The organism is Enterococcus durans NBRC 100479 = LMG 10746, from assembly GCF_001544215.1.
GTDB lineage: Bacteria > Bacillota > Bacilli > Lactobacillales > Enterococcaceae > Enterococcus_B > Enterococcus_B durans.
Genome location: NZ_BCQB01000015.1, coordinates 1 through 57,671, shown reverse-complemented (window position 1 = coordinate 57,671; position 57,671 = coordinate 1). Strand labels below are relative to the sequence as shown.

General features: G+C 38.7%; 44 protein-coding genes and 7 pseudogenes (1 of these 51 running past the window's edge). 41 read left to right on the top strand and 10 right to left on the bottom strand.

Going from position 1 to position 57,671, the window contains the following annotated elements:
- The coding region annotated (locus ED2_RS06125) for a S8 family serine peptidase (protein ID WP_255209469.1) crosses the window boundary (this coding region is incomplete at its 5' end): on the top strand, positions 1-4,325 show 4,325 of its 4,656 nt. 331 nt of the annotated region lie to the left of the window's left edge.
- Between the two features lie 108 nt (positions 4,326-4,433).
- Here the strand turns inward: ED2_RS06125 and ED2_RS06120 are convergent.
- Positions 4,434-5,537 (bottom strand): aminopeptidase P family protein, encoded by a 1,104-nt coding sequence (locus ED2_RS06120; RefSeq protein WP_016177431.1) that lies wholly within the window; start codon positions 5,535-5,537, stop codon positions 4,434-4,436.
- A 208-nt stretch (positions 5,538-5,745) separates the two neighbouring features.
- Between ED2_RS06120 and ccpA the strand changes: the two genes are divergently transcribed.
- Together ccpA and ED2_RS06110 are read left to right on the top strand one after the other, a co-directional pair.
- Positions 5,746-6,747: a catabolite control protein A gene (gene ccpA, locus ED2_RS06115; RefSeq protein ID WP_016177432.1), complete on the top strand. Its 1,002-nt coding sequence runs from the start codon at positions 5,746-5,748 to the stop codon at positions 6,745-6,747.
- 179 nt (positions 6,748-6,926) lie between these two features.
- Positions 6,927-7,187: a hypothetical protein gene (locus ED2_RS06110; RefSeq protein ID WP_016177433.1), complete on the top strand. Its 261-nt coding sequence runs from the start codon at positions 6,927-6,929 to the stop codon at positions 7,185-7,187.
- Positions 7,188-7,390: 203 nt separating this feature from the next.
- Here the strand turns inward: ED2_RS06110 and ED2_RS16525 are convergent.
- Together ED2_RS16525 and ED2_RS06105 are read right to left on the bottom strand one after the other, a co-directional pair.
- Positions 7,391-7,511: pseudogene (locus ED2_RS16525) on the bottom strand (DUF3788 family protein); the annotation flags it as partial.
- A 143-nt stretch (positions 7,512-7,654) separates the two neighbouring features.
- Positions 7,655-9,997: a transglycosylase domain-containing protein gene (locus ED2_RS06105; protein WP_016177435.1), complete on the bottom strand. Its 2,343-nt coding sequence runs from the start codon at positions 9,995-9,997 to the stop codon at positions 7,655-7,657.
- Between the two features lie 306 nt (positions 9,998-10,303).
- Between ED2_RS06105 and ED2_RS06100 the strand changes: the two genes are divergently transcribed.
- Positions 10,304-11,203: a deoxyribonuclease IV gene (locus ED2_RS06100; RefSeq protein WP_016177436.1), complete on the top strand. Its 900-nt coding sequence runs from the start codon at positions 10,304-10,306 to the stop codon at positions 11,201-11,203.
- Positions 11,204-11,430: 227 nt separating this feature from the next.
- On the opposite strand, the gene ED2_RS06095 is transcribed toward ED2_RS06100, so the two are convergent.
- Positions 11,431-13,005, bottom strand: coding sequence for an Nramp family divalent metal transporter (locus tag ED2_RS06095; protein WP_060789723.1), 1,575 nt, complete (start codon positions 13,003-13,005; stop codon positions 11,431-11,433).
- Positions 13,006-13,248: 243 nt separating this feature from the next.
- Here ED2_RS06095 and ED2_RS06090 point away from each other — a divergent pair, with 243 nt between their 5' ends.
- The 6 genes and pseudogenes from ED2_RS06090 to ED2_RS06060 all read left to right on the top strand — a co-directional run bounded on the left by ED2_RS06090 (position 13,249) and on the right by ED2_RS06060 (position 20,688).
- Positions 13,249-13,473, top strand: a complete 225-nt coding sequence (locus ED2_RS06090) for a YneF family protein (RefSeq protein ID WP_005880376.1) — start codon at positions 13,249-13,251, stop codon at positions 13,471-13,473.
- Between the two features lie 181 nt (positions 13,474-13,654).
- The gene (locus ED2_RS06085; protein WP_016177439.1) at positions 13,655-15,415 is read left to right on the top strand and encodes an ABC transporter ATP-binding protein; all 1,761 of its coding nucleotides are present in this window, start codon (positions 13,655-13,657) and stop codon (positions 15,413-15,415) included.
- The gene (locus ED2_RS06080; RefSeq protein ID WP_016177440.1) at positions 15,405-17,183 is read left to right on the top strand and encodes an ABC transporter ATP-binding protein; all 1,779 of its coding nucleotides are present in this window, start codon (positions 15,405-15,407) and stop codon (positions 17,181-17,183) included. The genes ED2_RS06085 and ED2_RS06080 overlap by 11 nt, the downstream gene beginning before the upstream one ends.
- A gap of 154 nt (positions 17,184-17,337) precedes the next feature.
- Positions 17,338-17,577, top strand: a complete 240-nt coding sequence (locus tag ED2_RS06075) for an ATP-binding cassette domain-containing protein (protein ID WP_229104028.1) — start codon at positions 17,338-17,340, stop codon at positions 17,575-17,577.
- Positions 17,578-17,861: 284 nt separating this feature from the next.
- Positions 17,862-18,716, top strand: a pseudogene (gene licT / locus ED2_RS06065) (BglG family transcription antiterminator LicT).
- A gap of 79 nt (positions 18,717-18,795) precedes the next feature.
- Positions 18,796-20,688, top strand: coding sequence for a beta-glucoside-specific PTS transporter subunit IIABC (locus tag ED2_RS06060; RefSeq protein ID WP_016177443.1), 1,893 nt, complete (start codon positions 18,796-18,798; stop codon positions 20,686-20,688).
- 64 nt (positions 20,689-20,752) lie between these two features.
- On the opposite strand, the gene ED2_RS06055 is transcribed toward ED2_RS06060, so the two are convergent.
- Complete coding sequence (locus tag ED2_RS06055; RefSeq protein ID WP_016177444.1) at positions 20,753-21,649, bottom strand: MurR/RpiR family transcriptional regulator; 897 nt, start codon at positions 21,647-21,649, stop codon at positions 20,753-20,755.
- A 221-nt stretch (positions 21,650-21,870) separates the two neighbouring features.
- Here ED2_RS06055 and ED2_RS06050 point away from each other — a divergent pair, with 221 nt between their 5' ends.
- The 9 genes and pseudogenes from ED2_RS06050 (at position 21,871) to ED2_RS06005 (ending at position 31,588) form a co-directional block, all read left to right on the top strand.
- Positions 21,871-23,265 (top strand): 6-phospho-beta-glucosidase, encoded by a 1,395-nt coding sequence (locus ED2_RS06050; protein ID WP_016177445.1) that lies wholly within the window; start codon positions 21,871-21,873, stop codon positions 23,263-23,265.
- On the top strand, positions 23,265-24,695 hold the full coding sequence (locus ED2_RS06045) for a 6-phospho-beta-glucosidase (protein WP_016177446.1): 1,431 nt from the start codon (positions 23,265-23,267) through the stop codon (positions 24,693-24,695). The genes ED2_RS06050 and ED2_RS06045 overlap by 1 nt, the downstream gene beginning before the upstream one ends.
- 118 nt (positions 24,696-24,813) lie before the next feature.
- Entirely contained in the window at positions 24,814-25,767 is a 954-nt protein-coding gene (trxB, locus tag ED2_RS06040; RefSeq protein ID WP_255209470.1) for a thioredoxin-disulfide reductase, read from the top strand.
- A 400-nt stretch (positions 25,768-26,167) separates the two neighbouring features.
- Positions 26,168-26,908, top strand: coding sequence for an oxygen-insensitive NADPH nitroreductase (nfsA, locus tag ED2_RS06035; RefSeq protein ID WP_025481382.1), 741 nt, complete (start codon positions 26,168-26,170; stop codon positions 26,906-26,908).
- 305 nt (positions 26,909-27,213) lie between these two features.
- A complete protein-coding gene (locus ED2_RS06030) occupies positions 27,214-28,941 on the top strand; it encodes a phospho-sugar mutase (protein WP_016177449.1) in 1,728 nt (575 codons plus the stop codon).
- Positions 28,942-29,010: 69 nt separating this feature from the next.
- Positions 29,011-29,304 carry an ArsR/SmtB family transcription factor gene (locus ED2_RS06025; RefSeq protein ID WP_005880349.1) on the top strand — a complete coding sequence of 98 codons (294 nt, stop codon included), beginning with the start codon at positions 29,011-29,013 and terminating at the stop codon, positions 29,302-29,304.
- 338 nt (positions 29,305-29,642) lie between these two features.
- Complete coding sequence (locus tag ED2_RS06020; protein ID WP_005880347.1) at positions 29,643-29,984, top strand: ArsR/SmtB family transcription factor; 342 nt, start codon at positions 29,643-29,645, stop codon at positions 29,982-29,984.
- On the top strand, positions 29,981-30,673 hold the full coding sequence (locus tag ED2_RS06015) for a type 1 glutamine amidotransferase domain-containing protein (protein WP_016177450.1): 693 nt from the start codon (positions 29,981-29,983) through the stop codon (positions 30,671-30,673). The genes ED2_RS06020 and ED2_RS06015 overlap by 4 nt, the downstream gene beginning before the upstream one ends.
- Positions 30,658-31,588 (top strand): annotated as a pseudogene (locus ED2_RS06005) (NAD-dependent epimerase/dehydratase family protein). The gene ED2_RS06015 and the pseudogene ED2_RS06005 overlap by 16 nt, the downstream one beginning before the upstream one ends.
- Before the next feature lie 47 nt (positions 31,589-31,635).
- Here the strand turns inward: ED2_RS06005 and ED2_RS16345 are convergent.
- Positions 31,636-31,767 (bottom strand): annotated as a pseudogene (locus tag ED2_RS16345) (DUF3788 family protein); the annotation flags it as partial.
- Between the two features lie 705 nt (positions 31,768-32,472).
- On the opposite strand from ED2_RS16345, the gene ED2_RS06000 reads away from it, so the two are divergent.
- The 3 genes from ED2_RS06000 to ED2_RS05990 all read left to right on the top strand — a co-directional run bounded on the left by ED2_RS06000 (position 32,473) and on the right by ED2_RS05990 (position 33,923).
- Positions 32,473-32,964, top strand: a complete 492-nt coding sequence (locus ED2_RS06000) for a pyridoxamine 5'-phosphate oxidase family protein (RefSeq protein ID WP_016177453.1) — start codon at positions 32,473-32,475, stop codon at positions 32,962-32,964.
- Positions 32,965-33,147: 183 nt separating this feature from the next.
- Complete coding sequence (locus ED2_RS05995; RefSeq protein ID WP_016177454.1) at positions 33,148-33,252, top strand: helix-turn-helix transcriptional regulator; 105 nt, start codon at positions 33,148-33,150, stop codon at positions 33,250-33,252.
- Positions 33,249-33,923 carry a hypothetical protein gene (locus tag ED2_RS05990; protein WP_016177455.1) on the top strand — a complete coding sequence of 225 codons (675 nt, stop codon included), beginning with the start codon at positions 33,249-33,251 and terminating at the stop codon, positions 33,921-33,923. The genes ED2_RS05995 and ED2_RS05990 overlap by 4 nt, the downstream gene beginning before the upstream one ends.
- Before the next feature lie 348 nt (positions 33,924-34,271).
- Here ED2_RS05990 and ED2_RS16340 read toward each other — a convergent pair.
- Positions 34,272-34,385, bottom strand: a pseudogene (locus ED2_RS16340) (DUF3788 family protein); the annotation flags it as partial.
- Between the two features lie 288 nt (positions 34,386-34,673).
- On the opposite strand from ED2_RS16340, the gene ED2_RS05985 reads away from it, so the two are divergent.
- Both ED2_RS05985 and ED2_RS05980 read left to right on the top strand, forming a co-directional pair.
- Complete coding sequence (locus ED2_RS05985; protein WP_016177456.1) at positions 34,674-35,063, top strand: YbgA family protein; 390 nt, start codon at positions 34,674-34,676, stop codon at positions 35,061-35,063.
- 36 nt (positions 35,064-35,099) lie between these two features.
- Positions 35,100-36,038 carry an NADP-dependent oxidoreductase gene (locus ED2_RS05980; protein ID WP_016177457.1) on the top strand — a complete coding sequence of 313 codons (939 nt, stop codon included), beginning with the start codon at positions 35,100-35,102 and terminating at the stop codon, positions 36,036-36,038.
- A gap of 214 nt (positions 36,039-36,252) precedes the next feature.
- On the opposite strand, the gene ED2_RS05975 is transcribed toward ED2_RS05980, so the two are convergent.
- Complete coding sequence (locus ED2_RS05975; RefSeq protein ID WP_005880333.1) at positions 36,253-37,110, bottom strand: pyruvate, water dikinase regulatory protein; 858 nt, start codon at positions 37,108-37,110, stop codon at positions 36,253-36,255.
- Between the two features lie 92 nt (positions 37,111-37,202).
- Between ED2_RS05975 and ED2_RS05970 the strand changes: the two genes are divergently transcribed.
- The 3 genes from ED2_RS05970 (at position 37,203) to ED2_RS05960 (ending at position 38,445) form a co-directional block, all read left to right on the top strand.
- Positions 37,203-37,631, top strand: a complete 429-nt coding sequence (locus tag ED2_RS05970; RefSeq protein ID WP_005880331.1) for a Fur family transcriptional regulator — start codon at positions 37,203-37,205, stop codon at positions 37,629-37,631.
- Positions 37,632-37,795: 164 nt separating this feature from the next.
- Positions 37,796-37,972, top strand: coding sequence for a 30S ribosomal protein S21 (gene rpsU / locus ED2_RS05965; RefSeq protein WP_002356740.1), 177 nt, complete (start codon positions 37,796-37,798; stop codon positions 37,970-37,972).
- Positions 37,973-37,998: 26 nt separating this feature from the next.
- Positions 37,999-38,445 (top strand): GatB/YqeY domain-containing protein, encoded by a 447-nt coding sequence (locus tag ED2_RS05960; RefSeq protein WP_016177458.1) that lies wholly within the window; start codon positions 37,999-38,001, stop codon positions 38,443-38,445.
- Positions 38,446-38,554: 109 nt separating this feature from the next.
- Here ED2_RS05960 and brnQ read toward each other — a convergent pair whose 3' ends face one another.
- Positions 38,555-39,934 carry a branched-chain amino acid transport system II carrier protein gene (gene brnQ / locus ED2_RS05955; protein WP_016177459.1) on the bottom strand — a complete coding sequence of 460 codons (1,380 nt, stop codon included), beginning with the start codon at positions 39,932-39,934 and terminating at the stop codon, positions 38,555-38,557.
- Between the two features lie 701 nt (positions 39,935-40,635).
- Here brnQ and ED2_RS05950 point away from each other — a divergent pair.
- From ED2_RS05950 to glyS, 8 genes are all read left to right on the top strand, one after another.
- Positions 40,636-41,607, top strand: a complete 972-nt coding sequence (locus tag ED2_RS05950; protein WP_005880325.1) for a PhoH family protein — start codon at positions 40,636-40,638, stop codon at positions 41,605-41,607.
- Positions 41,608-41,626: 19 nt separating this feature from the next.
- On the top strand, positions 41,627-43,828 hold the full coding sequence (locus tag ED2_RS05945; RefSeq protein WP_016177460.1) for an HD family phosphohydrolase: 2,202 nt from the start codon (positions 41,627-41,629) through the stop codon (positions 43,826-43,828).
- A gap of 21 nt (positions 43,829-43,849) precedes the next feature.
- Positions 43,850-44,326 (top strand): rRNA maturation RNase YbeY, encoded by a 477-nt coding sequence (gene ybeY / locus ED2_RS05940; protein ID WP_005880322.1) that lies wholly within the window; start codon positions 43,850-43,852, stop codon positions 44,324-44,326.
- On the top strand, positions 44,310-44,717 hold the full coding sequence (locus tag ED2_RS05935) for a diacylglycerol kinase family protein (protein WP_005880320.1): 408 nt from the start codon (positions 44,310-44,312) through the stop codon (positions 44,715-44,717). The genes ybeY and ED2_RS05935 overlap by 17 nt, the downstream gene beginning before the upstream one ends.
- 11 nt (positions 44,718-44,728) lie before the next feature.
- Complete coding sequence (gene era, locus ED2_RS05930; RefSeq protein ID WP_005880318.1) at positions 44,729-45,628, top strand: GTPase Era; 900 nt, start codon at positions 44,729-44,731, stop codon at positions 45,626-45,628.
- 537 nt (positions 45,629-46,165) lie between these two features.
- A complete protein-coding gene (gene recO, locus ED2_RS05925; protein ID WP_016177462.1) occupies positions 46,166-46,984 on the top strand; it encodes a DNA repair protein RecO in 819 nt (272 codons plus the stop codon).
- A 360-nt stretch (positions 46,985-47,344) separates the two neighbouring features.
- Positions 47,345-48,262, top strand: coding sequence for a glycine--tRNA ligase subunit alpha (gene glyQ / locus ED2_RS05920; RefSeq protein ID WP_005880314.1), 918 nt, complete (start codon positions 47,345-47,347; stop codon positions 48,260-48,262).
- A 1-nt stretch (position 48,263) separates the two neighbouring features.
- Positions 48,264-50,339, top strand: a complete 2,076-nt coding sequence (glyS, locus tag ED2_RS05915; RefSeq protein ID WP_016177463.1) for a glycine--tRNA ligase subunit beta — start codon at positions 48,264-48,266, stop codon at positions 50,337-50,339.
- A 151-nt stretch (positions 50,340-50,490) separates the two neighbouring features.
- Here glyS and ED2_RS05910 read toward each other — a convergent pair.
- Positions 50,491-51,060, bottom strand: a pseudogene (locus ED2_RS05910) (transposase); the annotation flags it as partial.
- A gap of 695 nt (positions 51,061-51,755) precedes the next feature.
- On the opposite strand from ED2_RS05910, the gene ED2_RS05905 reads away from it, so the two are divergent.
- The 6 genes and pseudogenes from ED2_RS05905 to ED2_RS05870 all read left to right on the top strand — a co-directional run.
- Positions 51,756-52,484, top strand: a complete 729-nt coding sequence (locus tag ED2_RS05905) for a GntR family transcriptional regulator (RefSeq protein WP_016177465.1) — start codon at positions 51,756-51,758, stop codon at positions 52,482-52,484.
- Between the two features lie 17 nt (positions 52,485-52,501).
- Entirely contained in the window at positions 52,502-53,695 is a 1,194-nt protein-coding gene (locus tag ED2_RS05900) for an SIS domain-containing protein (RefSeq protein WP_016177466.1), read from the top strand.
- Positions 53,688-54,683, top strand: a complete 996-nt coding sequence (gene lacD, locus ED2_RS05895) for a tagatose-bisphosphate aldolase (RefSeq protein WP_005875505.1) — start codon at positions 53,688-53,690, stop codon at positions 54,681-54,683. Before ED2_RS05900 ends, lacD begins: the two co-directional genes overlap by 8 nt.
- The gene (locus ED2_RS05890; protein ID WP_016177467.1) at positions 54,680-55,621 is read left to right on the top strand and encodes a hexose kinase; all 942 of its coding nucleotides are present in this window, start codon (positions 54,680-54,682) and stop codon (positions 55,619-55,621) included. The genes lacD and ED2_RS05890 overlap by 4 nt, the downstream gene beginning before the upstream one ends.
- Before the next feature lie 45 nt (positions 55,622-55,666).
- A pseudogene (locus ED2_RS14865) lies at positions 55,667-57,434 on the top strand (glycoside hydrolase family 35 protein).
- 16 nt (positions 57,435-57,450) lie between these two features.
- A partial coding sequence (locus ED2_RS05870; protein WP_016177471.1) for a PTS sugar transporter subunit IIB occupies positions 57,451-57,671 on the top strand: 221 nt, incomplete at its 3' end.

Below are 57,671 nucleotides of genomic sequence, written 5' to 3'. Positions count from 1 at the left end.
TAGCGATGAAAGTTTTTTCCAATAATGATAACCAAAGCTGTGTGTCTGATGATATCATCGCAGCTATTGAAGACTCTGTTGTTTTAGGAGCGGATGTCATCAATATGAGTTTAGGAAGTGATGCTGGAAATAGTGATGCTTCTGACCCAGAACAATTAGCGATCCAAGCAGCTTCGGATGCAGGGGTCTTATGTGTGATTGCTGCAGGAAATGCAGCAACTAGTGGCACTATATCTGGAGCTGCAACGGATATACTAGGGACAGATGATCAGTCGATGATTTCTTCTCCCGCAGTTGTTTCTTCTGCCTTGAGTGTCGCTTCTGCGGAAAATACAACAGCTACACTTCCTCTTTTTCATGTAGAGGGGATTCAGTTCAATGGCTATGCTTCTTATAATGGAGACTTGCAGCCATATATGATAGCACCAACTGCTGATTACTCAGACCTTAAAAATAAGCATGAGCTAATTGACGCGGGAAGCGCTAGTAAGGAAGAACTCTCCCGACTTGATGCTAAAAATAAGATTGCTTTGATTCATGGAGATACAACGAATCATTCCGAAAAAGTAGCAAATGTGAAAAAAGCTGGAGCAGTAGCAGCTGTGATCTATGAAGATGCTCAATATGCACCAACTTTGACGGATCTTTCTTATCCAACCATTTGTGTTTTTACTAGTGAAGGGACCCAATTGATTTCTGCAATGCAACAGCAGAAACAATTCACTTTTGATTTTAGAGAGGAGGTCATACCAAATAATCAGGCGGGAAAAATGTCCACTTTTTCATCTTGGGGACCCACACCAACCTTAGAATTCAAACCAGAAATCACTGCGCCAGGTGGAAATATTTACTCATTGGCAAATGACAATTCGTACCAATCAATGAATGGGACTTCGATGGCGTCACCATTTGTAGCAGGAGCAGAGGCATTGATCTATCAATCGGCTAAAAATAGTCAGTTGAATATCCCGAGAAAAGATTTGCCGCAATTTGCTAAAAATACGCTTATGAATACGGCTATCCCTTTAATTGACCACGACCATGTAAATTCGATTTATTCGCCTCGTCAACAGGGGGCGGGGTTGCTTAATGTCGGCGCTGCTTTGGAAAACACATTGAGTGCAACTGACGCCAGTGATCATGATGCAGTATTCACTTTGAAAGAAATTACAGAACAAACCAACTTTAAAGTGACTTTAACAAATTATGGAAATGACACAAAAAGTTATGTATTCAATGATTACGGTGGCGTATACACACAAGATATAGAAAAGACATCTTTAGAACTTTATGATAGTAAGATCAATGGAGCAAGTCTAACAACAGCCAATCAAAAAATCGAAGTGCCTGCTAAAGCTAGTATCGAAGTCACTGTAACGTTGCAGTTGCCAGCTACATTTGACAGACAGCAATTCGTTGAAGGGTATGTTGGATTTAGCGGAGATAATACGCCTGATTTAGTGCTTCCATATATGGGCTATTATGGTGATTATGATGCGGAACTGATCACTTCTCCGCCGTATAATCAACCGGGAGGAAAAAATATCCCGACACGCGCTGGTTTTTTAGTGGATATTAATAGTCGAAATATATTAGGTGTTAAAAATTCAGATGTCGATCCTGATAGTGTAGCTATTTCTCCTAATGGGGATGGACATTACGACTCTGCATTTCCATACTTATACTTTTATCGAAACTATGCTTATGCAAAATACGAAATCGTTGACGCAAATGACCATGTCATTCAAAAAGTCTATGAAGAAAGAAATCAGCGTAAGGATTTCTTTAACCTGGATAATGGAAAATGGAGTGTCCATGAAGTAAAAAATGGAGAATGGGATGGGAAAATATATGACACTAAAACAGGAAAGATGAATACAGTACCAGATGGACAATACAGATATAAAATAACAACTGAAACTGAAAGTGGTCAGGGAGAACAACTCACGTATTATCCACTGAAAGTAGACACGCTCCCACCAATAATACACGGAGTGAGCATTGCTGGCGGGCAGGACCTCTTAGTAGAATTCGAGGATAATGGTTCAGGTGTAAATAATCTGCTCTATTTTGAAATTAATGGAAAAAGGTATAGGGGAACGCTCTCTCCTGTAAGTGGACAGCAAAATGTTTATGTATTGCCAGGGGTGGGGAAATTACTGTTAAATGGGCAAAATTTTATACGTATAGAGGTTTCGGATAATGCGTTGAATACGACGATAGATCCAGGAAAGTATTATGATGGGCAAACAGGTCAAGTAATCAATGGAGCAGTTGGAGTGTTGAAGTTGCTCAACCTTACAGATAACTCTGTTATTACTTCGGATTCTTATAGTTATGATAAAGTGAATAAGTCGTATAACATCAAAGGAACGTATTTACCAAATACAGAATTATTTGCGAATGGTATAAAGACAGTAACTGGCACTACCGGAGCCTTTTCTGTGGCTGTTCCAGCAGTAGCACAAAATACGGTTGTCTTTTCAGAGGACGCAACTGGAAAAAATATACTGGGCACTTACCACTTTACTTTTGTTGATCAAGCACCAACTCTTGAGATAGAAGGAGTGGATGCATCTGGAAAAGCAATCGCCCATTCAGAAAATTATCATTTGAAAGGAAAAACAAATGGAGTGAAAGTGAGTGTCGAAAACCAGTCCGCTAAAAAAAGTGTCGATTTGACAAGTAGTTTAACTAGTAACGGTGAATTTGATGGGGATATTCCATTAGTGTTTGGAGAAAATAAATTGCTTGTGTCTTCTTATAACTCAAATGATGAGGTGACGGAGTCAACCGTTGTTATAATAACTGTAGATACAACCAGTTATACTGGAGATCTAGTTGAATTTGAGCAACTAAATGGCGGGGCGATTATAGCAAACAAAATGAGTAATTATTACAATGTTCAAACAAAAGAATTGCAGATCAGCGGGAAACTAAAATATCCAGTTACAGATTTCCGCTTGAATGACGAGAAAATCAATTATGATCCTGATACACTTGCATTCAGCTACGTCATGAAAAATGTGGATAATGGGAAACATGCATTGAAAATCTATGCACAAGACAATCGTCTGAACGATGGGCGACCAGTCATGAATTATAGTTATCCTATCGTGATCGATTCAACTTTGCCTAGTTTGATCTTACCAAATCTAACAGTGGACAGTCAGGGAAATTATTTTGCCTATACGAATCAAAATCCTTATGCGGTTAGAGCTGAAGTCAACGATAATTTAGCTGGGTACAGGTTATATATCAATTTGAATAATGCCTACAGTGATGGAAATCATGGTGTGTATAATGAAAAATACTATGCCGGCCGTCAAGCGACAACCGTCGATTATCCTATTGATATCGAAGATGGATTGAACCAAGTCGAGTTTGATTTAGTAGATACCCTAAATAATCATGTCAGTATGATTGTGACTGTTGGTTATCATCATGTAATGTTAGCAACTCCTGTTATCCAAAGTAATCAAACGGTTGCCAATCAAGTAGTTACTTTACATGTAGATGAGAGAACAGATGCAGAATTATACTATTCTATTGATGGAAATACATGGTCCAAGGTCAAAGATGACGTGGCAATTGCTGAAAATAAAACTGTTTATTATAAGTATAAAGATAAATATGGGAATGAATCAGCTGTAGCCAAATACGAAGTAAAAGCGATTCGAAAAGAGGTTGCTAGTGGACCTTCTATACAATTAGAAAGAGGTCAAAACGCAATCAAAGTGACACTAGGTTATGAAAAACAGCTTTCTAAGGAAGAAGCTGCAGTGCACCAACTATCCTATAGTATGGATAAAGGGAAAACATGGCAAAAATATACTCAACCATTTGAGGTAACTAAAGACACAGAACTCTATGTGCGTACGGAAGATCAAGCAGGAAATACAAGTGATGTCGTAAAAGAACAGCTTAGTTTAACCGAAAATAAAGTAGCGGAAACAGTCGTTAAGACAGCTACTAAAAATACGCCAGAAAATGAAAGTAAGCCTCAACTCGAGGCGGTTAAAACCATGGCAGCAAATCAGCCTCTAAAGGTAGAGACAAGCCCAATTGAGCAAAAACAAAAAAATCAGGAGCGTGTTTCCAATGTGGAAGCCACAGATCTACTAACAGAAAATCTCTCTGGTTCTCCAAAAAAACAACTGCAACTCGCCAATAAAGTAGGAGATCAGCTATTGTCAAAAGAGAACAAGGTATTTCCCACCACAAATGATCGTTCTGAAATAGCACTGTTGATCATCGGTCTCTTGATCTGTGCTAGTGGAGTAGGGATTATTTTCATGAGAGTTAAAAAAGGAAAAACTAGGTAATCCTTCAGGCTACTGAAGATGTTGCAATGAACAATAAATCCTCCAAAAGAAGCAATGGTTTCTGCTTCTTTTGGAGGATTCTTTTAACTATTGAAATGGATCAAGAGATTAATCTAAGATTCGTAACTCTTTTGATGTGGTAGTAAATGGTACACAACCATCTTTTGTTACGTAGACACAGTCTTCGATTCGTACGCCGACTTTTCCAGGAATATAGATCCCTGGTTCAAGTGAGAAGCACATGCCTTCTTCAATGATCAAATCGTTTCCTTCAACTAGAGAAGGAAATTCATGAACAGTTGTACCAATTCCATGACCTAAGCGGTGATTGAAGTATTCTCCATAGCCGTAGCTATTGATAACATTACGGGCAATCTGATCTAGTTCAGCGGCTGTAACACCAGGTCGCACAGCTGCTTGTGCAGTTAATTGCGCTTCAAGGGTGATATTGTAGATTTTTTCTTGGAATTCTGTTGGTTTCTTGTAAGCGACAGTACGTGTAGCATCACTGCAATAACCGTCCCAAACAACACCAAGATCGAATAAGACAAGTTCATTTGGTGTCACTTTGGTACTACCAGGTGTACCATGAGGACTAGCAGCATTCATACCAGCAAGAACAATTGTGTCAAATGACATTTGTGAGACACCTTGTTTTTTCAATTGATATTCGATTTCTGCGATGATTGCTTGTTCAGTGATGCCTTCTTTGACTGCCTTGAAGCCAACTTCAAACGCAACATCTGCCCATTTACCTGCGGCAATCAATTTATCTTTTTCTTCAACTGTTTTGATCAATTGCAATCGTTGGATGATAGAAGTCAAGTCAATGAAATCATCTGTACCAACTAGTTGATCAGAGATAGCATCAAAGCGATCAACTGTTAAAGCATTTTTTTCGATCCCGATTTTTCCGGGTTGTCCATAACGAGTGCGTAATTCTTTCCCGATAATTTCCCAAGGGTTTTCGCTGTCCAAATATCCACGTACATCAAAAGTCCAGCTACTATTTTGTGCATCTTCAACTTCTAAAGCAGGGGTGAATAAAAAAGGATCTTGTTCAAGTGGAATAAAGAGCGCCAAGACACGTTCATGTGGTTCACTTTCATATCCTGAAAAATAAGCAATGTGTCCAGGATCACTGATATAAGCCAGATCCGCTTGTTTTTGAGCCATCCATTTACGTAATTCGTTGATTTTTACGTTATTCATTTTGGCATCCTTCTTTCTAATTTATTGAATTATTAGATAATTGTACCACTTATTGATTAAAAGACCAATGTCTAAAAAAGTGAAAAAAGTAAAAATTTTATGAAAACAGTGGTAAAACGGTTGCAATTTCGAGTATAATTTGATATTCTATCTAAGAAATGTAAAGCGTATTTTCAGAAAACATATAAAAATGAATAGGAGAACAACAATGGAAAAGCGAACAATTACTATTTACGATGTAGCAAGAGAGGCAAATGTTTCGATGGCTACTGTTTCACGTGTTGTCAATGGCAATCCCAATGTAAAACCTGCCACAAGAAAAAAAGTACTGGAAGTCATTGATCGTTTAGATTATCGTCCAAATGCTGTAGCACGTGGATTGGCAAGTAAAAAAACAACTACTGTCGGTGTGATCATTCCTGATGTCAGCAATATGTTCTTTGCTTCATTAGCACGCGGAATCGATGATGTTGCCACAATGTACAAATACAATATCATTTTAGCAAACTCTGATGGAAATGACCAAAAAGAAGTAAATGTGCTAAACAATCTATTAGCGAAACAAGTAGATGGTGTGATCTTTATGGGGCATCATATTACTGATGAGATCCGCGGGGAATTCTCTCGCTCAAAAACACCTGTTGTTTTAGCAGGTTCGATCGATCCAGATGAACAAGTTGGTAGTGTCAATATTGACTATACAACTGCTACAAAAGATGCAGTAAACAAATTAGCTAAAAGCGGTAATAAGAAAATCGCGTTTGTCAGTGGTGCCTTGATTGATCCAATCAATGGACAAAATCGCTTGAAGGGCTACAAAGAAGCATTGAAAGAAAACAACTTGCCTTACAGTGAAGGCTTGATCTTTGAAGCAGAATACAACTTCAAAGATGGGTTGTCATTAGTAGAACGTATCCACAACAGTGGTGCAACAGCTGTCTATGTTTCAGATGATGAATTAGCAATCGGTATTTTAGATGGACTTTTAGATAGAGGCGTAAAAGTACCTGAAGAATTCGAAATCATCACAAGTAACAACTCATTACTAACAGAAGTTGCTCGCCCACGTCTAACAAGTATCACTCAACCTTTGTATGATCTTGGTGCGGTATCAATGCGCTTACTTACAAAAATGATGAACAAAGAAGAAGTAGAAGAAAAAACGATCATTTTACCATACGGGATCGAAGAAAAAGGCTCAACAAAATAAAAACGACTCTACAGCAAAATCATGTATATCTTTGAGAAAATATGCCGTTGAAAAGTTGTAGTACCTTTAAAATAGTAGATTAATAATGTAATTCACCCACTAATTTGGACTAGTAGCCAAGTTAGTGGGTATTTTTTGGGCTCTTTGTCAATAAGGACTGATGAGTTTTATAAAATGAAATGGTAAATCCTGAAGATGGTAGCAAATTTTTGCATTGTGCGTTTGTCGAGGCAAAGGCTATAGTCATTTCTTTAGGGAAAAGTATGAGAGATGGATTTACACAAAAAGAGAATGTGGAAAAAGATACGGTACAAGAAGCTAGTGGAAGTGCACTAAAAAGGGAAAGCCGAGATCAGATCGAAAAGCAAAAAAAGAGTAGTGAAATAAAAGGAAACGATGTGCAAAGAGCAAGTGACAAAACAAAAAAATACCAGAGATAATTCTGCTGCTACAACTAGTTTCGCATCAACGAGAGTCTCGAAGCAGGCTGAAAAACAACAAAGCGCACACAAGCGAACATTACCAAAAGATAAAATCTGCAATAAAACCGAAAGTAAAAAGGTCAAACAGTCATAAAAAGAGAGCGAGTCAAGAACGATAGAAGAATGTGGGACAAATCTAAAATCAGTTTTGCTACAGCCTTTCGGATAAACGGCGGGAGCAAAAAGCAACTCCTTCGGAAATAAGCCGAAATTCACAAAAATTTGAAAAGCAATTTTCGTTAATTTCTTCTTATTTCTCGGAGTTAAACACTTCTGCCCCAGCCTCTCTCAAATAAACGGCGTTCAAAAGCCAGGTTTTTTGGAAATTAAAAAAGAGGCTGTGACAAAAGTGTTTCTTACTTCTGTCACAGCCTCTTTTCTCTCCAATTTCTCAAACCTAAGCGACTTTTGTCTCGACTTCTTTCTTACTCTTCTTTATTGTCTTCTTTTTTTGCTGGATTTGCTTGGTTATAAGCATTCACTTTTTTCCAATAGTCTTCGTAGTCTTTATCTGTACCGCCAACACCGAACTTAAAGGTTGATTTTTCAGGACCATTTTTTGCCCATAATGATTCAACTGTTTTATTTGGTGTTTCAATTGTTTTCTTATCTACAGTTACTTTACCAGCAGTTTGACCGGTAAAGGCAGCAACTTTTTTCTTCATGACATCGGATGATAGTTCAAATTTATCGTGTGTACCAAAAATCGTTGGATCTGCTTGATAAACTTGATTGATCAAATTTGCTAAATATTGAGAAGAACGTATTCGTGCTCTGGAGTTCATTGCTGTATTGTCATCATGACCTGTCCAACTACTGATAGTGATTGCTGGAGTTGAAACAATCAACCAAGAGTCACGATATTCATTGGTAGTACCTGTTTTCCCCACCCAATCGGCTTGACCCAAGTCGCTATTCAAACTAGCGATATCGTCTTTGAAAGAGGTAGTGATTTTGGTTGTCAGAACACTACGCATCATATCGTTCATGATCGAAGCGGCTGCTTCAGAATAGATACGGACTGGTTTTTCTTCATGCTTGTAGATTACATTGCCAGCATTATCCGTAATGGAATCGATCAGATAACCTTCTTGATAGACACCGCCATTCGCCAATGCTTGGAAGCCATTGGTTTGTTGGAGGGTGGTCACATCGATCGTTCCTAATGGTGCAGACTCAACACCCCAATTGGCATTTGCCGGATAGTTCATCTTAGCTAGGTAACTGTCATAGGCATACTGTTTCGATCCGCCATTGTTCAAGACATCTTGGTATAAATGATAAGCGGGAATGTTGTTTGACCATTCCAAAGATTCACGGATCGTTTGGAATGTGTTTGATCCCTCATTGGTTGCATTGACGATTTTTTCACCAGCATTTGCGCCTTCTTGCCAAGTTGTGGCATAGTCAGACACACGAGATTCGGAGCCAACTAACCCCATATCGATGGCTGGACCATAAACAAGGACTGGCTTGATCGATGAACCTGCTTGTCTTTCTGTATCAAACGCATGATTATTTTGATTTTGTAAATAATTACGACCACCAACAAATCCATAGATTCGTCCGGTTTTGTTATCCATCAAGACGTTTCCGGTCTCGACCTGAGTCGCAGTGCCGTCATCTAACAGATAGCCGTAATTTTGAACACCTACCTGCATTGCGGCGTAAATATTTTTATCGATCGTTGAATGGATCGTATAGCCTTTGTTCTGGATCGTTTGTTGTGCCTTTTGGTAATAGGCATCATAGGTGTCACCATCTGTCAGATCAGCTTTATCTTTGTCTGCCAGTTGTTTCGTCACGATCTTCGTTGCTTCATTCATGACTGTATAATACAAATACTCACGATCATTTTGTTCTGCTACTTGTTGCGGTAGGAAATCTTTAGTAAGATCATAGGCTTTTGCCTCGTCATATTGTTCTTTGGTGATTTTATTTTCACGGTACATGCTAAATAGTACAATATCTTTACGATTCATCCCGGCAGAAAGATCTTCTTTCAAGGCGCCTGTATTTGTATAAGGACTATAGGTGATCGGGCTTTGTGGTAATCCAGCAATAAATGCTGCTTGTGGTAAGGTCACATCTTTGGCATTGACACCAAAGATACCTTTCGCTGCTTCTTGGACTCCTGCAATATTTTGTCCTTTGTTGTTTCTACCAAATGGTGAGACATTCAAGTAGGTCGATATGATCTCATTTTTTGAGAAATACTTTTCAACCTGTGCCGCAAGTAAAATTTCATTTGCTTTACGTTTGAAGGTTGTTTCATCTGTTAGTATCTGTTGTTTGACTAATTGCTGTGTCAAGGTTGATCCACCAGAAGAACCGATTCCTGTAGCTTCAGAGAATAGGGCACGTAGTACTGCTTTAGGAACGTATCCTTTGTGTTCTTCAAAATATTCATCCTCCGTGCTGATGATCGCTGTTTTCAACAACGGTGAAATTTGATCAGATGGAACGGTCGTACGCATTAAATCAGTTTGGATCTTTGAGATCTCTGAATTATCCGCGTAGACAAGTTTCGATGTTTCTGTAATATTGCCAAGTTCTGTTTGTAATATTTCTTTGGTCGGCATTTCTGTATCTTCAACTAGATATGCAAAGTAGCCAGCACCAATGCCGACTCCTAGTGCTGCGAGAAGCAAAAGAAGAACGATAATAAAAGCTGTTAAAGACTGGAAGACACCAAAAATAATTTTGGGTACAAACCATTTTTGCTTTTTCTTTTGATTTCGCTTTTTCCGAGTATCTTTACGTGGCAAAAGGGTTCACCTCAACTAATGGTTTTATTTCGCTAATTATAGCAAATAATGAATCAAAAAAACAGATGGGGGAGTTTTTGTAAGGATTTATTTATTTCTGATCAAAAGAACATCACCGATTTAGCTGGTAGGTGATGCATGAACCAAAAGGGATTTTTCCTTTTACGTTGAGTTTTCAAACTTTTCTTTGTTCCGTGTTTCAGTTAAGATAGAGAGGATGAAAAAAGCGAATCGCTGATTTTAAATAGATAGAACGGTTTTCGGCTAGAAAGTTGAGATAGGGCTGTTCGAGGAGGAAATCTTTTTATGTTATTAGGTTCACATGTAAGTATGAGTGGGAAAAAAATGCTTTTAGGCGCAGCAGAAGAGGCTGCTAGTTATGGGGCTTCCACTTTTATGATCTACACTGGCGCTCCCCAGAACACAAGACGTAAAGCTGTCGAAGAAATGAATATTGAGGCTGGAAAGCAATATATGGAGGAACATGGATTATCTGATATTGTCGTTCATGCGCCATATATCATTAATTTAGGGAATACGATCAAGCCTGAGATGTTTCCTTTTGCCGTGCAGTTTTTAAGAGAAGAAATCGTAAGAGCGGAAGCCCTAGGTGCGAAACAGATTACTTTGCATCCTGGTGCCCATGTTGGTGCAGGGGCAGAATCAGGGGTCAAGAAAATCATTGAAGGTCTAAATGAAGTATTAACAAAAGAACAGACTGCGCAAATTGCTTTAGAAACGATGGCGGGGAAAGGAACAGAAGTTGGTCGTACATTTGAAGAATTAGCACAGATCATTGATGGAGTCGTATTGAATGAAAAGCTGTCTGTTACGTTTGACACTTGTCATACCAATGATGCTGGGTATGATGTTCGCAATGACTTTTCTGGTGTGATGACCGAGTTTGATAAAGTGATCGGCTTGGATCGATTGAAAGTTTTACACATCAATGATTCAAAAAATCCGCAAGGAGCCCATAAAGATCGACATGCCAATATTGGTTTTGGTACGATTGGTTTTGAAACATTGAATGAAATTGTCCATGAACCAAGATTTGCTGCTATTCCTAAGATTTTAGAAACGCCATATGTTGGAAAAGAAAAGAAAACGGCATATGCGCCATATGGAAAAGAAATCACGATGTTCAAGACGCAAGTATTCGATCCAGAAGCATTTCCAGAATTGTTGCTTGAAGAAAGCAAATAAAAGAAATGGTCTGCATGGCTAGTGAGAAAGGTTATAGTACTTCTCTCGTTGGCTCGTTGTCCTAATCTACCATCCTGATTTGTAAAAAAATACGCCGTCAATCCTAAAATTTGAACTTCAAATTTTTAGTGATTGACGGCGTATTTTTTTGGAAAGTAAAGTGAATCAATATCTTGGGTGTGTGAGCCTGAAATGACTAGCTCATGCCACTCCTTTGTGGTTGATTTTTAATCGAGTTCTTCTGTCATCTGCTGTAATCGCTGTTGATGTTTTTTATTTCCTTTATATAAGTCAACGACCGTCCAACATAATAACGCTAAGACAACGAAAATGAGAACGTAGGCAATCTGGTCTGCTAGGGCTAATTCACTAGCAGAGGCTTGATCTCCAAAAAAACTTTCAATTTGTCCAGGCAAGCCGCGGAGGTTCAAATACGTCAGGCTGAGAACGGAGAACCAACCGAGTATTTTGACAAGCAAGTTGTTTTTGAATTGTTTGCCCATCTCTGCTTCGCTATTCGTCATCATCAATAATGGAATCATTGAAAATGGTAAGGCAAAGGCTAAGAATACTTGTGACTCATTCATCAGATTATTTAAAGCAATGTGTTCTTCGATTGGGCCTTTCGTACTTGTATACAGTACACAGATCAAGACCGGAATGACCGATAACAAACGTGTGACTAGACGTCGCAACCAGATTGGCATACGCATATGGATGAAGCCTTCCATGATTACTTGCCCAGTCAAGGTACCTGTGATCGTTGAGTTTTGTCCAGAAGCAAGAAGAGCCACTGCAAAGAGTGTGGATAAGATCCCTGATTTTGCTACAGTAATCAATACGCCATTACTCATTGCTGAAGGATCAGACAATGCTTCATATAGTCCGAAGAATGATGGATCTTGAACAGAACCGTTTTTAAAAACGGCAACCCCCATGATCAACAATAGTGCGTTGACTAAAAAGGCCATCGATAATTGGATGTTTGAATCCCAAGTCGAAAAACGAACTGCTCTAGCAATATTGGAGGAGTCTTCTCGGTCGATTTCTCGTGTTTGAGAAACTGCAGAATGCAAGTATAGATTGTGAGGCATCACTGTAGCTCCGATGATTCCTAACGCTCCGGTCAATGGTGTTTCACCACCAATAACTGGCGAATCTGTAAATGTCTTTCCATTAGGAACAAAACCCGCAAATAAATTTTTCCAGTCTGGATTAGATAGTGCCACTTGGTAAACAAAGACAAATAAAATGACAAAGATCAAACAAACGACGATTGCTTCGATTTTACGAAAACCGATCTTAGTCAACATCAACAAAATGAAGACATCCAAGACGGTGATAAAAACGGCAATCACTAAGGGAATATTGAATAGGAGATAAAGTGCAATTGCTGCACCGATTACTTCAGCAATATCTGTTGCCATGATCGCTAATTCAGTCAGGATCCATAAGACGATACCAAGCGATTTGCTTGTTCGTGCTCTGATCGCTTGTGCAAGGTCCATTTGACTGACGATCCCTAATTTAGCAGCCATGTATTGGAGCAACATGGCGATCAAACTAGACATCAAAATAACTGACATCAGTAAATATTGAAAGTTTTGCCCCCCTGTGATGGAAGTCGACCAGTTTCCTGGGTCCATATATCCTACAGCGACTAACGCTCCAGGACCAGAATAAGCAAGTAAAGTTTTGAAAAAGCTCTTATTTTTAGGAACTTTCACAGTACCATTGATTTCAGATAAAGAAAGTCCATTGGTATGTTCGATTAATTTATGCTTTTGCGATTGTTTATCCAAGAAAAAACCACCTTTCCTCTTTTCTTATCGAGTTTATTCTACACCTGTCCCCAAAAAAATGAAAGGAAAAAATTCGGTGCGCCTAAAAAAAGTTTACAGTTTCCCATTTTGGCTTAGAAAACCATAAATTCGGCTAAAAAGAAATTTTTTAAATGTTTCTAAAGAAAACGCCTTTCTTTTTTGGACAATCTTTAGTAAAATAAGTCACTGAGAGCAATTCGGAAACAGAAAGGAGAGATTTACATGGTATCAACAGGAATAGTCGTACTTATTGCAATTATTGCTTTATTAATCGGCGCAATCGGTGGATTCTTTTTTGCGCGTAAATATATGAAAGATTACTTAGAAAAAAATCCTCCCGTCAATGAGGAAATGTTACGATCAATGATGATGTCAATGGGGCAAAAACCATCTGAAAAGAAAATTCGTCAGATGATGCAACAAATGAAAAACCAAGGGAAAAAATAGGTTTTTTCAACTGGCATTTTAGCGGGCTGATTGATTTCAGTCTGCTTTTTTTTATATTTTTCTAGTAATTTTTTCTATTTGGGATGATTATGCAGTAAGCAAACGACTAACTGATGAAAGACTCGCTCTTCAAAAAAGTAGAAGAAAAAGGTAAGACGGTTCCGTATGAAGGAGGAAAAGGATGTCAATTTTTAGGAAATTAGGTTGGTTTTTTAAACAAGAAAAGAAGCACTATTTAATCGGTATTTTTTCATTATTTGCCGTCGCTCTAGTTCAGTTAGTACCTCCTAAAGTGATCGGGATCATCATTGATGAGATTGCGGATAAGAATATCTCGATGAAAATCATTTTCACTTGGATTGCCGTATTGGTTGTAGCGGCTTTTCTGCAATATCTATTTCGTGTTATCTGGCGTACCAACATTTGGGGAAGTGCTGTCAGATTAGAAAAAGAATTACGCCAACGCTTATTTGCACATTTCATTGCAATGGATAGCTTATTTTATCAAAAATACCGTACGGGTGATCTGATGGCCCATGCGACAAATGATTTAAATGCGATTCAGAATGTTGCCGGTGCTGGTATTTTAACGTTTGCAGATTCTGTGATTACTGGAGGCACAACGATCATTGCAATGGTATTTTTTATTGATTGGCGTCTGACTTTGATCGCGCTGATCCCGTTGCCATTATTAGCTGTGACTTCAAGGATTTTAGGTTCAAAATTACATGATGCTTTTCGTGAATCACAAGAAGCTTTCTCGAGCATCAATGATAAAACGCAGGAAAGTATTACTGGGATCAAAGTAATCAAAACATTTGGGCAAGATAAAGAAGATCTTGCGGATTTTGAAGAAAAAATCGAAAATGCCATTGCAAAAAATAAACGTGTCAACTTCTTAGATGCTCTATTTGATCCATTTATCACGTTGATCATTGGTTTATCTTATGTGGCAACCATTATTTTGGGTGGAAAATATGTATTAGAAGGTACGATCACCATTGGACAAATGGTTTCATTTATCAGTTATATCGGTATGTTGGTTTGGCCGATGTTTGCGATTGGTCGTTTATTCAATGTTCTGGAAAGAGGAAATGCCTCATACGATCGCGTTAGCGAATTGTTGCGTGAAAAAACACATATCGTTGAACAATTAGGTGCAATTCAAACGCCAGCAAAGGGTGAACTCAATGTAGAGATCAAAGAGTTTCATTATCCTAAGGAAGAAGTACCTGCACTTGAACAAATCAAATTTGCAATCAAAGAAGGCGATACTCTGGGGATTGTCGGTAAAACAGGTGCTGGCAAGACGACGATCATCAAATTATTGATGCGCGAATATGATAGCTATAAAGGGCAAATCAAATTTGGTGGCCGTTCGATTAAAGAATATTCTTTAGATGCACTTTTACGATCTATCGGTTATGTTCCCCAAGATCATTTCTTGTTCTCCATGACGATCCGCGACAATATTCGTTTTTCTGATCCGCAATTGTCAGCTGAAAAGGTAGAAGAAGCAGCTTCATCTGCTTTTATCAATCAAGAAATCAAAGCTCTGCCTAAAGGGTACGATACCTTGGTCGGCGAACGTGGAGTTTCACTATCCGGTGGACAAAAGCAACGTATATCGATTGCACGTGCACTGATCCAAAGTCCCGAGTTATTGATTCTTGATGATGCATTATCGGCGGTCGATGCGAAAACAGAAGAAGCGATTTTGCATAATCTAAAAGAAGAACGAAAAAACAAAACAACGATCATTGCTGCCCATCGTTTGAGCAGTGTCATGCATGCAAATGAGATCGTCGTCATCGACAAGGAAAGAATCGTTGAGCGTGGTACGCATCAGGAATTACTTGCCTTGGGCGGATGGTACGAGCAAATGTGGGAGAAACAGCAATTAGAAGCAAAAATCGAGGGGGGTGAAGAGGATGGAAGATAAGTATCAATCAGAGTGGACCAAGTCGATTCCTTTGAAGGAACAAAAGACGATCATCAAGCGATTGATGCATTTTGCCAAACCGTTTAAGTCGTCATTTATCGTGGCAATCTTATTTGCGTTAGCTTTGTCTGTCGTCAATATTTTGCTACCTCGTATCATCCAGACTTTCATGGATGAACATTTAGCGAAACAATCTGCAACAACTCAAGTGATCCTATTTTTTGCTGGGTTGTATTTATTCGGAGTGATCATCAAGAGTATCATTTGGTTCTTTCAGTGGTATCTGTACTCAATGGCTTCGCTGAAAACATACCAGTATATTCGGGTAAAATTATTTGAAAAGCTCCACACATTGGGCATGAGGTACTTTGACCAAACGCCTGCAGGGTCAACTGTTTCAAGGGTAACAAATGATACAGAGACGCTTTTTGAATTCTGGTATGTCTTTTTGATGGTATTGACAGGTATATTTGCAGTCATTTCCTCTTTTCTTGCGATGTTCCAGATCAACAGTAAGATTGCTTTATGGATGTTGATTTTCTTACCTATTTTAGGGGTAGTGATTTGGTATTATCAAAAGTTTAGTTCACGGATCTACCGTAATATGCGTGAAAAATTGAGTCAATTGAATACCAAATTGAATGAATCGATTTCTGGAATGCGGATCATTCAACAATTCCGCCAAGAAAAACGGTTAGCAAAAGAGTTTGAGGAAGTCAATAATGACTATTTAGCTACTCGTTATGCAATGATCAAAACAAATTCGATCCTTTTAAGCCCAGTAATCAGTTTCTTGTATGCGTTAGCGATTGCATTAGCATTAACGTTATTCGGGATTGATGCATTGAAATCACCAGTTGAAGTCGGCTTGATCTATGCGTTCACAACGTATGTCCAAGGATTCTTTAACCCTATGTCGCAAATGATGGACTTTTTAAGTGTATTTACCGATGGGATGGTTGCTGGAAGCCGGATATTGAAAATCATGGATACAGAAGAATACACGCCGCAACAAGCGCCCGATGCAGCAAGAACGATCACCGATGGAAAAATCGAATTTAAAAATGTTAGTTTTTCTTATGATGGAGAAAATAATGTCTTAAATAATATTTCCTTTGTCGCAAATCCTGGAGAGACGGTTGCTTTAGTTGGTCATACAGGAAGTGGCAAGAGCTCGATCATCAATGTATTGATGCGGTTTTATGAATTTTACGAAGGACAGATCTTAATCGATGTTCATGATATCCGTGAATATCCGATTGAAGAACTGCGTAAAAAAATGGGCTTGGTATTACAGGATGCCTTTCTATTCTACGGGGACATCGCTGGCAATATTCGAATGATGGACCCAACTATTACGGATGAGCAAATACGCGAAGCAGCTGAATTCGTTCAAGCAGATCGATTCATCAATGAACTACCTAAAGGCTACCACGCAAAAGTAATTGAACGGGGTGCAAGTTATTCCAGCGGACAACGGCAATTGATCACTTTTGCTAGAACCATCGTTACCGATCCTAAAATTTTAGTGTTAGATGAAGCAACTGCGAATATTGATACGGAAACAGAAGGATTGATCCAAGAGGGCTTGGCAAAGATGCGCCAAGGAAGAACCACCATTGCTATTGCCCACCGTCTATCAACGATTCGGGATGCTGAGTTGATTCTTGTGCTTGATAAGGGGAATATCGTTGAACGAGGTACCCACGCAGAACTACTTGCACAAGAAGGTCTGTATGCAGATATGTACAAACTGCAGAGCGAATAACTCACGAGAGACTACAACAGAAGTATTTTAACTCAGAGAAAGAAGAAGTGATTTCTCAAAAATCATTTTTTCTTTCTTTTTTGATACCTGTGAATATTCATGGTCTCATGTTTTTTCATCGACCTAGCGAATGTGTAAAAATCGAAAAAAGAGGTTGAAAACACCTGTATATTTACTATCTGGAGGAGAAAAACAGCGAATTGCTTTGGCTAGGACATTTTTGAAGAACGGAAGGATCGTTCTGGCAGATGAGTCCACAGGTTCGTTAGATGATTCGAACAAGAAAATCATTTTCAGTATTCTGCAAGAGTTAGTTGCTGAGGAACGTTTAGTTATAGTAGTAACGCATGATACCGAGTTAGCAACCTTGGGAACAAAGTGTATGATGCTTTGATTTTAAAGAGAGAAGGGAAGATTAAAATGAAAATAGTAATGCAGATCGTTGTCGTCGTTTCAGGCAGCTATTTGGTTTTCAGTGAAATTTTATAGCACGTAAAAAAGAAAGCGTTGACATTTATTTCTGCTTTCGCTAAGATAGAGAAAACAAAATAACTTGGATAGTGATTTCATCACGCAAGCTAAACCTAATGAGTCACCTTGTATCTTGAGGGGAGACTTTTTAGGTTTTTCTTTTTGCTCTGAACCAGTATTGAGTATGTCTCATAGAAAGGAGAAGCCATGCGGATCGAGAAAATATTGAATAACAATGTCGTGATCACAAGAAATGAGTTGAATCAGGAAATGATCGTGATGGGGAAGGGATTAGCTTATAAGAAAAAGACGGGGGACAAAATTGCAGAAAAATGAATTGATAAGAAATTTCAGCTGGCAGACGATCGGGTAGCGAAATATTTTCAAAAATTAGTACAAGAAATTCCGTTGAAGTACATCGAATGGTCGTATGAAATCATCGAAGATACGAAAAAAATGTTGCGCGTACCCTTAAATGAATCGATTTATATTTCTTTGACAGACCATCTTTATACAGCGATCAAACGGAAACAAAAGGGAATCGAGCTCCCGAATGTTTTACTTTATGACATCAAGCAATTATTTCCAAAAGAGTTTCAAATCGGCAAACGGATGCTCGAAAAAATGTTGGATGATCATGGGATTGAGTTATCTGAAAATGAAGCAGGTTTTATTGCCTTACATTTGGTCAATGCTCAGACAGATCGCAATCAATTGGAGAATATGTATCTTTTTACAAAAACACTTCAAGATATTTTGAACATTGTTCGTTACTATTATCAAATGACGTTCGATGAAGAATCAGTTGCTTTTTTTCGATTTGTCACACATTTACGCTTTTTTCTGACACGTATCATGAACACGTCTAAACCAGTGGATAGCGATGTGGAAGAAGAGTTACTGCAAGTGATCCAACGAAAATACCCAGTTGCGCTTCAATGCGTGAAAAAAATTGCATTTTTTTTAGATGAGAGTCTGGATTACCAAGTTTCTCAAGATGAAATCGTGTATTTAACGATTCATGTCGCACGATTGAGGCATGAGTATCGTTTGAAAAATTAAGAAAGAAGCAGGCAAGACAAATATAAAAAGGATGGTGACATTTAGTTGGCTAAACCTTCAAATCAATGGAGGGAAAAAAATGGGGAAATATCAAGCATTAGCAGAAGAAATCGTTCAAGCAATTGGAGGAAAAGAAAATATTCATGGTTTGACTCATTGTATTACACGGTTACGTTTTAAATTGAAAGATGAAAATAAAGCACTAGATGAAAAGCTGAAAAAGATGTCAGGTGTAGTGACAGTCATGAAAAGTGGGGGACAGTACCAGGTGGTAATAGGGAATCATGTCCCAGATGTGTATAGCGAAGTAGTGACCGTGGCAGGTATAGGAGAAGAGGGCGGCGAGCTGACGCAAGAGGGAAATCTATTTAATCGCCTGATCGATATTTTAAGTGGCTGTTTTCAACCGTTTCTTGGAGCGATGGCTGCTGCAGGGATGGTGAAAGGGTTAAATGCCTTGTTCCTATTTTTAGGGTTTTATGCAGATAATTCCGGGACGTATACGATGCTTAATGGAATCGGCGATGCAATTTTTTACTTTATGCCAGTAATCTTAGGGTATACAGCTGCCAAGAAATTTCATTTGAACCCAATGGTAGGGATCGTGATTGGCGCAGCGCTTTGTTACCCGACTGTTCAAGGTCCCGCTTTGCAAAGTGGATTTGAAGCAGCTACACCTGGAGTAGGAGCACCGTATCATTTACTAGGATTGCCCGCTTATGAAAATTTTTTGGGGATTCCCTGGGTAGGAGCTAGTTACACGAGTAGTGTGGTACCGGTAATTTTTATCATTGCGTTTGCTGGACAGATCAAAAAAATCGCTAAAAAATTGATCCCAGTTGTTGTCCAAACCTTTGTTGTTCCTTTTTCGGTTCTGCTGATTGCTTTACCGATCGGATTTTTAGTCATTGGACCGATCGTTAGCTTATTGACGGAACTACTAAGTACTAGCTTTCAGTCTTTGATGGCTTTTTCTCCTGCTGTGTATGGTGCGGTTCTTGGTTTCTTTTGGCAAGTTTTGGTTATTTTCGGATTGCATTGGAGCGTCATCCCTCTTGCAATCATGCAGATGGCACAAAATGGATCTAGTCAAATATTGACGGCAGTTTTCGGTGCTAGTTTTGCACAAACAGCAGTAGTGCTTGCGATGTATTTCAAGTTTAAGGATAAAAAGATGAAGGCACTGTGTATGCCGGCAGTCATATCCGGTATTTTTGGTGTAACTGAACCAGCGATCTATGGGATTACACTTCCGAATAAAAAGCCATTTATTTTTTCAATGATCGGTGGCAGTATCTCAGGGATTTATCTGATGGTTTCAGGGGCAACTGGGTATACGATGGGCGGATTAGGTATCTTCGGCGTAGTAAACTATCTAACGGGAACGGATGCAAGTGGGATGTATCACGCATTTATCGGTATAGCGATCGCTTCTGTCATTGGCTTTTTCCTCACATTCTTTTTATGGAGAGATCAAACACCAGAAACAACGAGTACTATTGAGGATAAAAGAAAAGAAATTGTGCTGACACCGATTGAAGGGCGCGTCACCCCGTTAGACCAAGCAATTGATCAAGCATTTGCTAAGGGAGTAATAGGAAAAGGTAGTTTGATTTATCCAGATAAAGGGGAAGTTTTAGCACCGTTTGATGGAACAGTCTTGACTTTATTTCCAACAAAACATGCGATTGGATTAGTGTCAGAGACAGGCCTCGAATTATTGATCCACGTGGGTGTAGATACCGTTCAATTGGAAGGAAAATATTTCCAATCATTTGTTGCACAAGGTGACAAAGTGAGGAAAGGCCAAGTACTTCTCAAATTTGATAAGGAAGGTATTGAAAAAGCAGGGTATAGCATTGAGACCCCAGTGATCATAACCAATGCAACGGATTATGAATCAATAGCTGAAAAAACAGGAATCACCGTCAATAATGGCGATGAGCTGCTTACTGCTGTGACGAGTCTATAAGTGGAAGAAAGAGTGTGCTCCGTTTATTCATTGGCAAGCAAGAACAAACGGAGCACACTTACGATTAAGAGTTGCGTAAATAAGTGGAGGGCTCTTCCATGATCGATGAACTGATTGGCCGATTATCCACTTTTTGACCGATTTTAATCAGATGATCTAGATTTCTTTGATAATCTTCTGCAAACACACATCCGTATAACACATCTAGCAAATAACAGATCGATGTGTTGATGGTAAAGTTACTGATTTTTGAATATAAGCGTTCTCTTGTAGTCATGCGTAATACAGCTGTACTGAGAGAAGAAAGGGTCGAATCTCCAATACTGGTTAGAGCCAAAATGGGAACGTGGATTTCCTGTAAAATGGCTGCTGTACGTAGGATCGTTTTATTTTCTCCAGTATAAGAGATCAAGATTGCACAGGTGTCAGGGGTACAGTTATAGGCTTCGTAGTATGTTTCCCCGAAAGTTGTGACTATTGTGACATCGTGTCTGATCCGTTTCATTTTTAGCATAAAGTCTTGAGAAATCAATGTGTTGGAGTTGCTGGAAAAAAGGACGATTTTTTTTGCTCTCAATAAAAGCTGTTTTGCTTTTTGTAGTTCATCGTGATGGAGGAGAGATAACGTATCTTCAATCGTCATCCGTTCCAGAGAAGCAATTTTGTTTGCAATCGTCATGATCCCTTCGTTTTCTAAAAAGGGAAGATTGGCATCGACTTCTTGAAAATTGCCTTCAAGATATTCTGTTTCTGTAACCAAAGCTTCTTTAAAAGTCACCCACCCGCTAAAGCCGAGTTTCTTTGCTATCCGTATCAATGTAGAAGGATGAACGTAACATGTTTTGGCAATTTGTTGAATCGTCAATTCATTTAGCTGATGTTTATGCGTTTGAATAAATTCGATAACAACAGTTTCAGATGGTGAAAAAGAGGTTTGTTTTATTTTCTCCTGTAATAACATGCTGCATCTCCTTTGCAGTTTTTTAGAATTTTGTGTAAATGAATTGTAAACGTTGTACAAGGTAGTGTCAATTGTTACTAGCTTTGTTTGCAGGATTTTTACAAATAAATCTGTATATAAACGAATATCTGTAAATCAATATTCAAAAAAGCGACAAATTATTGAGATATTTTTTTACAAGAAACATAATATAGTTGTAAACAAAATGAAGGAGTGAGTCTATGAAGCAAGGAGTCAAGATTGCAACGATTGGCGGAGGAAGTAGCTATACCCCTGAATTGATGGAAGGCTTTATTAAGCGATATGAAGAATTACCTATTAGAGAAATATGGTTAGTCGATGTGGAAGAAGGAAGTGAAAAACTAAGGATCGTCCGTGAAATGTCACAGCGTATGTGGGATGCTTCCCCATATGACGTTCAGATCTATGCGACATTAAACAGAGAAGAAGCATTGAAAGACGCCGATTTTGTTACCACGCAGTTTCGAGTTGGCCAGTTTGATGCACGAGTGAAAGACGAACGTATCCCTGCTTACTATGGTATGTTAGGGCAAGAAACGAATGGTGCGGGAGGAATGTTCAAAGCGTTTCGCACGATCCCAGTCGTCTTGGCTATCGTAGAAGAAATGAAACAGCTTTGCCCGAATGTTTGGTTGATCAATTTTGCTAATCCAAGTGGGATGGTCACAGAAGCAGTTGTGCGTTACGGACACTGGGAAAAAGTCATCGGTCTGTGCAATGTTCCTGTAATGGCCATGATGACGGAACCAGGAATGTTAGGAGAGGCGAAAGAAGATCTTATCTATAAATTTGCTGGGTTGAATCATTTCCATTGGCATAAAGTAGCGGATGCGAAAGGGAATGATCGTACAAATGAGTTGATTGATCGATTGTATGCGGATGATAATGGCTTACCGAAGAATATCTTTGATGTTCCTTTCTTTAAAGAACAATTAAAACAAATGCAAATGATTCCTTGTGGATACCATCGCTATTACTATCGGGAAGAAGAAATGCTTCATCATGCGTTAGAGGAGTATCGAACGATCGGAACAAGAGCACAACAAGTGAAAGAAACAGAAGCAGAATTATTTGAATTATACAAAGATCCTAAGTTAGACCATAAGCCAGAACAATTACAAAAACGTGGAGGCGCGTATTATTCAGATGCGGCTTGCGAAACGATTGCTTCTATCTATGGGAATAAAGAGACACAAATCGTGGTTTCTACGAAAAATGATGGAGCAGTCCCTGATCTGCCAGCGGATTGTGTAGTTGAAGTGACAGCTTACGTGGGTGCGAATGGAGCCAGAAATGTTGCCTTCGGTTCTTTACCACCTGCAGAAAGAGGCTGGCTCCAAGTGATGAAGAACATGGAGTTATTGACGATCGAAGCAGCTGTAACAGGCGATTATGGCACAGCACTCCAAGCCTTTACAATCAACCCGTTGGTCCGTTCTGGCGAGACTGCCAAGCGAATCATGGATGAATTGTTTATTGCCCATGAAGCGTATTTACCACAATTCAAGCAAATGATCGACCGTTTGAAAGAAGAAGGTATTGAAGTAAAAGATGAAGTTGCACGAAATTTAATCAAAGTGACGGAGGAGATATAATGGCATTTAGAAAAGATTTTTTATGGGGCGGAACTACAGCTGCCAATCAATGTGAAGGTGGCTATGATGAAGGTGGTCGTGGTTTAGCGAATGTCGATGTCGTTCCTATCGGTGAGGATCGATTTTCTGTGATTACTGGTCAAAAAAAGATGTTTGATTTTGATGAGGAACATTTCTATCCTGCAAAAGAAGCAATCGATATGTACCACAACTACAAAGAAGATATCGCACTATTTGCAGAAATGGGTTTCAAAACCTATCGGATGTCCATCGCTTGGAGTCGTATTTTTCCAAAAGGGGATGAAAAGGAACCAAATGAAGAAGGATTGAAATTCTACGAAGATGTATTCAAGGAATGCCAAAAATATGGCATTGAACCCTTGGTGACCATCACACATTTCGATTGCCCAATGCACTTGGTCGAAGCATATGGTGCTTGGCGATCACGGGAACTGATCGGTTTTTATGAAAACCTTTGTCAGGTGATCTTCAATCGTTATAAAGGTTTGGTCCATTATTGGCTAACATTCAATGAAATCAATATGATCCTCCACGCTCCATTTATGGGTGCTGGACTCTACTTTGAAGAAGGCGACAATATTGAACAAATCAAATATCAAGCTGCCCACCATGAATTAGTAGCTAGTGCGATCGCTACGAAGATTGCTCATGAAGTTGATCCAGAAAATAAAGTGGGCTGTATGCTAGCAGCGGGGACCAACTATCCGTTCACTTGTAAACCAGAAGATGTTTGGGCATCAAGACAGGCAGATCATGAGAATTATTTCTTTATCGATGTTCAATCAAGAGGAGAATATCCGGCATACGCTCTTAAGAAAATGGAACGTGATGGGATCGTGATCGATATGACATCCGAAGATTTGGCACTTTTAAAAGAACATACTGTCGATTTTATTTCATTTTCTTATTACTCTTCACGAGTAGCTACCACTGATCCAGAATTATTGGAGCAAACCGCCGGAAACATCTTTGCGTCGGCGAAAAATCCTTATTTAAAAGAAAGTGAATGGGGATGGCAAATCGATCCTTTAGGATTGCGTATAACGATGAACGATATCTATGATCGCTATCAAAAACCTTTATTCATTGTCGAAAACGGCTTAGGCGCAATCGATACTCCAGATGAAAATGGCTACGTTGAAGACGATTATCGTATCGATTATTTAGCACAGCATATCCAAGCGATGAAGGATGCAGTGGAATTAGATGGAATTGATTTGTTAGGCTATACGACTTGGGGATGTATCGATCTAGTTTCTGCAGGAACAGGAGAAATGAAAAAACGTTATGGATTCATTTACGTGGATCGTGATAACTACGGAAATGGAACACTGAAACGTTCAAAGAAAAAATCATTTGACTGGTATAAAAAAGTGATTGCAACAAATGGAGAAGATCTAAGTAATTAAAGATAGTCTAAAAAGTCTATTGTTTTTAAGCTGAATTTTCGAGTATAATAAGTCTATTCGAAATTGTAAGCAGAACAATAGACTTTTTTTGGTATAGGCTGTAAAGTAAGCTTACTTGATTTCTAAATGGAGGAATGTACATATGTATGATGTTATCGTAATTGGTGCGGGACCTGCTGGTATGACTGCCGCATTGTATGCTTCACGTTCAAATCTATCAGTGGCTATGATCGAACAAGGTGCTCCTGGGGGACAAATGAACAATACAGCTGAAGTAGAAAATTATCCAGGCTTCGATTCGATCATGGGACCGGATTTAGCGTATAAAATGTATGAAGGAGTGTCAAGATTTGGCACTGAAAACGTGTATGGTATCGTTCAAGATATCAAAGACCATGGCGATTATAAAGAAGTCATCTGTGAAGACAAAAGCTATGAAGCAAAAACAGTGATCATTGCTACAGGATGTATCCACCGTAAATTAGGCGTTCCAGGCGAAGAAGAATATGCTGGACGTGGCGTTTCTTATTGTGCAGTTTGTGATGGTGCATTTTTCCGCAACAAACGTTTAGTGGTCATCGGTGGAGGAGATTCAGCAGTAGAAGAAGCAATCTACCTTACTCAATTTGCTTCCGAAGTAGTGATCGTTCACCGTAGAGATGAGTTGCGCGCACAAAAAATCATTCAAGATCGAGCTTTTGCAAATGAAAAGATTTCTTTTGTCTGGGATACGATCACTGATGAAATCATCGGGAATGATATGGTCGTCACAGGAGTCAAAGCTCACAATGTCAAAACAAATGAAACAGTCGAATTAGCGGCTGATGGTGTTTTCATCTATGTGGGACTTGATCCATTAACTGAACCATTCAAAAAAGCAGGATTGACGAATGCAGCAGGCTGGATTCCAACGGATCAAGACATGCGTACAACGATGCCAGGTGTCTTCGCAATCGGCGATGTCCGTGAAAAAGACCTACGTCAAATCACAACAGCTGTTGGAGATGGTGGGATTGCTGGACAACAAGTGTATAAATATCTTGAATCATTAGGCGAACCAACTGAAGCCTAGGCAAAAAGTATAGCGTTAATTGCTAAAGGTGGGCGTTTAGGCGTCATTTCCTACTTCTATTATTGGTTCCAACAATAGATAAAAAGAATGAAAAATAGATATAATCGAGATTTTGGACCACTCTCTGGCTATTTGTCGGGGAGTGGTCCATTTTAGTGGGGATAAACAGATATGTCTGTACAGGAAGTTTATCGATAAATGACTATCTTAAGAAGTAATGTTCCGGCATCGTTTTTTTTCTCCAATTTCTCAAATCGAAACGATTTCTGTCTCGACTTCTTTTGATATCTACATTTATACCATAGAAACAGGTGGAATCTTTCGACCAAATGTTTTTTTGAGTGATCAGTACAAAAATGGTAATATAGGACGTAATTTAAAGGATAAGGGGAAATCTCACATGAATGAAACCACTGAATTATTAAAAAAACATGTTTCAGTTAGACAATTTTTGGATAAAAAAATTAATGAAGACCAAGTAAAAGAATTGATACTGGCTGCTCAGTCCGCATCTTCTGCAAGTTTTTTACAAGCATACACGATTATTGGCATAGAGGATGATAAATTAAAAGGGAAGATTGCTGAACTAGCTGGAAATCAGCCTTTTATTTCCGAAGGTAGTCACTTCTTTGTCTTTTGTGCAGATCTGCAAAGATTACATCAGTTATCACAAGAAAGGAATATTGATATCCAACCAATGCTCGAAGGAGTTGATGCTATTCTAGCAGGGGCGATCGATGCGAGTTTAGCCGCACAAAATATGACTGTTGCAGCAGAATCGATGGGCTTGGGAGTTTGTTATATTGGTGGTATTCGCGATGCTATTGTAGAAATATCTGACCTGTTAGAATTACCAGAATATGTTTTTCCCGTTTTTGGATTAGTTGTAGGATATCCAAAAGCTAAAAATGAATTGAAACCTAGGATTCCAATGGCGGGTATCTACCATATAGACAAATACAACAAGGATACAGATGAAATCAGCAATGAATATGAAGAAACAACAAGACGATATTATACTAACCGTATCGGTAATTCTAGTAATAAAACGTGGGGAGATGGCACAGTAAACAGTTTCCATCGATTGTCTAGAATGGGAATGAAAGACTATCTAAACAAGCAAGGTCTTGCAAAAAAATAGAACCAGATTGTTAAAAAATAGGAGTGTTTTAACTGATTCCTATGGGCTATGAACGTTCATAGAAACAATCGTTTGATTCCACCATGGCATTTGCTGGTGGATAATGAGAGTTGAGTTCAAAAATAGTTACTACCAAAAAATGCTTGAACACCTCTTTTTGAGTGTTTTTCTTTTAATCGTATCAAAACAAAAAACGGTGGTTTTGTCTGAGAATAGGGTATTGTTTTCGTGTCATGCGCTTTTCTATATAAAAAGAGAATGCTATACTAAGGAAGGAACATATTTTAGAAAGAGGTGTTAGCTTCATGTCTTGGGAACAAGTATACGAGCAATGGGCAAATGAAGAAAATTTAGAAGAAAATTTAAAACAACAATTAAATGATCTGCGTCAAGATCCTGAAAAATTGGAAGATGCTTTTTATGCACCATTAGAATTCGGGACAGCTGGCATGCGAGGAATCTTAGGTCCTGGAATCAATCGAATGAACATCTATACGGTCAGACAAGCTACAGAAGGGCTTGCACGTTTCATGGATACACAAGGAACAGAAATAAAAAAACGTGGGGTAGCAATTGCGTATGATTCACGTCATCAATCACCAGAATTTGCAATGGAAGCTGCAAAAACGTTGGCACAACACGATATTCCATCTTTTGTTTTTGAAAGTTTACGACCAACACCCGAGTTATCTTTTGCGGTCCGTCATTTGAATACGTTTGCGGGTATCATGGTGACAGCTTCACATAACCCTGCCGCTTATAATGGTTATAAAGTATATGGAGAAGATGGTGGGCAAATGCCGCCAGCTGACGCGGACGCATTGACAAAATATGTTCGTGAAGTAAGCAATCCATTGAAAGTAGAAGTACTGGAAGACGAAAAAGCAAAGGCAAGTGATTTGATCACGATTATCGGGGAAGAAGTGGATCATGCTTATCTTGAAGAAATCAAAGCTGTAACGATCGATCAAGAGTTAGTCGAAACAATGGGGAAAGATTTGAAATTAGTGTACACCCCATTACATGGGACAGGTAAGATGCTTGGAGAAAGAGCATTGAAACAAGCTGGTTTTGAACAATTTGTATTAGTACCAGAGCAAGCAATCCCAGACCCAGACTTTACGACAGTCAAATCACCAAATCCAGAAGAACATTCTGCTTTTGAATATGCGATGCGTCTTGGTGAAAAAGAAGACGCAGATTTATTGATTGCTACTGATCCAGATGCCGACCGCTTAGGGGCGGCTGTACGTCAGCCAGACGGTACTTACAAGGTACTGACAGGAAACCAGATCGGTGCATTGTTGGTTCAATACATTCTAGAAGCACATCAATCTCGCGGCACACTTCCTGAAAATGCTGCTGTTCTTAAATCGATTGTTTCTAGCGAATTACCTGCAGCTATTGCAGAAAGCTATGGCGCAAAGATGTTGAATGTTTTAACAGGTTTCAAATTTATCGCAGAAAAAATCCACCAATTTGAAGAAGATCATTCCCAAACTTTCATGTTCGGTTTTGAGGAAAGCTATGGCTATTTAGTGAAACCATTTGTGCGGGATAAAGATGCGATCCAAGCATTGCTACTATTAGCCGAAGTTGCTGCTTTCTATAAAAAACAAGGAAAAACATTGTATGATGGATTACAAACGATTTTCGAAAAATATGGGTACTATGCGGAAAAAACGATATCTGTTACCATGAGTGGCCAAGAAGGGTCAGCTAAGATCGCTGCGCTAATGAAACAGTTCCGTGATAATGCACCAACTGAATTCGCCGGTGCTAAGGTCCTTCAAACAGAAGATTTCAAAAAATTGACAAAAACAGACACTGAAGGCAACGTTGAGAAATTGACGATACCACCTTCTGATGTATTGAAATACGTATTGGAGGAAGATGGCTGGATCGCTATTCGACCTTCAGGAACAGAGCCGAAAATCAAGTTTTATATCGGAGTCAAAGGCGAATCTGCCGAGGATGCTGAAAATAAAATCAACCGGTATGAAGCAACGATCAAAGAAATGACAGAAGAATAAAAAGACTTGAGACTGACAGAAAAAGTGGTAAACTTTAGAAGTCAGTCTTTTTCGATGGAGGTGAACCGATTGTCAGACAACCAGAAAAGCGAAGTAGAAAAAGTCAGTCAGTTGTTTAAAGTATTAAGTGATCCAACCAGATTAAAAATCTTGATCTATTTAAAAGATGGTGAACAAAACGTCACAGCAATCAGCCAAGCAGTTGAAATGGAGCAGTCAGCTGTTTCCCATCAGTTACGTTTGTTAAGAGAAAATCATGTCGTTAAATCACATCGTGAAGGAAAAGCAATCTTGTACAGCTTAGATGACTTCCACGTATTAGATATTTTGGAACAAACATTGAAACACGTTGAACATCAGTAAAAATAGGTGATTTTCACATTTGTTTGGCTCTAAGCCAAATAGTGTGGTAGTCAAATCACTTGGAAGTGTGGGACAAAACTGATTTTTAGTTTTGTCCTCCACTTTTTTTGTATGATCAAATAATTTCCCCAAGGTTTTACTGGATCAGTATTTTCTTTCCATGGTGACGAAAAGTCCTAAAGCTGAATGGGAATCTTTTTATGATCTTGATCAGGTTGTTTTTCACTTCATGTTGTTCATTTAGCTTATTTCCAAGGGTTCGAGTGTATTTTATTGAAATAATCTTTTTTATATGGTTTAATGGTTTAAACTTTAGAACCATTAAAGGAGAGATTATTTTGGTTGATTATTCGCTGTTAAAACAAGAGTTATATGATTTGAGCGATTTTTTAATTGCCCTTGGTGATAAAAAAAGGCAAGCAATCATTATTCGCTTGCTTGAAGAAAAAGATTGTGCGGGACTACAAGTGACTTCATTACAAGAAGAAATTAATTTATCTAGACCTGCGATTTCACATCATTTAAAAATTTTAAAAGATGCAAAGATTGTGAATTTCAAGCAAGAGGGAACAAAAAATTTTTACTATCTTGACCATGAGCAAACTGAGATCAAGAAGCTTCAAAACTTTTTAAATAATGTTGTTAGCATCATGAATGAGACTGAGAGGGAGAATTTATGAAAAAAGTATTGATTGTTGAAACCAATAGTAATAAATATGCTGGTACAAATGAAGCAACGGGGCTTTGGTTAGGTGAAAGTGCGGAATTTGTTGATGAACTCTATAAAAATAATGTGGAAGTTGATTTCGTAAGCCCTTTAGGTGGATTTGTTCCTCTAGACCCTAGGAGCATGAAATATATAGATAAAGATATCATGAATATATATTCAGAAGAAAAATTTGTGCAAGAAGGTTTGATAAATACGAAAAAACCAAAAGATATAGATCCCAATAATTATCATGCGATTTATTATACCGGGGGACACGGTGTGATGTGGGATTTTCCTGATAATAAAGAAATACAAGAAATTGCTCGAATCATTTATGAAAATAATGGTTATATTCTATCTGTTTGTCATGGAGTAGCTGGACTATTCAATATTAAAGATAGTGAAGGCAACTTTTTGATTTCTGGAAAAAGAATTACTGGCTTTACAAAAGCAGAAGAAATTTTGGCAGGAAAAGCGAAAGTTGTTCCTTTCTTTAATCAAAAAGTAGCTGAAGAAAGAAATGCTCTATTTCAAAAAAAACGATTCTATAAGGAATTTGCATTAAAAGATGGGCGGATTATTACCGGGCAAAATCCATTTTCTGTACGAGCTGTCGCAAAATTATATCTTGAGGAGCGAAAGACATGCAAACAATTTTAGGAAGCAATGGACAAATAGGCCATGAACTAGCAAAAGAATTATTCAAACATTATACAACCGATATTCGATTAGTCAGTCGGAAACCTAAAAAAATCAACCCTACGGATCAACTGGTTTCAGCAGATTTAATGGACTTTAATCAAACCAAGAAAGCGATCGAAAATAGTGATATTGTTTATTTCACCGTTGGCTTACCAATGGACTCTGATCTTTGGGAAAACAATTTTCTTAAAATTACTACGAATGTCATTCAGGCTTGCAAAGAATCCAACAGTAAGCTTGTTTTTTTTTGATAACACATATATGTATCCAAAAGATAGTACACCACAGAATGAAAATACTAACTATTCACCTGTAGGAAGAAAATCTGTCATACGTTCTAGGATGGCAGAATTAATAGTAAGCGAAATGGAAACGGGTCGTTTAGAAGCAGTTATTTGTCGCGCTCCAGAGTTTTATGGACCAGGTAAAACACAGAGCATCACAAATACGCTGGTACTAAACAAAGTCAAAAGTAACGCTACCGCAATTATCCCTGTCAATAAAGATACGTTGCGTACATTGATATGGACCCCTGATGCTAGCCGAGCAATGGCACTGATTGGAAATACACCAACAGCCTATGGTCAGATCTGGCATTTACCTTGTGATGAGCCTCATACCTTTCAAGATATGATCGATATTTCTGAAAAAATACTCAATAAATCATTGAAGTATAAAGTCATTCCTTTATGGCAATTTAAAGTAGCTAAGCTTTTCAGTAAAAAGGTACGGGAATTAGATGAGTTACTGCCTAGATATGAGGTCGATAATGTTTTTGTATCCGACAAATTCAAAAAGACATTTCCTGATTTTAAAATTACCTCTTTTGAAACAGGAATCTCTCAAATACTCACTGAAAATAGTTCAAAATGATTATAAAAATGTGGGACAAATCTAGAATTCAGTTTTGGTAAAGATTCTCGAATAAACGGCGGGAGCAGAAGCAACTCCTTCGTAAATAAGCCGACATTCACAAAAATTTGAAAAGCAATTTTCGTGAATTTCTTCTTATTTCTCGGAGTTAAACACTTCTGTCCCAGCCTCTCTCGAATAAACGGTGTCCGAAAGTCAGGTTTTTCGGAAATTTCAAAAAAACGAGCAATACGTTATTTGTATTGCTCGTTTTTTTTTTTTGAAATTTCCCAAACCTAAACGACCTTTGGCTCGACCTCTTTTATTAATTTAACTAGCAGTACTAGATGCTGGTGGACATGTAGGCGGAAAGGGGGGACTTAAAAATGATTGAGGACGTTTAAAATATCTGGAATCCTATCTTTCTGTTCGTACAGAAGTGATCGATGAGGAGAACGTGTAACGTGCCAATAAAAATTTGACTAAGTAACAACTGACGACTGAAAAAAATCTTGGATTTAAAAAATAAATCTGTATGTATTAAAAAAGAAGAATGAGATTCGGAAGTATTATCCAGATGATATTAGTGGACAGAGTGTAGGTAGAGACGAACAAGGAAACTTTGTAAAAAATAAAACTGATCATGATGAAGTACGCCTTATTGCAAAAAAAGTTAAAAAGTGAAAGAATTACAATATAATGATAAAATAATTAAATGATGATGTGTGGAAGCTTTTGTTGAGTAACAATTTAGTGTGAAAGCAATAGCAATACAAATCAGCACAGGTTTTCAATCAACGTAAAGAATGTTGCTTTTCTATTTTGACTGACGTTTTGACAGAAAAAAATGCGTAAAAACGATTGCCATGAAACTATTTTTGTAACTAAGAAATGGAGAGAATTCAATGACAACCTATAATGAAGAAATGCAATATCTATCAGAGAAACTTGGAGATAAAGATAATCTAATTGCTCTTTCAACCATCGCGCTTGAGACAACGGATGATGGCTTATCAAAACCAGTAGTACGATTAGTCGATGCAGTCTATCTTGACGGAGCCTTCTACGTTACATCTTATGCTACTACTGACAAAGTGCGACAGCTGACGGTCAATCCAGCAGTGTCGATTGGTATTGTGGTTGAAAGTTTCACTGCAGAGGGCATGGCCGAAAATCTCGGTTGGGTCAATGACGAAAAAAATGTCCAAATAATGAAAACCGTCCGCAATATTTTTTCCGAATGGTATGAGCAAGCCAACGACGATAATGACGAAAATACTTGTTTAATCAAGATTCAACTAATCAAAGGAGTATGGAACTTCCCTCACGAAGGTATTCGACGAGATATTGATTTTATAAATAAAACTAGCAAATTTTCAAAGAGTGAGGACAAATAAGAACCAGTTAAAAATAGGATAATTAATGGTGGACTCACTGATCGGTGCAAGACTAAGATCAGTGAGTCCTTTTTGGAAAACTTGATTTAATAGGATGTCGGCTCACTTTGACATGGTTTTTGACAAGATTTTCTTCCCCAAAAAAGCTATTTTGCTACAATGAAGAAGAAGGGAAGTGGGAAAATGACATTTGGTGAAGGTTTAAAAAAATTACGGGTCTCACAAGATTTGACCCAAGCGCAATTGGCGGAACGGATTTTCGTCACCCGTCAGACGATTTCGAAATGAAAGGTTTGATACCAGTTACAGCAACTCAAACTCCCGATGGAATCTTTTGGTCCAGTCAAGACCAAAATTATGTCCCTCGGTTATTAAATTATCTCAAAATAGACTATTCAGACTATGAATGGGAAACCGTGCCGGGCTATGATTTGACACCTGAAAAGATCGCTGAATATGAGGCGGTGGCAGTCACTTCCATGTCTCAACGTTATTTTCCGTTGATCAAGCAAGCCAAGCCCTCCATTAAAGCAATCAAAATTGGCGCGGAAGATTTCATGCGGCAAATGGCACCAAAGGGAGCGGTCGCCGGTCGAACCACTGGCTATGTATTGGTGGATAATCAAAAGATGAGTCAAAAGAATCAACCGAAAAATCCCATGACCTTCAATTATGAAAATTTGCGGCAAGTGATGCGGGATTATCCGAAGATCTATTGGGAAGTCGTGACCTTCGATGAGTTGAAGGAACGTCTGCGAAAAAATACCAAAAACGTGACAGTCGGTCTCATCCCAAAAACCTACGCCTATGAAAAATACTTGCAAACGGGATCTCCTGATGTTGCAATTGTGAAGCTAACACCTAAGCAGTTGGAAAAAACACCTGTCGCCTATGAAGCAGCGATGCTCATAACCGGTGCGATAACGATGGTTTTAATGACTTTGCGGGTTTTCTTTTGAATTGTATTAAATGAAACTGCTTTTTTAGTTTGATATCAAGTGGAATTTGTCAATTAGTGGATTATGTTAAGGTAATAGTTGGTTAAAATAATATATTCAAACATGCTAAATTAAGTGTGTAGCGATGAGATTTCTAGAAACCCTCTAAAAAATTTATTAAACCCTTCTAGAAATTGGACCTTGGAATAATGGGGATTCCAAGGTCTTTTTAGGATTTAAGAAAATAAATGAGAGTGTAAATACATATAGAGAAATTCCCCCATAGTATTATTGTTCTTAGACCATAGATAAGTAACAAGACGAACGTGGGAGAGATCTAAAAATCAGATTTGCTACAGACTCTTGAGTAAACGGTTGGAGCAGAAGCAACTCCTTCGGAAATAAGCCGAAATTCACAAAAATTTGAAAAGCAATTTTCGTTCATTTCTTCTTATTTCTCGGAGTTAAACACTTCTGTCCCAGCCTCTCTCAAATAAACGGCGTCCAAAAGTCAGGTTTTTTGGAAATTTCAAAAACGAGTGTGGGACAAAAGTAAGAAACACTTTTGTCTCGACCTCATTTGGACCTCTCATGGCTTCAGTAGAGGTTCAATTATGGAATTTATTTCTATCTTTAATTGGTATTTTTCAATTCCATCGTTATTTGTTGATCCCAACTGCTATGTTCAATCAAATGTTACATGAACTAGTGAGCCTTTTTCTTCAATAGTCAACTGGTCAGGTGTTAAGATGAAAGAAAGAGGTGTGAAAGATGCGCGAGAGCCAAGAAGAATGGGCCCGATGGAAATATTATGTCATGGCACGATCACAAAAAGAATATTTAGCGTTACGCCAGCTTTTTTCTGGTAATCAGTGGTCAGAGACGAAAAACAAGCAATTTTATCAGCACTTGGATATTGTAAAAAGAATGCCGGTTGATCTAAAATCGAAGAGAAATACATATGAACACGTTTGGGGATATTTTAAAAAGACGGCAACAGCAGAAGAAAAACAGCACTTTTTTGTTCTGCTGGATCAATTAACAGAACGTCAGGACGAGGTACTTCCGTATCTAAAAAAGTTGGCAGAAAAATACCAAATCATGTATCTTTTAGAATCTCATCTGTTTGATGAGTGCAAATCATTTCCGGATATTCACTAGGACTTTTATAATAAGACGATATGGAGGGATGTACAAATGGAAACACGCGCAATCGTTATAGAAGAATATGGTCATGCAGACCAATTGAAAGAAAGCAGAGTAACTTTACCTGAACTAGGGGCCCATCAAGTGTTGGTCAAAGTCAAAGCTACCTCAGTCAATCCGATTGACTGGAAACTTCGTGAAGGGTATCTAGCACAAATGATGCCTTGGGAATTTCCGATTATTCTAGGGTGGGATGTTGCAGGTGAGATTGTGGCAGTTGGTTCAGAAGTGCAAGATTGGCAAGTCGGTCAAGCAGTATTTGCACGACCAGAAACAACTCGTTTTGGCACCTATGCTGATTATACGATCGTAGATGATCATTTATTAGCTAAAAAACCTGATTCTGTTTCTTTTGAAGATGCAGCGGCTGTGCCATTAGCAGGGTTAACTGCTTATCAAGCGCTATTCACGCATGGCAAATTAAAAGCTGGTGAAAGAGTCTTGATCCACGCGGGTGCTGGCGGAGTCGGTATTTATGCTATTCAATTAGCTAAAAATGCGGGCGCTTTTGTCATTACGACTGCTAGTGAAAAGAATCATAAGTTACTAAAAGAACTTGGTGCGGATCAAGTGATTGATTACCATACCACTGACTTTTCAGAAGTATTAGAAGACGTGGACTTAGTTTTCGATACGATGGGCGGGGATATTCAAAAAGCCAGCTTCGAAGTATTGAATCCAAAAGGACGGTTGATCTCAGTCGTTGACCAACCTGATGAAGAATTAGCCAAGAACATTGCGGTGGCAAAAAGTATTTGGCTTCAACCAGACGGCAAACAATTACAAGTAATTGCTGATCTAATGGAAGCAGGAAAAGTTAAAAGCATCGTTGGTCATACGTATCCACTTACAGCAGAAGGTGTTAAGGCTGCCCATGAATTAAGTGCGACTCATCATGCTAAGGGGAAAATCGTTTTAGTAAACGAGTGATCGACCAATCAATGCCACCATAATTATTCCTATCACTAATAAATTCAATGGAGCAAAAGATAGATTCAAAGAGGTCGACACAAAAGTCGTTTAGGTTTGTCCCACATTCGAGTTTCGGCTTATTTCCGAAGGAGTTGCTTCTGCTCCAACCGTTTATTCGTTTTTAAAGAGTGGGACAAAAGTAAGAAACACTTTTGTCCCACTCTCTCTTTGTTCATTTCTCACCAGAGGTTTCGGTACCGTAGTAACTATGGTCTTCTAAGTCTAGTGCATTTAAAATCAGTGATGCAGTTTCTTCGATTGAAAGGGAGGCGACGTTGATGACCACGCATCCTAGTTTTTTATAAAGATCATTTGCGAAATCTAGTTCAGCTCGGATTTTTTCAATATCAGAATAGGCTGTGTCTGGATTTAGTCCATAAGAACGCATCCGTTCTTTGCGAATGTTATTAAGAATATCCGGATTGTTGGTCAAGCCAACGATTTTTTTCGGATCGATTTCCCAGAGCTGTTTAGGGATATGGGCTTGAGGAATCAGTGGCAAGTTCGCAACTTTCAGGTTCTTATTTGCTAAAAACAAACTTAATGGTGTTTTTGATGTTCGTGATACCCCAAGCAGGACAACATCTGCTTCTAAAAAACCACGGGGATCTTTTCCATCATCATATTTTACAGCAAATTCCATCGCTTTGATCCGTCTAAAATAATTTTCATTCAATAAATGGAGTGCCCCAGGCTGCCGTGTCGGTTTGACTCCAGTCAATCGTTCGATTTCTTGGATTGGCGGCGTCATGACGTCAAAACTAAATAGGTCATTTTTCTGGCAAAAATCACGTGTCATTTCAATCAATTCTTGGTTGATCAAAGTATGGAGGACAAGTGCTTTTTCTTCAAGGGCATCTTCTAAGGCTTGTTGAAGTGCTTCTTTGTCTGTTACAAATGTCCGTCGGAATAAATTGAACTCGACTGATGGATATTGAGCCATAGTTGCTTGCGCTAACTTGGTTGCTGTTTCGCCAGCAGAATCAGAAATGACGAAAAAGGTAACGATCTCTGTTGTCTCAAAAGTCATAGATATAAAACCTCACTTGCAATTTTTTTATCTTTAGTATACCATACTGTGGAACATATACTTCGTAATCATTTTGATTTGGAGGGGACGCCTTGAAAAAGCAAACATTGATCGAACAATCATTAGAAACATTGAAAAATAACGGATTCAAGTATACGAAGAAGCGCGAAGCGATGTTGACTTACTTAGTAAAACGAAATCGATATGTATCGGCTAAAGAAGTTTTTGATTACATGAATCAGGAGTTCAAAGGGGTCAGTTATGATACAGTTTATCGAAACCTTCATGATTTTTCTGAACTTGATTTATTGGAAGAAACAGATTTGAATGGAGAAATGAAATTTCGCTTTCATTGTTGTCAGGGAGAGATCGGGCATCATCATCACTTTATCTGCACGGTTTGTGGAACGACCAAGGAGATCCATATGTGTCCAATGAATTATTTTCAGGACCAATTAAATGGTTGTACGATCGAAGGCCATCGTTTCGAGATCTTCGGGCGGTGTGAAAACTGTCAATAATTGTTTTAAATAAAATAACATTTGATTATTTAAAAAAAACACAAGATTCCCTTGACGGTCAAAAGAGCTTTAGATATAATATTTACAGGACATTCTTGTTTTTTGGGATTTAAATTTCAATAACAATTACGGTTACTTTTTAAGCTCGGAGGGAGGGAATTAACATGTCAAAAACAGTCGTTCGCAAAAACGAATCACTTGACGATGCTCTTCGTCGCTTCAAACGTTCCGTGTCAAAAGCGGGTACTTTACAAGAATCTCGTAAACGTGAATTCTACGAAAAACCAAGTGTAAAACGCAAGAAAAAATCTGAAGCAGCTAGAAAACGCAAAAAATTCTAGTTCTTTGATGAATTGGAGTTGGTAGTGTGTCACTACTAAGTAGATTGAACGATGACATGAAGACAGCGATGAAAGCGAAAGATAAAGAATCTTTGCAGGTGATTCGTATGATCAAGTCATCTATTCAAAACGAGCAGATCAAAGAAGGTCACGACTTGACGGAAGATGAAGAACTAACAGTGTTGTCTCGTGAAATGAAGCAACGCCGTGATTCTTTACATGAGTTTGAAGAAGCTGGGCGTGACGATTTGGCTGAAAAAGTGAAAAGTGAAATTGTGATCGTTGAGAAATACATGCCAGAGCAATTATCTGAGGATGATATTCGTCAACTTGTTCAAGAAGCGATTACGCAAACTGGTGCTTCTTCTGTAAAAGAATTTGGCAAAGTCATGGGTGTGATCATGCCTAATGTCAAAGGAAAAGCAGATGGAAATCAGGTCAATGCAATCGTGAAAGAACTATTGCAATCCTAATCTTGTAATTTAAAACTGCGAACAATTTGTTCGCAGTTTTTTTTACTTCAACCTAAAAAGAATTGGTTATTCCTTTAAAGGAATAACCAATTCTTTTTAGATAGTCCAATCAATTATTTACTTGTTCATTCTCTCTAGCCTTCATCGTTAGCGCTTGGTAACCGTAATAACCTAATAGACTGATCAGATAACCCAATAAGGTAGGAACGACCCAACCTAATCCAAGTGAAGCTAGTGGTACATGATGATGATAGAAAGCCAGTAGAGCAGCAACAACAGATTGCTGTCTGACTAGTGCAGGAGAATTGGCGAACATATCTAGAACAGCTGGTACAGCGGTAAAGAGCATCGTCACTTGATAGATGACTGGATTTCTTTGGAAAAATCTGGCGGTCAATGAGAGTAAGATCAATGCAAGAGAAAGTGGATAAAGGAGCATCAATACAGGTAAAGACCATTGGATGATATTATCTAATCCAGCATTGGCTACAACAAAGGAAACAAATGTAGTGAGACGTAACCAAGTAAGGTAGCTGACCTTAGGAAATAGTTTATGGAAATCTTGGGCAAAAGAAACGACCAATCCCATCGCGGTAGTAAATACGCCTAAAGTGACCATGACTCCTAAAAAGACAGCACCAAAGTTTCCTAAATAGTATTGAACGATTTGTGAAAGAGCTGTACCTCCGTTTTCGGATAATGTTAACTTGTTTAAGCTCATCGCTCCTAAAAGGACAAGTCCAAAATAGATGACTACTTCAAATGCAACACTAAGAGTACCTGCTTTGGCAGTCAGCAAGGTCACTTGTCTATTTTTTAATCCTAGATCACGAACAGCATGTACAAAAGTAACACTTAGCGCAAGTAAAGCAACAGCATCGACTGTATTGTAGCCTTCTAGGACACCATTTGTTAAAGCGTTCGATCGATAAGTAGCATCGGCAGCTTGATGGAGGCCACCCATAGGATGGATGAAGGCAACGAAAAAGATGACTGCTAATAAGACGAGAAAGATCGTATTTAAATATTTTCCTACATATTTAACGAGGCGTGTAGGATGGACGGTCAATAAATAGGCACATAAGAAGAATAACGCAGAGAACACGAGCATGCCGATCGTAGTGAATTTTTCTGGAAGAAATGGTTTTGCGGCCATTTCAAAAGCAGTAGCGGCAGTACGAGGTGTACCAAAAAAAGGACCGATTGTTAGATGGACAAGGACAAGAAATAAAGCAGCGTACCATTTGCCGACTGGTTTGGCTAGATCATATAAGCCATCGCTGTTCGTCACTACGACTGCTAGAATCGCTAGAAGTGGGAATAATGCACCAGAAATAGCAAAGCCGACACTGGCATTCAACCAGTTTTGACCTGCAAGTTGACCAAGGTGGACTGGAAAAATCAGATTACCTGATCCAAAAAACATGCCGAAGATGAGAGAACTGACGACTAGAAGTTGTTTCCAAGAATAAGTTTTTGCTTTGTTCATTAATAATTCCTCCGATAATAAAAAATAGATAAATGAATGTTTGTTTTGTGCTTCGAATCTCACTAATGTCAGTTTCCATGGGAACCACCACCTTAAAAGAAAATAAAAAAGAGCCCTTTTCCACTTGGGAAAAGGGCTCTAAATAACTAGAACGGTACCACCTTTTTTAGCTTGAATAAGCTGTCTATTTTCACGGACGCTTTTTTGTAAAAGTTATCCGCTAGCCTGATAATGGTGGCAGCCACGATGCTCTACGTTTTCGACATCGACTCGGAAATGATGTTCGCTCACTCGATTTATTGTCATTTTTCACTTACATGACTCACTGGGAATAAATACTTGAGTAGCTACTGTTTTCCTCTACGTTTTATGTGTTATCTAATTTATTGAAATTATGATACTACAACTTATTTTAAAAAGCAAGACTAGTTTTACGAATAAACTAAATTTTTTTAATTTTCAAAAAATGTAAGATGTTTTTATGTGAGACAATCTAATACCAAGATGAGAAGGGGCTGAAGGGAATAATGGGACATTTTATGCTGAATATCCCAGTAGAAGACCGTTATTTTTCTTAAAAAATATCCTAAGAAATCACGAAATAGAGTCCTTTGTGTAGTCCCTTTTTTATTTGCTATATAGTTTTTCTCGGATATGGTAAAATAGGAAAGAATGATTTGAAGTAAAGGAGATGTCTATTTTTGACAGAAGCGTCCAGTTCTTTAGAGATTAGATTAACTGCTGCTGACGATGTCAGTATGCTTTTAGGTGCACATGATAAACATATAAAATTGATCGAGGAAATGACCGAGACCACTATCCATACAAGAGGAGAAATGATCCAAATCATTGGAGAAGAGCCAGGTCTTTCATTAGCCGCTGAAGTGATCCGTACGTTACAAGAGTTGATCAAACGAGGAATCCATATCAGCACACCTGATGTAGTGACTGCTTTAAAAATGGGTCAAAAAGGGACCTTAGGCTATTTTGTAGAAATGTATGAAGAAGAAATCGTCAAGGACCGCAATGGAAAACCGATTAGAGTGAAAAATAGTGGCCAAAAGAAATACGTTGAAGCGGTCGCTAAACATGATATCGTGTTTGGCGTAGGACCAGCTGGAACAGGGAAAACATTTCTTGCGGTCGTGCTAGCGATAGCAGCGTTGAAAAAAGGCGAGGTCCAAAAAATCATTTTGACTCGTCCAGCAGTCGAAGCAGGTGAAAATCTAGGCTTTCTACCTGGAGATTTAAAGGAAAAAGTAGATCCCTATCTGCGTCCAGTATACGATGCGCTTTATCAGATCTTTGGATTGGATCATACGAATCGGTTGATGGAGCGTGGAGTTATCGAAATAGCTCCGTTAGCCTATATGCGTGGGCGAACATTAGATGACGCATTTGTGATTTTAGATGAAGCGCAGAATACGACAGTGGCACAAATGAAGATGTTTTTGACCCGTTTAGGCTATCAGTCTAAAATGATCGTCAACGGTGACACAAGCCAAATCGATTTGCCGAGAGGTACACAAAGTGGGCTTGTTCATGCTGAACGAACATTGAAGCAAATCAAGAAAATTGCATTTGTCAATTTTGAAGCAAGTGATGTTGTTCGTCACCCTGTTGTAGCAGAAATCATCAAAGCTTATGAAAAAGCAGATCTTCATCAAGAGTAGGGCTTAGGAGGATAAGCATATGTTGAACAAGATACTACAACAATTACAAGCAAAACTGGGGAAGGCTGCAATGCCTTTCTTGTTGTTTTTGTTTTTCATCATCATCTGTGGGGTTACTTTCAGTAGTGTAAAGCAAAAGGCAAATGATTTTAAAGAAGGTCAAGTAGCCGAGGAGAGTATCCGGGCGAATAAAACTATTGAAAATACGGAAGAAACGGAACAAAAGCGAAAATTAGCAGCAGAAGCTGTTACGCCAGAGTATACGTATCAACAGGATCTAGTCGATGATCAGAATAACCGGATCAACCAACTGTTTGATTTGATCGAAAAAACGAATGATTCCATTGACAAAACATATAAAGACAACGTAGAAAAATCAAAAGATAACGAAAACGTACCAAAGCCGACGATCGATGAACGGATTGCTGCCCTAAAGAAAAATTTTGAAAGTGTGAATGCAGAAAATGTAGCATTCTTCCAGAAGCTACCGACTAATTTCTACACAAAAATATTTGGGATGACAGAAAGTCAAATCAATGAAGTTCGCGATCAAAGTTTAAAACTGATCGATGAACAAATGAGTAAACAAGTACGAGAAAGTGACTTAGAAGCCTTCAAACAAGAGGCAGAGGATCAGATCCAGTACTTGAATGTTTCTACCGATCAGCAACAAATGATCCATTATCTAGTGGATCAAGGAATCGTTGTAAATGATGTGCTGAATGAAAAGAAAACTGAAGAGTTGAAACAAGCAGCTAGAGAAGCAGTTCAGCCAGTCATGATCTACCAAGGAGAAATCATTGTCCGTGAAGGAAACCAAATCGATTCGGCAGCAATGAAAAAACTTGAACTTTTAGGTCTGACAAATCAAACGACATCGATTTTTCCATTAGTTGCGATGATTTTAGCTGTTCTTTTACAAATTGCTGTATTATTCTATAACTCGATGCAGTATCATGAAGCAGCCAAAAGAACAGAATATGTTCTTTTTTATGTGACGGTGATGTCCCTCAGTGTTCTATTAATGAAATTTTTCCAATTGTTCCAAACCGAGCAAGCAGCTTATATCCCGCTATTTTATCCTGCAGCGTTTGCACCTTTAGTGCTGAATGTTTTCTTGAATCGGCGTTCAGGGATCATTGCGGCTTTGTTCCAAACAGTTACTGCTTTGTTCATCTATTATGATTCGATCGGAACGAACTTTTTGACAGCGATATTGATGTCCTATTTGTTTAGCGGGCTGTTAGCAACTGTCTTAAAACGGCAACGGGTTTCTGAACAATGGGTTTCAGCCATGATGTGGGTGATTATCTTTCCACTACTGATGGATATTGTATTGATCATTTATCAAGGTATGAGTTTTAGCGATGGTACCACATGGTTGATGCTGGTATGCGGATTTATGGGTACGTTGCTGTCCTATCTGTTGACGATGGGCTTACATCCATATATTGAATTGCTGGTCAATGACGATAGCGTCATCGTACTAAATGAATTGAGTAATCCAAATCATCCGTTACTGAAGCAGTTGTTAGAAGAAGCACCAGGCACATATCATCATAGTATGATGGTCGCTAACCTAAGTGCAAATGCAGTCGCTGATATCGGTGGTCGTTCTTTATTGACGCGAGTAGCCTGCTATTATCATGATATCGGCAAAATCAAACATGCCAGTTTCTTTGTGGAAAATTTGCCATCAGGTGCAGAAAATCCTCATAATTTTCTATTACCAGAGGATAGTAAACAAATCATTTTTGGCCATGTAACTGATGGCGCTAAAATTTTAGAAGAGTATGAGATGCCACAGATGGTGATCGATATTTGTCGTCAGCATCACGGGACTACGTTAATGAAATATTTTTATATCAAAGCAAAAGAACGGAATCCAGAAGTGACGGAAGAGCAATTCCGTTACCCAGGTCCAAAACCACAAACAAGAGAAGCAGGGATCGTCAACATTGCCGATAGCTGTGAAGCAGCTGTTCGTGCGATGGATAATCCTGCAGGAGAAAAAATCGAGCAGTTCGTTCATAATTTGATTGAAGAACGTATTTCTGATGGACAGCTTGATGATAGTGGATTGACACTGAAAGAAATTCGCAAAGTTGAAAAATCGTTGATCAGTGGGTTGAGTAGTACCTTCCATTCAAGGATCAAGTATCCTAAAATGAAATCAGAAGCGGAAAAAATGAAAGAAGAAGTCGAAAAAACAGAAGATTAGTAAGGGAAAGAAGCGATAATAATGGACATTACATTTATGGATGAAACAGAAAAAGTTTCAGAAGAAAAAATCAAAGAAATCGAGGATCTGCTTCAATTTGCTGCCTCACACTTGAATTTGCCAGAGGAAACAGAAATGTCTGTTACTTTTATGGATAATGCCGCAATCCAAGAAATCAATCGCGTATATCGTGGAAAAGATGCACCAACAGATGTCATCAGTTTTGCATTGGAAGAAGAAGGGGAAGATGAAATTCCTGTGATCTTTGAAGATGGGGATAATCCGATGCCACGAGTATTGGGAGATATCATGATCTCAATCGAGCGAGCAGCTGAACAAGCAGAAGAATACGGACATTCGTACGATCGGGAACTAGGATTTTTGGCGGTACATGGTTTCTTGCATATCAACGGCTATGACCATATGACGCCAGAAGATGAGAAAGAGATGTTTGGCTTACAGAAAGAGATATTGGATGCGTATGGACTTAAAAGATAAGAATATCGAAAAAAATGTTGAAAAGAATAAACACTTTTTGATGTCAGTAGAGTTTGCGCTTCAAGGCGTCAAAACAGTATTTGATGAAGAGCGCAACATGAAAAAACATGTGGTATTCGGTTTGTTCGCGTTACTTATGGGAATCGTTTTTCAGCTAAGTATCAGTGAATGGTTATGGTTACTTCTAGCCGTGTTTTTAGTGTGGATCGTTGAGATCATCAATACAGTTTTCGAAAATGTTGTCGATATGTTCACTGACTTTCATTTTCATCCCATTGGGAAAAAGATCAAGGATATGGCAGCTGGTGCGGTTCTTGTAACAGCTTGCTTTGCGGTGATCGTCGGACTTATCTTATTTGTCCCTAAAATCTATCAATTGTTTTTTAATTAAAGGAGAAAATTATGACAGAACATAAATCAGGATTCGTAGCAATCGTTGGGCGCCCAAATGTTGGGAAATCAACGCTATTAAATCGGATCGTTGGTCAAAAAATTGCGATCATGAGTGACAAAGCACAAACGACCAGAAATAAAATCCAGGGAGTCTATACGACACCAGAGGCGCAGCTGATATTTATCGACACACCTGGTATCCACAAACCAAAACACCGCTTAGGCGACTTCATGGTTGAAGCAGCTTACAGTGCGTTAAGAGAAGTAGATGCTGTGTTATTTATGATCAGTGCGGATCAGAAACGTGGACGCGGCGATGACTTCATTATCGAACGTTTAAAAAATGTTCATTCACCAGTGTACCTAGTCATCAATAAAATCGATAAAGTTCATCCAGATGAGCTGTTAGGCATCATCGAAGACTATTCGACACAGATGGAATTTGCACAAGTGGTACCAATTTCCGCTACTGAAGGAAACAACGTAGAACGTTTGATGGAGGTATTGGTTGATGAAATGCCTGAAGGTCCTCAGTATTTCCCTGATGACCAAGTAACAGATCATCCAGAATATTTTATTGTTTCAGAATTGATCCGAGAAAAAGTATTAGTCTTAACTAGAGATGAAGTTCCACATTCAGTCGCTGTTGTGATCGACTCGATGAAACGAAATGAGAATGACAAGGTACAGATCCAAGCAACGATCATTGTGGAACGTGACAGTCAAAAAGGGATCATTATCGGTAAAGGCGGCAAGATGCTGAAACAGATCGGCACGAAAGCCAGAAAAGATATTGAAAATCTTTTAGGAGATAAAGTATACCTTGAATTGTGGGTAAAAGTCCAAAAAGATTGGCGTGACAAACAAGTCTACTTGCAAGATTTTGGGTACCGTAAAGACGAGTATTAAATCGGCTCGTTCATCAATGGATAAAGAGAAGGTCGACACAAAAGTCGTTTAGGGTTGAAAAATTGGAGAGAAAAGAGAGTGGGACAAAAGTAAGAAACACTTTTGTCTCATGCTTTAAAAACGAATAAACGGCGGGAGCAGAAGCAACTCCTTCGGAAATAAGCCGAAGTTAACAAAAATTTGAAAAGCAATTTTCGTTAATTTCTTCTTATTTCTCGGAGTTAAACACTTCTGTCCCAGCCTCTTTTTTGAAATTTCCGAAAAACCTGACTTTTGGCCGCCGTTTATTCGAGAGTCTGTGGAAAACCTGATTTTTAGTTTTGTCCCATACTCCTCTAAACACGGATCAACGGCGATTTCTTCGAAAAAAACAGAAATCTTACAGGAATCAAGAAATTATTTCTGTAAGTCCTTCTGCTATTGTTGTGTAAGACTTCGATTTTCATCACGTTTGATTTGTCACTGTCTTAATGATGATCGCTAGTAATAGCTATCTGTTCAATATACAAGAAACTCAGATGTGAAAGGGGTGCTACTATGAGTCAACTTGCAGAATCAAAAGGCATCATCTTATCCAGTAGAAACTATAAAGAAAAAGATAAATTAGTGAAGATCTTTACGGAATCTGCTGGGAAAATGATGTTTTACGTAAAAGGCATCCATCGGCAAAATCAGCCGTTAGCTCCAGCACTTCTGCCCTTCACTGAAGCAACCTATATAGGTATAGGCACCTTTAAAAATGAAGGACTTTCTTTCATTACAAGTGTCAAAGATGTTCATGCTTTTCGACATATCCAAGAAGATATCTTTTTAAGCGGTTATGGCACGTATTTGCTGAATTTAGTCGATGCTGCAATTGAAGATCATCAGTATGATCCTCATCTATTCCATTTTACCCAATTAGCATTGAATCGGATGGATCAAGGCGATGATGCGGAAATCATCACGAATATTTTTGAGGTTCAGTTGTTACAGCGCTTTGGGATTGCTCCGATTTGGACGCATTGCGTGGTTTGTGGAGAAACCCAGGGGAAATTTGATTACTCGTCAAAATATGGGGGCGTGATCTGTGAAAAACACTGGGATATGGATCACCATCGCTACCATGCAGATCCGAGAGCTGTTTATTTTGTACGAATGTTTTCGGCAATCTCCTATGACAAGATCAATGGGATCAGCTTGAAGGAAGAAACAAAACAAGCGATCCGCCAGCTGATTGATCAGTTGTATGAAGAATACGTAGGAATCCATTTGAAAAGCAAAAAATTTATTGATCAAATGAAATCTTGGGAACATGTATTGAAAGTCCCTGAAAAAGAGGATAAACCAACTACCGAAGATGAAAAAAATGACTAGAATTTTCAAAGAAGGCTCAAAACTATTTGACAAAAGGGCGGTATACCGTCTATTATTGAAGCTAGATGAATGAGAATGTGATTTAAAGCTTTTCATTATGTGAACTCTTAATAGATAAGTACGATGATCAAGCACAGTAAAAAATACGTAGCACAAGCGAGTTCGGGAGGGTGTAAGCCGAACGCTGGCGGTTTTTGAAGAGGCACTTGGGAGTACGACCAATGAAGCTGCCGATTTTTTCGGAAGTAGGGTGGAACCGCGAAACTATTCGTCCCTATGTTTGTTTAGACAAGCATAGGGGCTTTTTTTGTTATTCTGATTTTCTCATAAAACGTTTTTTAATTGGAAGGAGCAAAAGATATGAGTAAAAAATTATCAGTGCAAGACATGATCTTAACGTTGCAAAAATTTTGGTCATCAAATGGCTGTATGTTGATGCAAGCGTACGATACAGAAAAAGGGGCGGGAACGATGAGTCCCTATACCTTCTTACGTGCTATCGGACCAGAACCATGGAACGCAGCATATGTTGAACCATCACGTCGACCAGCAGATGGCCGTTATGGTGAAAATCCGAATCGTCTTTACCAACATCATCAATTCCAAGTAGTCATGAAACCATCACCAGAAAACATTCAGGAACTATATCTTGAAAGCTTGCGTTTATTAGGAGTCGATCCTTTAGAGCATGACATCCGTTTTGTTGAAGACAACTGGGAAAACCCTTCGATGGGCTGTGCCGGTGTTGGTTGGGAAGTTTGGTTAGACGGCATGGAAATCACTCAATTCACGTATTTCCAACAAGTTGGCGGACTTCCATGTAAACCAGTTACGTCAGAAATCACTTACGGTTTGGAACGTTTAGCATCTTACATCCAAGAAGTAGAAAGTGTCTACGATCTAGAGTGGTCTGATGGAGTAAAATACGGGGAGATCTTCAAACAACCAGAATATGAACATTCTAAATACTCATTTGAAGTGAGCGACCAAGAATTGTTACTAAGTAATTTCGATCGTTTTGAAAAAGAAGCAAAACGGTGTATCGATGAAAATCTTGTTCATCCTGCCTATGATTATATCTTGAAATGCAGCCATACCTTCAACTTGTTGGATGCACGTGGCGCAGTATCTGTGACTGAACGTGCTGGCTATCTTTCTCGAATTCGCAACATGGCAAAAGCAGTAGCAAAGATTTTCGTGGCAGAACGAGAAAAACTTGGATTCCCATTATTGAATAAAAACACAGCAGATCCGAAAAACAACAAGGAGGCTGAATAAGATGGCAAAAGATCTATTATTGGAAATTGGTTTGGAAGAAATGCCTGCCCATGTAGTGACACCAAGTATGAAACAGTTGGAACAAAAAACAGCAAAATTTTTGGATGAACATCAATTAACGTATGATTCGATTGAAACATTCTCAACGCCAAGACGATTGGCAATCAAAGTAACGAATATTCCAGAACGCCAAGAAGATAGCGAAGAGGAAGTCAAAGGTCCTGCGAAAAAAATCGCTCTAGATGCTGAAGGGAATTGGTCAAAAGCAGCACAAGGGTTTGTTCGCGGACAAGGAGTGACAACTGACGATATCACTTTTAGAGAACTAAAAGGTGTCGAATATGTCTATGTGACAAAATATACGCATGGGAAACCAGCAAAAGAAGTATTGACAGGTCTTGCTGAAGTAGTCAAAAGTTTGACATTCCCAGTGACTATGCACTGGGCTGATTTTGATTTTGAATATATCCGTCCGATTCATTGGATCGTTGCTTTATTAGATGATGAAGTGATCCCCTTTGAGGTTTTGGATGTAAAAACCGATCGTCGCTCACGTGGACACCGCTTCCTAGGAGAAGATGTGACTTTCGCCCATGCGAAGGAATATGAAGAAAAATTACAAGAGCAGTTCGTGATTGCTGCACCGCAAAAAAGACAACAAATGATTGTTGAACAAGCAGAAGAACTGGCACAAAAAAATAACTGGGTCATTGATCTAGATGCCACTCTTTTGGAAGAAGTCAATAATCTAGTCGAATATCCAACTGTCTTTGCAGGTGATTTCGAAGAAAAATACTTGTCTGTACCAGAAGAAGTGTTAGTGACGTCAATGAAAGAACACCAACGCTACTTTGAAGTAAGAAATGAAGAAGGTCTGTTATTGCCACACTTCATCTCAGCACGTAATGGCGATCATGTAAAATTAGACAACGTGATCAGAGGAAATCAAAAAGTGCTGACCGCTCGATTAGAAGACGCAGAATTCTTCTATAATGAAGACAAAAAAACGTCCATTGACCAATATGTCGAAAAATTGAAATCTGTAACGTTCCATGAGAAAATCGGCAGTATCTATGAAAAAATGCAACGTGTCCAAGTAATTGCACGTATTTTAGGCGAGTCAATTGGTCTTTCTACAGAAGAATTAGCTGATTTACAACGTGCTGCTGAGATCTACAAGTTTGACTTGGTAACCAATATGGTGGGCGAATTTCCAGAACTTCAAGGAATCATGGGTGAAAAGTATGCTCGACTAAATGGTGAAAAACCAGCAGTTGCTCGTGCTATCAAAGAACACTATATGCCGACTTCAAGTGAAGGAGAGCTTCCAGAATCAGCTATCGGTGCAGTATTAGCAATCGCTGATAAGCTAGACAGTATCTTCTCTTTCTTCACTGTTGGTATGATCCCAAGTGGTTCAAATGATCCCTATGCATTACGTCGTCAAGCTTACGGAGTCGTTCGGATCATCGAAGCGAAAAATTGGGCATTCCCATTGGTCAATTTACAACATGCGATCAATCAAGAAATCAATCAAGACATTACTCGTTTTGGCATTGAATTATCTGAAGGTCAAAAAGAAGTCATTGATTTCGTAAAAGGACGCTTGCGTCAATTGTTGACAACGAAAAAAGTACGTCATGATATCATTGATGCTATTTTGAATGCAGAACAGAAAGACTTGACAAAAGCTTTTGCTGCAGCTCAATTATTTAAAGAACGATTGGAAGATGAAGACTTTAAACCATCAATGGAAGCTTTGACTCGTGTGGTCAATCTAGCGAAGAAAGTGGAAGACGACGCTGCAAAAGAAATTGATCCAGCTCTTTTTGAAAACGAAGCAGAAAAAGAGTTATATGAAGCAGTCAATCAAGTAAAAGCGCAATTACCAGATCAAAGCCTTGATGAAAATTACAATCAGCTTGTGGCATTACGCCCATTGATCGAAACATATTTCGATCAAACGATGGTAATGGTCGAAGATCCAGCGGTACGTAACAATCGCTTAGCACAATTACAACAAATTGCTGAGATGGCATTGTCGTTAGCAAGTTTAGATCAAATCATCACGAAATAGATTTTTAGACAATGAGTTGGAGGAATCCAGCTACATGGATCAAACTTGAACCATGGAATTTATGTTGGCTCATTGTCAAATGATGTTGGTAAAGAGAAATCTTAGAATAATTTGGACAGAACAGAAAGAAGAAAACTTCTTTCTGTTCTGTTTATTTGGTTAAAAATGTTTTGCCATGACGAATCATGATCCGTAGTTTGAAATTGTAAAAGCTGCGAAAGCCGTACGCATTGCGTTTTAATACTTTGATGTGGTTGTTTAAACATTCCAATGGTCCATTTGAATAGCTGTAGTGAAGCGCATTTTGAATCTGTGGCAGAAACTTTTTAAACGTTCGTAAAGTGGTTGTATAGGTTTCAGGCAGACCGTTAATGTCTCTAGTTAAACAATCTTCAAATAGTGACTGATCTCTTTTCTTTACCGCATAAAGAATGTCTTGGTATAACTGATAGCCTTGGCGTAGGTTGGGACAAGCAGCTAACAGTCGATCGACAATCTCACTTTCAGTCAAATAATCTTTAAAACTGGCACGCCAAACCCGTTTTTCATAGTTTAACTTTGCTTCTTCTTTTTGTAGGAGTTTCCAATTGCGTTTCAATTTTTTCCCTAACCCTCGTTGAGAGTGGGAAGTTCCTTTAAGCCGTGCCGTGGTTTCTTTCACTCGATGATTCAAGAAAGTTCTGCCAATATGTTGGACGATGTGGAAATGACTAATTTTCAACAATACCCAATAGTTAATGGCTTTATTCAACCTCGAATAAGATCAAGGTAGTTCTGGATGACCAGTGACATTAAGGGTCCTCATAGGTGACAAGAAAGAGGTGGTTTATAATTTAAGCAAATTTGTCCTTTATATTTTTCTTTAGTTAAACAATTTTCCTCGAAATGGATATTTAGGTCTAGAATATTTAGGGTGTCTTTTCTATATTTTTTATACTTTTTGATGTTGGCGAAGTTCACCAACATCAAAAAGTATAGAGCCGAAAAAAAACAGAATTATTATAAAAAATTTTTGTTATTTTAAAAAATGTACAACAAAATTTCGACTATCAGACCGGCAAGAGAGAAAAGTTATCTAAAAAATAAAAAATCCTACTTTATTTAGAGAAAGCCATTTTTATTTACATAGTAGTCTATTAGGCCCATTTGCTTGTCGATAGTAGAAATAGCCACAGATGTATAAAGAATATTTTTTCTTTACTTCTCTAGAACATTTAGCTGAATCTTTGCCAAGATTCAGCTTTTTTTTGTTTTTTATTTGTCAACTGGTATTTTTGAGGTATCTTTTGATACCAGTTCTAAATTACCTTGAAACCTTGTTATAATAGCTTTTTTATGCCAAAAGCCCTTTGACAAATGAGGAGTATGTGGGTATTCTTGTGTTGTGGTTATAACCAGTAAAGAAGAGGTATTTTTATGGAGAGCTCAAGTAAAGGAAAATCATTATATTATCAACTAGTTGACGTATTGAAAGAACGTATCGAAACACAGATGACACCTCATGACAAATTGTTATCTGAAAGAGAACTTTGTCAGCATTATGGAGTGAGTCGGACAACGGTTCGCCTTGCTTTGCAAGAATTAGAGACGCAAGGGTATATTTATCGCCGACACGGAAAAGGAACATATGTGTCTGATTTATCAGATAAGTCGTCTGATCTGGCGGGAGCGTATAGTTTTACAGAAGAGATGAGGGAATTGGGACGGGTGCCTAATACAGTCATCTTGGAATTCAAGCAAATGGAAGCAAACAAAAAGGTTGCCAAGAATCTAAACATCAATTTAGGCGAAACAGTTTTCAAATTGAAAAGACTTCGTTTAGCGGATGACGAACCATTGATGGTGGAACGTTCTTATTTACCTGCAAAACTATTTATTGGTCTTGATCTGCCATTACTTGAAAGTAAGCCATTGTATGATGTGTTTTCTCAGGATTATGAACAGCAAGTTCAATTAGCAGATGAAGAATTTTATGCAAGTATCGTTCAAAAGAAAGATGCTGATCCGCTTCGTATCGCTGATGGTGCCCCGGTATTACACCTAAGCCGAACGACCTATAATGTGAAAAATGAAATTATTGAATATACGGATAGTGTAGCGAGAGCAGACCAGTTTCATTATAAGATCCGCCACGTCCGAAAATGATTGAGAGGGAAAACAACATGTTTGAACTATCGAAGGATAAATTAAAAGAGTTGGGTGCGGAAATAACTACGCGAGAAATCAAACAGCAACCGCAATTATGGAAAGAAACAGCAGAGATATTAGCACAGAATCAAGAAAGATTAGCATTGTTTTTTGACCAGATAAAAAAAACAGCAAACGGCAAAAGAGTTCGAGTGATTTTTACTGGTGCAGGTACATCACAATATGTCGGGGATACAGCAGTACCTTATTTAAATGAATACGGGGATAACGATCACTTTATTTTTCATAGCTTTGGTACGACAGACATCGTGTCTTCACCGAAAGAATTTCTATTTCCTGATGAACCGACATTACTGGTGTCATTTGCACGTAGTGGAAATAGCCCAGAAAGCGTGGCAACAGTCAAGATTGCCAATGAACAAATCAAGACATTGTTTCATTTGACGATCACTTGTGCTAAAGAAGGTCAGTTAGCAAAGAACGCAGCGACAGATGAACGAAATTATCTTTTACTGATACCAGAAAAATCAAATGATGCAGGATTTGCCATGACAGGAAGTTTTACGTGCATGTTGTTGAGTGCGTTATGGGTATTCGACCAAACTGCCGTTGAAAAAAAAGAAAGTTATCTTCAACAATTGATCAGAACTGGAGAAGATCTAATTTCACGAGATCAAGAAATCCAAAAATTATTGCCTAAGTCATTTGAACGTATCGCCTATCTTGGTTCAGGAAGTTTGGCTGGTGCAACGAGAGAAGCACAATTGAAAATATTGGAATTGACAGCCGGTAAAGTGGCAACGATCTTTGATTCTTCTATGGGCTTCCGCCATGGGCCAAAATCGTTTTTAAATAGCGAAACACTTGTTATTGGTTTTGTTAATACCCAACCGTATACAAGAAATTATGACTTAGATATTCTAGAAGAAATAAAAGATGACCAAATTACCACGAATGTCATCGCGATCGCCCAACCAGGAAACATCGATTTCACAGGTACAAGTCTTTTGTTAGAAGCTTCGATCAGCCTACCTGATGCGTATCTTGCGTTACCTATGATCATGACAGCCCAAATCATTGCGCTCGATACGTCGATAAAAGTAGCGAATAAACCAGACACACCATCGCCTACAGGTACAGTCAATCGAGTGGTCAAAGGTGTCATTATCCATGAATATGTGAACAAAGGGGAAACGAAGGATGAATGAAGAAAAAGTTGCAGCTATGAAGAGTTTATCAACAAAAGAAGGAATCATCAGTGCATTGGCAATTGATCAACGCGGTGCTTTGAAAAAGATGATCAAAGCGTTAGGAAAAGAACCAACGGCACAACAGATCACTGAATTCAAAGAATTAGTATCAGCAGAATTAACGCCTTATGCTTCTGCTATTTTACTAGATCCAGAGTATGGATTGCCAGCTGCTAAAGCCAGACATCAGGAAGCAGGACTACTTTTAGCCTATGAAAAAACGGGTTATGATGCGACAACTCCAGGACGTCTGCCTGATTTATTAGCGGATTGGTCTACGCTTAGATTAAAGGAACAAACAGCCGATGCAATCAAGTTTTTGCTTTATTATGATGTAGATGAAGACCCAGAGATCAATCATTTGAAACATGTATTTATCGAACGTTTAGGCAGTGAATGTGCAGGTGAAAAGCGTCCGTTTTATCTAGAATTGGTTTCGTATGATGCCAAAATCAATGACAGCACTTCGTTAGAATATGCGAAGATCAAACCGCATAAAGTGATCGAGATGATGAAAGAATTTTCTGATCCTAAATACAAAGTGGATGTATTGAAAGTAGAAGTACCAGTCAATATGAACTATGTAGAAGGTTATTCTGATGGTGAAATTGCGTATAGTAAAAAAGAAGCAGCGGCATTCTTCAAGGAACAAAGTGACGCAACACCGTTACCATTTATCTTCTTGAGTGCAGGGGTTTCGACTGCATTGTTCCAACAAACATTGGTCTTTGCTCATGAATCTGGTTCAACATTCAATGGTGTGTTATGCGGACGTGCGACTTGGAAAGATGGAGTCAAAGCATATGTTGAAAATGGCAGAGAAGGTGCGATTGAGTGGTTGAGAACACAAGGGCGACAAAATATCGAATCGTTGAATAAAGTGATAAATGAAAACGCCACCCCTTGGTTTGACAAAGTAAAAGAAGATTCGGTGACAGCAAAATGATCACGACAGTTACCATGAATCCTTCAATTGACATCGCTTACACGTTGGATGAATTACGGATCGACCAAGTCAATCGGGTCAAAACGGTCAACAAAACGGCTGGAGAAAAAGGCTTGAATGTTGCTCGTGTCCTTCATTTATTAGCAGATGATGTTTTAGCTACTGGATTAGTCGGCGGGCAGCATGGCGCATATATCAAAGAACAACTCGATCAATCAGGGATAACGCATCAATTTTTACCTATCAAAGGGGAAACGAGAGATTCGATTGCTATTTTACATGGAGCGAATCAAACAGAACTATTGGAAAGCGGTCCTGTTGTGACAGAAGAAGAGCAACATAAATTTACCGAGCATTTTGCACGACTAATGGAAACAACTGATATCTTTACGATTTCGGGTAGTCTGCCACAAGGATTTTCTAAAAATTATTATGCAGAGTTACTTGCCCTAACGAATGAAAAAGGAACACGAGTATTGTTAGATACTTCTGGTCAAACCTTGCTTGAAGTCTTGGAAGGCAAGGAAAAACCATTTTTGATCAAACCTAATTTGGAAGAATTAGGAGAGTTGGTCCACCAAACAATTTCTTCGGCTACTTCGTTAGATGAAATCCAATCATTATTGGATCATCCGCTTTTTGAAGGAATCAATTGGATCGTTCTTTCGCTAGGCTCAAAAGGAGCGATCGCTAAAGTAGGGGGACACTTCTATCAGGTTACGATTCCTAAAATCGCGGTGGTGAATCCTGTGGGGTCAGGAGATTCGACTATTGCAGGCTTAGCACATGCTCTATCAAAGAGCTATACGATTGAAGAAACACTTGCGTTTGCGATGGCCTGTGGGATGGCGAATGCACAACAAGAAAAAACAGGATGGATCGATCCTGTGAAAGTCGATTATTTTAGGGGGGAAATCAACGTCAGAAAGATTCGTTGATTATAAAATTAGAAAGCGGTTTCTAAAAACGGGGAGGAAATTTGCTTGACTAGATTTGAAATAAAAGAAGAGTTTTTGTTAGACGGTCAACCTTTCAAAATTTTATCTGGTGCCATCCATTATTTCCGGGTGCATCCGACGAATTGGGAGCGGTCATTGCATAATTTGAAAGCGCTTGGATTTAATACTGTGGAAACCTATGTGCCTTGGAATCTCCATGAAAAAGAAGAAGGAACCTATGATTTTTCGGAAATATTGGATCTTTCCCATTTTCTAGAGTTAGCGCAATCCCTTGGATTATACGCAATCGTACGTCCTGCCCCTTATATTTGTGCAGAATGGTAATTTGGTGGCTTGCCTGCTTGGCTATTGACAAAGGAGTGCCGTATTCGTTCAGCGGATCCTCGCTTCATGAAGTATGTCAAACGGTATTACCAAGCGCTACTACCTAAAATCGTTCCTCATCTAGTCACTCATGACGGCAACGTCTTAATGGTGCAGGTAGAAAATGAGTACGGTTCGTATGGTGAAGAGAAAGCATACCTGCGCCAAGTAAAAAAATACTTGGAGGAAGGCGGGATCGATTTACCGCTATTCACTTCTGATGGACCGTGGCAAGCCACATTAAGAGCAGGCAGTTTGATCGACGATGATGTTTTTACGACAGGGAATTTTGGCTCAAAAGCAAAAGAAAATTTTGCAGATATGGCCCAGTTTTTTGAAGCACATGGTAAAAAATGGCCGTTGATGTGTATGGAATTTTGGGATGGCTGGTTTAATCGTTGGAAAGAGCCGATCATTAAAAGAGATCCGGAAGAATTAGCGGATGCAGTCAAAGAAGCATTACAGATCGGCAGTATCAATCTCTATATGTTCCATGGTGGAACCAATTTTGGATTTATGAATGGCTGTTCAGCCAGAGGCACGATTGATTTGCCGCAAGTCACTTCCTATGATTACGATGCACCATTGGATGAGCAGGGAAATCCAACGGAAAAATATTTTGCTCTGAAACGAATTGATGGCAGAAAATTTTCCAGAAATGCAGCAAATGGAACCATGGATAAAAGAAACAATCGTCAAAAAAGGAATCAACTTGAAAGAAAAAGTCAGCTTTTTCGCAACACTGGATACCATCGGCGAGTCGATCCACTCGACCTATCCTCAAACAATGGAAGAATTGGGTCAGAATACTGGGTACCTATTGTATCGAACAACGATCAAAAAAGATGCGGTCAATGAAAAATTACGGATCATCGACGGACGTGATCGGGTCCATGTTTTTCTCGATGAAGAAAAGCAAGCGATTCAATACCAAACAGAGATCGGTGAGACCATTCCATTGACACTTGAGAAAGAAGACCATCAAATTGATCTATTATTTGAAAATATGGGACGGGTCAACTATGGACACAAGCTGTTAGCTGATACGCAAAGAAAAGGAATACGTACAGGAGTGATGAGCGATCTTCATTTTATCACAGAATGGACACAGTATTGTTTACCTTTAGAGACTACAGAACACATCGATTTTTCAAAAAAATGGGTAGCAGGTCAACCAGCATTTTACCGCTTTGAAGCGGAACTGTCAGAAATCGGTGATACTTATTTGGACCTTAGTGAGTTTGGGAAAGGGATCGTTTGGGTGAATGGCACGAATATTGGTCGTTTTTGGGAAGTAGGACCAATTCTTTCACTGTTTGTTCCCGAGGGTTTACTTAGAAAAGGACAAAATGAAATCGTTATCTTTGAGACAGAAGGTAGATTCAGTGAAGTTATAGATTTTGTCAAAGAGCCAATAGAAAAAAGTTAGAAAAGGAGAATGGATGATGGCAATTATTGGAGTAAGAATTGATGGACGTTTGATACATGGACAAGTGGTAAATCTTTGGACGACAAAGTTGAATATTGGTCGGATCATGGTCGTAGACGATGAGGTAGCAACAAATGCGATCGAAAAAAGTGGGTTAAAGTTGGCAACGCCAGCTGGAGTCAAATTAAGTATTTTACCTATTGAAAAAGCAGCCGCAAATATTTTAGCAGGTAAATA

Bases quoted from the DNA above. Each gene is read 5' to 3' on its own strand.
- ED2_RS05975 (WP_005880333.1), bottom strand. From the start codon at position 37,110: ATGACTTTTGAGACAACAGAGATCGTTACCTTTTTCGTCATTTCTGAT.
- ED2_RS06110 (WP_016177433.1), top strand. From the start codon at position 6,927: ATGGTAAATCCTGAAGATGGTAGCAAATTTTTGCATTGTGCGTTTGTC.
- glyS (WP_016177463.1), top strand. From the start codon at position 48,264: ATGGCAAAAGATCTATTATTGGAAATTGGTTTGGAAGAAATGCCTGCC.
- ED2_RS05990 (WP_016177455.1), top strand. From the start codon at position 33,249: ATGAAAGGTTTGATACCAGTTACAGCAACTCAAACTCCCGATGGAATC.
- ED2_RS06015 (WP_016177450.1), top strand. From the start codon at position 29,981: ATGAAAAAAGTATTGATTGTTGAAACCAATAGTAATAAATATGCTGGT.
- ED2_RS05945 (WP_016177460.1), top strand. From the start codon at position 41,627: ATGTTGAACAAGATACTACAACAATTACAAGCAAAACTGGGGAAGGCT.
- ED2_RS06050 (WP_016177445.1), top strand. From the start codon at position 21,871: ATGAAGCAAGGAGTCAAGATTGCAACGATTGGCGGAGGAAGTAGCTAT.
- ED2_RS06045 (WP_016177446.1), top strand. From the start codon at position 23,265: ATGGCATTTAGAAAAGATTTTTTATGGGGCGGAACTACAGCTGCCAAT.
- ED2_RS06060 (WP_016177443.1), top strand. From the start codon at position 18,796: ATGGGGAAATATCAAGCATTAGCAGAAGAAATCGTTCAAGCAATTGGA.
- ED2_RS05890 (WP_016177467.1), top strand. From the start codon at position 54,680: ATGATCACGACAGTTACCATGAATCCTTCAATTGACATCGCTTACACG.
- rpsU (WP_002356740.1), top strand. From the start codon at position 37,796: ATGTCAAAAACAGTCGTTCGCAAAAACGAATCACTTGACGATGCTCTT.
- ED2_RS05900 (WP_016177466.1), top strand. From the start codon at position 52,502: ATGTTTGAACTATCGAAGGATAAATTAAAAGAGTTGGGTGCGGAAATA.
- ED2_RS06085 (WP_016177439.1), top strand. From the start codon at position 13,655: ATGTCAATTTTTAGGAAATTAGGTTGGTTTTTTAAACAAGAAAAGAAG.
- glyQ (WP_005880314.1), top strand. From the start codon at position 47,345: ATGAGTAAAAAATTATCAGTGCAAGACATGATCTTAACGTTGCAAAAA.
- nfsA (WP_025481382.1), top strand. From the start codon at position 26,168: ATGAATGAAACCACTGAATTATTAAAAAAACATGTTTCAGTTAGACAA.
- ED2_RS05980 (WP_016177457.1), top strand. From the start codon at position 35,100: ATGGAAACACGCGCAATCGTTATAGAAGAATATGGTCATGCAGACCAA.
- ED2_RS06000 (WP_016177453.1), top strand. From the start codon at position 32,473: ATGACAACCTATAATGAAGAAATGCAATATCTATCAGAGAAACTTGGA.
- era (WP_005880318.1), top strand. From the start codon at position 44,729: ATGACAGAACATAAATCAGGATTCGTAGCAATCGTTGGGCGCCCAAAT.
- lacD (WP_005875505.1), top strand. From the start codon at position 53,688: ATGAATGAAGAAAAAGTTGCAGCTATGAAGAGTTTATCAACAAAAGAA.
- ED2_RS05985 (WP_016177456.1), top strand. From the start codon at position 34,674: ATGCGCGAGAGCCAAGAAGAATGGGCCCGATGGAAATATTATGTCATG.
- ED2_RS06120 (WP_016177431.1), bottom strand. From the start codon at position 5,537: ATGAATAACGTAAAAATCAACGAATTACGTAAATGGATGGCTCAAAAA.
- ED2_RS05935 (WP_005880320.1), top strand. From the start codon at position 44,310: ATGGACTTAAAAGATAAGAATATCGAAAAAAATGTTGAAAAGAATAAA.
- ED2_RS05905 (WP_016177465.1), top strand. From the start codon at position 51,756: ATGGAGAGCTCAAGTAAAGGAAAATCATTATATTATCAACTAGTTGAC.
- ybeY (WP_005880322.1), top strand. From the start codon at position 43,850: ATGGACATTACATTTATGGATGAAACAGAAAAAGTTTCAGAAGAAAAA.
- recO (WP_016177462.1), top strand. From the start codon at position 46,166: ATGAGTCAACTTGCAGAATCAAAAGGCATCATCTTATCCAGTAGAAAC.
- ED2_RS06090 (WP_005880376.1), top strand. From the start codon at position 13,249: ATGGTATCAACAGGAATAGTCGTACTTATTGCAATTATTGCTTTATTA.
- ccpA (WP_016177432.1), top strand. From the start codon at position 5,746: ATGGAAAAGCGAACAATTACTATTTACGATGTAGCAAGAGAGGCAAAT.
- ED2_RS06055 (WP_016177444.1), bottom strand. From the start codon at position 21,649: ATGTTATTACAGGAGAAAATAAAACAAACCTCTTTTTCACCATCTGAA.
- ED2_RS06030 (WP_016177449.1), top strand. From the start codon at position 27,214: ATGTCTTGGGAACAAGTATACGAGCAATGGGCAAATGAAGAAAATTTA.
- brnQ (WP_016177459.1), bottom strand. From the start codon at position 39,934: ATGAACAAAGCAAAAACTTATTCTTGGAAACAACTTCTAGTCGTCAGT.
- ED2_RS06100 (WP_016177436.1), top strand. From the start codon at position 10,304: ATGTTATTAGGTTCACATGTAAGTATGAGTGGGAAAAAAATGCTTTTA.
- ED2_RS06080 (WP_016177440.1), top strand. From the start codon at position 15,405: ATGGAAGATAAGTATCAATCAGAGTGGACCAAGTCGATTCCTTTGAAG.
- ED2_RS05995 (WP_016177454.1), top strand. From the start codon at position 33,148: ATGACATTTGGTGAAGGTTTAAAAAAATTACGGGTCTCACAAGATTTG.